Here is a 53,326-nt window from a genome sequence, read left to right as displayed (position 1 = left end):
CCCAGCCCCCCCGCGCCGATCACCAGCACCCGCGCGGATTTCAGCCGTATCTGCCCGGCCCCGCCGATCTGGCGCAGCACCAGATGGCGGGCATAGCGGTCCAGTTCCGGGTCCGACAGACCGTCATCGCGGACCACCGGCACCGGATCGGGCGTGGCGCGGGCGCGCAGGCGGCGCAAGAGGCCGCGATAGGCCACGACCAGCCCCACCAAGGCGCCCAGAACCAGCCAGCCCGCCGCCGATCCGCCCACCGCCGCCGCCGCAGCGCTGCCCGGCGCGATGACCTGCAACGACAGCATCCCGACCCACAAAAGGCCGATCGTCATCAGCGTCACCGGGCGCGGCAGATGCAGCACCCGCCCCAAAATCAGCAGCATGACGATCAGAAAGACGCCCAGCATCACAGGTGCCCTCCGTCAGGGCCCATTCTGCCCGACCCCGTCCCGCCGGACCCCGTCCCGGTCGATCCGAAACCGCCCTGCCCGCGCGCCGTCCCGTCCAGCGCGTCAACCAATTCGAACCGCGCCTGCGGGGCGGGTGCCACGACCATCTGCGCGATCCGGTCGCCATGGCCGACGGTAAAGGGCGCATCACCCAGATTGAGCAGGATCACCCCAAGCGGGCCGCGATAATCGCAATCGATGGTGCCGGGCGCGTTGGGCAGGGTGATACCGTGCTTCAGCGCAAGACCGGACCGGGGACGGATCTGCACCTCCCAGCCCTGGGGGATGGCCAGCGCCAGACCGGTGGGGATCAGCGCGCGGCCCATGGGGGGCAGCGTGATCCCCGCTGCACGGTCGGCCAGTGCAAGATTCGCGCAGAGATCGGCCCCCGCCGCGCCGGGCGTCTGATAATGGGGCAGCGCGATGTCGGGGTCGCCTTCGGGCAGGCGCATCAGGCGGATCAGGGGTGCGTTGGTCATGCCCGCACCCTAGCCATGCAAAAGGCCGCGCGGCAATGCCCGCGCGGCCTTTGGAACCGTCGTCGATGTCGCAAACCTATTTCGGCGCGATCATCATGACCATCTGGCGGCCTTCCAGCTTGGGCATGGTCTCGACCTTGCCGGCCTCGCCCACATCGTCGCGGACGCGGTGCAAAAGCTCCAGCCCCAGATCCTGGTGGGCCATCTCGCGGCCCCGGAAACGCAGGGTCACCTTGACCTTGTCGCCGCCTTCCAGAAACTTCATCACGCTGCGCATCTTGACGTCATAGTCATGGATATCGGTTCCCGGACGGAACTTGATTTCCTTGACCTCGATGACCTTCTGCTTCTTGCGGGCCTCGGCCTCGCGCTTCTGCATCTCGTATTTGTATTTGCCGAGGTCCATGACCTTGCAGACCGGCGGGGCCGCGTTCGGCGAAATCTCGACCAGATCCAGTCCGGCATCCTGCGCCATCTGCATCCCGACAGAGGGCGGCACGACGCCGATATTCTCTCCCTCGGGGCCGATCAGGCGGATTTCGGCAACGCGGATGCGTTCGTTGGTCCGGGGGCCGGTGTCACGTTGGGGCGGTGCGTTATGCGGGCGACGGGCTATGGCGGTGCTCCTTTTATGGCCAATGCGCAAGTGGCAGGAAAATAAGGCCGCGCGCGCCATGATTCAACCGGAATTGATCAATCAGGCCCGCAAATCGACCCGGATCGGGCAGATCGGGCCGGTTTGCGGCCATCGCGCGGGTTTTCGGACCCGTTGGGCTGTGCCATAGAAGGGGGTAATGTCCTGTTGGGTCGAGGGTGCCGAATGTCCAAACTGTTGCCGATCGTCGTGATTCTGGTGCTGGCTGCGGGCGGCGGATGGTGGTTTTTGCAAGATGACGCCCCCTCGGGCGATGCCCCGGCACCGGTCGAGGTCGCGCAGGCGCCCGCCGAGGCACCCGTGACCGGGGACGCCGCGATCGACGCCCCCGCCACCCCTGCGGGCGACGCCGCGCGTCTGGCCGAAGATGCGGCGACCGCCGCGCAGGATGCCGGACAGCTGGCCGATGATGCCACCGCCGATCCTCAGGTCGACGGTCAGGCGGCTGCCGAAGCCGCAGCCGATGCGGCAGCCGACGCCGCAGCCATCGCCGCCGATGCCGCAGCCGAGGCCGCGCGCGCATCCGAAGATACCGGAACCGGTCCGGCCAGCGAGGCGGCCGACGCCGCCGAAGCCGCCGCCGTCGCAGCACTGGAGGCCGCCGACCGCGCCGCAGCCGCAGCCGCTGGCGCGACCTCGGGCGTGGCGGCACTGGCCCCGGCCGAAGCCGCCGAAGAGGCGGGCGCCGCCGCGCAGGATGCCGCCGCCGCCGCCTCGGATACCGCCGATGCTGCCGGTGTCGCCGCCCGGATCGAGGCGCTGATGACCCCGGAAGGCTTTGACCGCAGCGGGGTCGAGGCGATCATCGACGGGTCCGCCCTGCCCGATGCGCAGAAAGAAACGCTCAAGCGCCTTGTCGCGGCAGCCGAAGGCAATCCCCAGCTGCTGGCCAGCGCGCTGGAGCAGGTCAAGGCGGTGATGCGCTGATGCAGCAGCTGACCGCCCAGAACATGGAGACGTTTCTGGCCCGCAAGCCCGAAACGCTGGCCAAGGGACCGCTGGCGATCATCCTGATCGAGGATGACACCGCCGTCACCCAGACCGTCGAACATCACCTGCAGCGCGGCTTTCGTCATATCCTGCTGTTTTCGGATCAGCCGGTACATCTGCCCCAAGCCGTGCTGCCCAAGGTCACCCAGCTGTCCTATGAAACCCGCCGCCCCGATGCGCATGTCCGCGCCGTCAATGCGGTGATCCGCGCGGTGCCCCCGGGAACATGGCTGTATTACTGCTTCAATTCCGAATTCCTGTTCTATCCCTTCTGCGAGACGCGCACCGTCGGCGAAATGCTGGTGTTTCACACCGAGGAACGCCGGTCGGCGATGCTGTCCTATGTCGTCGATCTGTATGCGCCCGATCTGAAGGCCAACCCGGATGCGGTGGATCTGGAGAACGCGATGTTCGACCGGGCGGGCTATTACGCGCTTGGGCGCAACGGTCCGGACGGCACGCCCCGCGAACGACAGCTGGATTTCCACGGCGGGCTGCGCTGGCGATACGAGGAGCTGTTGCCCCCTGATCGCCGCCGCATCGACCGGATCGCCCTCTTCCGCGCCGCGCCCGATCTGAAGGTCACCGCCGATCACCGTTTCACCATCGAGGAATACAACACCTATTCCTGCCCTTGGCATCACAACCTGACCGCCGCCATCGCGTCCTTTCGTGTGGCCAAGGCGCTGGCCACCAATCCCGGATCGCGCGATCAGGTGGGCGACATGACCTGGCGCAATTCGCATCCGTTCGACTGGACGGGGCAGCAGCTGATGGATCTGGGGCTGATGGAACCGGGGCAGTGGTTCTGATCCGCGCGCGGGCGGGGCGGGCCTCGGCTTGCCCTTGCGCCGATCTGACCCCGGATGCTAAACGCAGCGTCAATCTTGGACCCCGACCGGCCCGCAGGGGCCGCAGAACAAAGGCATGACCCGCATGGCGATGACCCAGACCAGCTTTGATCGCGACGACCTGCTTGCCTGCGCGCGCGGAGAGCTGTTCGGCCCCGGCAATGCGCAGCTGCCCGAGCCGCCGATGCTGATGATGGACCGCATCACCGAGGTGTCCGAAGACGGCGGCGCCCATGGCAAGGGCCATATCGTGGCCGAATTCGACATCACGCCGGACCTGTGGTTCTTTGCCTGCCATTTCCCCGGCAATCCGATCATGCCCGGCTGTCTGGGTCTGGACGGTCTGTGGCAGCTGACCGGGTTCAATCTGGGCTGGCGCGGCTGGCAGGGGCGCGGCTATGCGCTTGGCGTGGGCGAGGTCAAGCTGACCGGCATGGTCCGCCCAGACCGCAAGCTGCTGCGCTACAGCGTCGATTTCACCAAAGCCATCCAGACCCGCCGCCTGACCATGGGCGTGGCCGATGGCCGGGTCGAGGCCGATGGCGAGGTCATCTATCTGGTCAAGGACATGAAGGTGGCCCTGTCGGCCAGCTGATCCCCCATTCATATTTCCCAAGGAGGCCCCCATGCGTCGCGTCGTCATCACCGGGCTTGGCATCATTTCCCCCATCGGCAATTCGGCCGACGAGGTCACCGACAGCCTGAAATCGGGCAAGTCGGGCATCGTCTTTGCGCCCGAATATGCCGAACACGGCTTTCGCAGCCAAGTCCACGGCATGCCGCAGATCGTGCTGGAGGATCATATCGACAAGCGCAACCTGCGCTTTATGGGTCCGGGGGCGGCCTATAACTTTCTGGCCATGGAACAGGCGATCGCCGATTCCGGGCTGGAGGATGGCGATGTGTCGAACCCGCGCACCGGCCTGATCATGGGATCGGGCGGGCCGTCGACCTCGAACTTTTTCCTGGCCCATCAGACGGTCATCGAAAAGGGCGCGCCCAAGAAGATGGGGCCGTTCATGGTGACACGCTGCATGTCGTCGACGAACTCGGCCTGTCTGGCGACGCCCTTCAAGATCAAGGGCGTGAACTATTCCATCACCTCGGCCTGTTCGACATCCGCGCATTGCATCGGCAATGGCGTCGAGCAGATCCAGATGGGCAAGCAGGACATCGTCTTTGCCGGCGGCGGCGAGGAACTGGACTGGACGCTGTCCTGCCTCTTCGACGCGATGGGCGCGATGTCGTCGAAATACAACGACACCCCCGAAAGCGCCTCTCGTCCCTATGACGCGACCCGCGACGGGTTCGTGATCGCGGGCGGCGGCGGTGTCGTGGTGCTGGAAGAGCTGTCCCACGCCTTGGCGCGCGGCGCCAAGATCTATGCCGAAGTGACCGGCTATGCCGCGACTTCGGACGGCTATGACATGGTCGCGCCGTCGGGCGAGGGCGGCGAGCGGTCGATGCGCGTGGCGATGGCCACCCTGCCCGAGGGCCGCAAGGTCAGCTATATCAACGCGCATGGCACCTCGACCCCGGTCGGCGATCTGGGCGAGATCCGGGCGATCCGCAATATCTTTGGCGAGGGTTCCACGCCGCCCGTCAGCTCGACCAAGTCGCTGACCGGGCATTCGCTTGGCGCGACCGGCGTGCATGAGGCGATCTATTCGCTGCTGATGTTGCAAAATGACTTCATCGCAGCATCGGCGAATGTGACGACGCTGGACCCGGCGATTCAGCCGGGCGAGATTGCGACCAGCCGCGTGGACAATGCGGGGCTGGATTCGATCCTGTCGAACAGCTTCGGCTTTGGCGGGACGAACGCGACATTGCTGATGTCGCGCTATCTGGAATGATGTGAGGGACTGGACATGGGCGATCTTCTGAAGGGCAAGCGCGGGCTTGTGATGGGGGTCGCCAATGAACGATCCATTGCCTGGGGCATCGCACGCGCGATGGCCGCCGAGGGCGCCGAGTTGGCCTTTTCCTATCAGGGAGAGGCCTTTGGCAAGCGGGTCGAGCCGCTGGCGGCGTCGGTCGGCTCGGATCTGCTGGTCGATGTGGACGTGACTGACGACGCATCGCTGGACGGCGCCTTCGCGACGCTGGCCGAACGGTGGGGCAAGCTGGACTTTCTGATCCACGCCATCGCCTTTTCCAACAAGGACGAGCTGACCGGACGGTTCATGAACACCAGCCGCGCCAATTTCGGGCGCAGCCTGGAGATCAGCTGCTATTCCCTGATCGAGGTGGCGCGCCGCGCCCATCCGATCATGGCGCCGGGCGCATCGATCATCACCCTGACCTATGGCGGATCGAACCGGGTGACGCCGTTCTATAACGTCATGGGCGTGGCCAAGGCCGCGCTGGAGGCCAGCGTGCGCTATCTGGCCAATGATCTGGGCCCCGACGGCATCCGCGTGAACGCGATCAGCCCCGGCCCGATGAAGACCCTGGCGGGCGCCGCCATCGGCGGAGCGCGCAAGACCTTTCGCCATACCGAGGCGAATGCGCCCCTGCGCGCCAATGCCACGCTGGAGGCCATCGGCGGGACGGCGGTCTGGCTGACCTCGGACTGGGGGGCCTGCACGACCGGAGAGATCGTGACGGTGGATGGCGGCTATCATGTGCTGGGGATGCCGCAGAGCGAGAACCTCTGAGGACAGGACCGGGGGCTTCGCGCCCCCGGACCCCCGCGGGATATTTGGACCAAGATGAAAGGGCTGCGGCGTGGCGGAGTTTCGGGCAGGCGACGGGGCGCGGCTGGTCTTTTCCGATGAGGGAGAGGGGCTGCCGGTTCTGTGTCTGGCGGGGCTGACGCGGACGATGGCGGATTTCGATTTCGTGGCGCCGCATCTGGAGGGCGTGCGGCTGATCCGCATGGATTACCGGGGGCGCGGCGGGTCTGACTGGACCGGGGCCGACACCTATACCGTGCCGCGCGAGGCGCGCGACGCGGTCGAACTGCTGGATCATCTGGGGGTGGACCGGGCGGCGGTGCTGGGCACCTCTCGCGGGGGGCTGATCGGGCTGGTGCTGGCGGCCACCGCGCATGATCGGCTGCTGGGCCTGTGCCTGAACGATGTCGGCCCCGAGATCGCGCAGGACGGGCTGCAACGGATCTTTGATTATGTCGGGCGCAGCCCCCGCGATGCGACGCATGAGGCACTGGCGGCGCGGATGCCGGGGCTGATGCCGGGCTTTGCCGATGTGCCCGAGGGGCGCTGGCTGGCGGATGTGCAGCGCCATTACGACGCCAAGCCCGACGGGTTGCGGATCAATTATGATCCGGCCCTGAGGCAGGCGTTTCTGGCCGCTTTCGACGGGCCGCCGGTCGATCTGTGGCCCCTGTGGCAGGCCACCGTGGGGCTGCCGGTGGCGCTGATCCGGGGGACCAATTCGGATCTGTTGTCCCCCGCGACCATGGCGCGGATGCAGGCGATGCGTCCCGATCTGATCGCCGCCGAAATCCCCGGCCGGGCGCATATTCCCTGGCTGGACGAGGCCCCTGCCCTGGACGTGATCGGCCGCTGGCTGGCGGCCTGCCGCGATCTGGCCTGAGCCAAGGGGCCGCTGCGGGGGCGGATCCGGATCGGCGGAAATCCGGTTCTGCCGCGAATGTAATCCTTTTCATGTGCTCTGAAACCCATTACATTCGGGACAACCCCTAGAGGAGCAGGGGAAGGCCAAGGAGGACTTCATGACTTTTGCAAACTCCGCTTTGCTGGGCGGACTGGTCACTGTCGCGCTGAGCGCGACGGGCGCATGGGCGCAGGATGCCCGCACCGCCGAGCTGCCGATCGCGGTCCAGATGTACACGCTGCGCGATCACGGGACGCTGGACGAACAGCTGGCCGCCGTGCAGGCCGCCGGGATCACCGCCGTCGAGACCGTCGGGATGCAGGACAGCAGCGCCGAGGATCTGTCCGCGCTGATGACCGAATATGGGGTCGAAGCGATCTCGACCCATGCGCAGCTGGATGATCTGCGCGCTGATCTGCAGGCGGTCATTGATTTCAACAAGGCCATCGGCAATGCGGTGATCACCGTGCCCTATCTGGCCGAAGAAGCGCGTCCGACGGATGCGGCAGGCTGGACCGCGCTTGGCGAAGAACTGGCGGGTCTGAGCGATGCGCTGCAGGCCGAGGGGATGACCCTTGCCTATCACAACCATGATTTCGAGATGGCCGAATTCGACGGGCGCACCGCGCTGGAGATCATGATGGAGGCCGCCGGCGACGATGTGCTGGCCGAGCTGGATCTGGCATGGGTCGCGCGCGGCGGGCTGGACCCGGTCGAATATCTGGACCGCTTCGATGGCCGGGTCTTTGCGATCCATGCCAAGGACAATGCACCCGAAGGCGAGGCCGAGGATGAGCGCGGCTTCAAGGCCCTGGGCGAAGGCGTGCTGGACTGGGCCGCGATCCTGCCCGCCGCCGAAGAGGTCGGAACGCAATGGTACATCATCGAACATGATCAGCCTCTGGATGCGGCCGAGGTCGTGATGACCGGTGCCACCTTCCTGACCGAAAACCTGCCGTACAGCGCCACGCGCTGACACTTCTCCCTGCTGGACAGGTGACTGGGGCCGCGACAATCGTCGCGGCCCCTTTTTCATGTCTGGGGTCGGGCTGCCCTTACATCGGGCGGACCCAGATGTTGCGGAAGCTGACATCGGCGTCATGATCCTGCAGCCGGATCGGCGCGCAGTCATGCGCCTCGTAGCTGGGATAGCCGATCCATTCCGTCGCGCCCTGCAATTGCGCATGGTTCTGGACCACGACACCATTATGCAGGACGGTCAGATGGGCCGGGCGGCGCAGCGCACCGTCATCGGCAAAGACCGGGGCCTGAAAGATGATGTCATAGCTTTGCCATTCGCCCGGCTCGCGCGAGGCATTCACCAGCGGCAGATGCTGCTTGTAGATCGAGCCCGCCTGCCCGTTCGCATAGGTCGGGTTCTCATGGCTGTCCAGCACCTGCACCTCGTAGCGTTCCTGCAGGAAGACGCCGCTATTGCCGCGATCCTGGCTGTCATGACCTTCGTCATTCGGGGGCGAGCGCCATTCGACATGCAGCTGCACATCGCAGAAATTCTCGGTCGTGCGGATATCGCCGGTGCCGCGCCCGACATGCAGGGCGCCGTCCTCGATCGTCCACGCAGCGTCGCCGCCATCGACGGATTCCCATCCCTCAAGGCTGCTGCCATCGAACAGAACCGTCGCATCCGAAGGGGGCTGGCCTTCGGGGGTCTGGACCAGGCGCGGCTCGGGGCCTTGCACTTCGGTGACGCGGGATTGGGCCTGACGTTCTTCCTGCGTGGGTTCGGGGGCTGCCTCCTGCGCGAAGGCGGGGGCGGCCAGCAGCAGGCCTGCGGCGATCAGGGGGGTCAGTTTCGGGGTCAGTGTCATGTCGGATCAGCCTTTATGCGAAGATACCTGTCAAAAGGCCCCCTGCCCTGTCGGGACCGGGGGCCGGTGCGGATCTCAGGTGGCCCAGGCAGGGCCGCCGTCATATTCCAGATCGCCGATATATTCCCCCGGCACCGGCTCATAGCGCAGCACCTGCGTGGCGCCGATCTCGGAGGTGAAGAAGCCGAACAGGACCAGCTGCTGGATCGGGGTGAACCAATGCAGCTGCGGCGCGTCGGGATCGGCGGGCAGTTCGTCCGCTGCGGTGTCGGCGGCAGGCTGGATGTCCAGCGATTGCTGACGCGTGGCCTCGTATTCCTCGACGACCGATGCCTGCGCGGTGGCGGCCTCGTGCGCGGCCTGCAGCATCTGCTGGCGTTCGTCGGGGGTCAGATCGGCAAAGGGCTTGCCGAACCGATTCTGCGCATCGGCCTGCAGCGCCTCCATCCCGTCGCGGAAGACGGTCTGTTCCTCCTCGTCGAAACAATCGCTGACGAACTGGGTCATGAAGGCGCCCACGCCCGCATCCTTGGCGCCGGGCGTGTCGGTGGCGGGGATCAGGGTTTCCGCCACCTCGTCCAGAAAGGCGGCATCCTCGGGGGTGAAGATGTTGGTCCCCGCCTCGGTCGGCAGATAGGCCATGGCGCGATGCCCGCCCAGCATGGCCGTGCCGGTGACGGCGGCGATCATCGTCAGAAGCTGGCGGCGGTTCATCACAGATCTCCGTTCTTGAGGGCGTTGACGGCATGTTCCGCCGCCCGCGCGGTCAGGGCCATATAGGTCAGCGAGGGGTTCACGCAGGCCGACGAGGTCATGCAGGCCCCGTCGGTCACATAGACATTGGGTGCGTCCCAGACCTGATTGTTGCCGTTCAGGACCGAGGTCGCGGCATCGCGGCCCATCCGCGCCGTGCCCATCTCGTGGATGCCCATGCCGGGCGCATAGTCGCTTTCGGTGGGCTTCACGTCGACGACGCCGGCGGCCTCGAAGATGTCGACCGCGTCCTGCTTCATGTCCTCGCGCATGCGCATCTCGTTCTCGCGCAGATCCACGCTGATCGACAGGACCGGCAGGCCCCATTTGTCGGTCGTGCCCCGGTCCAGCGCGATGAAGTTGTCATGATAGGGCAGCATCTCGCCAAAGCCCGTCATGCCGATGGTCCAGTCGCCGGGCTTGGACAGCGCCTCTTTCATGTCGGCGCCGATGCTCAGTTCGGCGATGTCGCGGCGCCATCCCTGACGGCTGGCCGATCCCTGATAGCCAAAGCCGCGCGTATAGGGGCGTTCCTCGCCTTCGGTGTTGCGGAAGCGCGGGATATAAAAGCCCGCCGGACGACGACCGAAATAGTATTTGTCGTCATACCCCTCGACCCGGCCCTCGGCGCCGACGCGGAAATGGTGGTCCATGACGTTGTGGCCCAGCTCTCCGGAGGACGAGCCCAAGCCCCCTTCCCAGACATCGGTGGCCGAGTTCATCAGCACCCAGGTCGAATTGAAGCTGGACGCGTTCAGAAACACCACATCGGCGGTGTATTCATAGGTCAGATTGCTTTCGGCATCGATGATCTCGACGCCGCGCGCCCGCTTGGTGTCCTTGTCGTAAAGCACCTCCTTGACGATCGAGAAGGGGCGCAGGGTCAGGTTTCCGGTAGCCACGGCGGCAGGCAGCGTTGCCGATTGCGTGCTGAAATAGGCGCCATAGGGGCAGCCCAGCCAGCATTTGTTGCGATACTGACAGGCGACCCGGTTCTGTTCGGGCAGCGCCTCGGTGATGTTGGCGACGCGGCTGTTGATCAGATAGCGCTTGCCGCCGAACGCATTGCGCAGGCGCGCGGCCACATCCTTTTCGACGATATTCAACGGGATGGGCGGCAGGAATTGCCCGTCGGGCAGGATGTCCAGACCTTCGTTCGTCCCCGAGATGCCGGCAAAGCGTTCGACATGATCGTACCAGGGCGCGATATCGGCGTAACGGATCGGCCAGTCGGTCGCGATTCCCTCGCGCTCGTTCGCGCCGAAATCGGTGTCCGAGAACCGATAGGTCTGGCGACCCCACAGCAGCGACCGCCCACCGACGTGATAGCCCCGGAACCAGTCAAAGCGCTTGGCCTCGACATAGGGGTTTTCCTGCTCATTCGCCCACATGCCGAAGGTCTGTTCGTTCAGCGGATAATCGCGCGACAGAACGGGGTAATTCGACACCATCTCGGTCGTGGCGGTGCCGCGATGGGGATAGTTCCAGGATTCGTTCTCGGCATGGACGTAATCGGTCAGATGCTCGATATTGCGACCGCGTTCCAGCATCAGGACCTTCAAGCCCCGCTCGGTCAGTTCCTTGGCGGCCCAACCGCCGCTGATGCCCGATCCGACGACGATCGCGTCGTAATGCATGTTCTCTGCCATCTGGCTTTCCTTTTCTCAGGGTCTTGCTGGGGGCGTCCTCAGACGTCGCAGGTCAGGACGGCATCGCGCAAAGATTGCGCGGCCGCGTCCGGGCTGGCGTCGCGCGGCACGAATTCCTGCGCCAGCCAGCCTTGATAGCCGGTGTCGCGGATCGCACGGCAGATCGCCGGATAGTTCAGTTCCTGACTGTCGTCCGGTTCGTTCCGTCCGGGGTTTCCGGCGGTGTGGTAATGGCCGAACCATGAATGATGCTGGGTGATCGTGCGGATCACGTCGCCCTCCATGATCTGCATGTGATAGATGTCGTAGAGCAGCTTGAAATTCTGGCTGCCCAAGCGTTCGCACAGCGCCACGCCCCATGCGCTGCGGTCGCACAGATAATCGGGATGGTTCACGCGGCTGTTCAGCAGTTCCATCTGCAGCACCACGCCCGCCTGTTCGGCGATAGGCAGGATCTGCGACAGGCCGTCGGCGCAATTCGCCAGCCCCTCGTCATCGGTCATGCCGCGCCGGTTGCCGCTGAAACAGATCAGGTTGGTGTAACCTGCCTCGGCCACCAGCGCGATGTGGCGGGTATAGTTGTCGATCAGCGTCGCGTGATTGGCGGGGTCGGCCCAGCCATCCTCCAGACTGATCTCGGCGCCGTTGCACATCGAGCTGTCCAGCCCATGTTCGCGCAGCACCGGCCAATCGTCGGGGCCGCACAGATCGATGGCCCCCAGACCGACATGGCGGCCCAGCACGCACAGATCGGCCAGATCCATGTCGGCAAAGGTCCAGCGGGCGACGGAATGGTTGATATTGCCGCGCAGACCGGCGGCGACGGCCTGCCCGCCCTGCGCCGCATCCTGCGCGCTGGCCGGGCCGGTCAGCCCCGCCCCGGCCACGGCCAGCCCCCCCGCGCCATAGAACAAGGCGCGGCGTGTCAGGCCTGTGGAATGGCGTTCCGACAAATCGGTCATGGTCTCCTCCCTCATCTGCAAGCCCCCGGATCACGGATGAAACCGTTTACATCCCAAGGCGGACCGACCCTCCTCCGGGTCGGAAGGCGCGCGGGGATCCGTCCCCGCGCGCCCCGTCAGCTCAGCTCAGTACGGGCTGTCTTCGAAATAGAAATCCTCGGCATTCTCGGGGGTGATCAGCTCGGATGCGATGATGAAATCGCCCGACATGGGTGCACCCGACGTCAGCCCAAGCGCCGTCATCTCGATCGCGGTCGAGATCATCGAGGGCGGATAGGTCACGTTCACCGGCACGGTCGGATCGCTGTTGCGGATCCGGTCGACCATCTCTTTCATGCCGGCGCCGCCGACGACGAACATCTCATCCGTGCGGCCCGCCTGATCGATGGCGGCCAGTGCACCCACGGCCATGTCGTCATCCGCCGCCCAGACCGCGTCGATTTCGGGGAAACGCGACAGCCAGTCCTGCATCAGGTTGAAAGCGGTGTCGCGGTTCCAGTTGCCGTGATCCATCGCCACGACCTCGACGCCCGACCCTTCCAGCGCGGCCTCGAAGCCCGCCACGCGTTCATTGTCCACGGTGGACGCGATGCCGCGCATGACGACGACCTGCGCGCCCTCGTCCAGCGTATCGGCAAAATAGGTGCCTGCGGTGCGGCCAAAGCTGTCATTGTCGCCCGCGACATAGAGGTTCTCGATCCCCTCCTGCGCCAGACCGCGATCGACGACGGTGACCCAGACACCGCTTTCCGCGATGCGCTGGATCGGGCCGGTCAGCGGTTCGGATTCAAAGGGCAGCACGACCAGCGCGTCGATGCCGCGCGTGGCCACCATATCTTCCAGATCCGAGACCTGCTGGCCGGGATCCGAGGTGGTGGTCAGCACGAATTCCATATCCGGATAGGCCTCGCTCAGACGGGCGACGGTCTGCTCGGCGTGAAAGTTCAGCGCGCCTGCCCAGCCATGCGTCGCGGCCGGAATGGACACGCCGATGGTCTGGGACAGCGCCGGAACGGCGGTCAGGCCCAGCAGGGCGGTGGTGGCGATCAGGGTCTTTTTCATGGTGGTACTCCTCCCACAGGTGAAAATCAGCGTGCGGCGCCGGTATTCCTTTGCAGCACGACGGCCAGAATGATGACGACGCCTTGGATGGCACCGTTCAGATAGGGGCTGACGAAGTCGGTCAGGTTCAGAAGGTTGCCGATCAGCGACAGGATCAGGACGCCCACGACGGTGCCCCAGACCCGGCCAAAGCCGCCCTTCAGCAGGGTGCCGCCGATGATGACGGCGGCGATCGCCTCCAGCTCCCACAGAAGACCCGTGGTGGCGGAAGCCGAACCAAGGCGCGGGACGTACATGACGACCGCGATGCCGACCAAAGTTCCCAGCAGCACATAGGTCGCCAGCCGCACCCGCAGCACCGCGACCGAGGAATAGCGCGCGACCTTTTCGTTCGACCCGATGGCGGCGCAATGGCGGCCAAAGGCGGTGTGGCGCATGGTGATCTCGCCCAGAATGGCCAGCACGGCAAAGACGATGATCGGCCAGGCGATGCCCAGAATGCCGCCGTAATAGACGGGGCGGTACAATTCGCGCATCTCATAGCCAAGGGACAGTGTGCCGCCATCCGCCAGCCAGGTCACCAGAGAGCGATAGATGCCCATCGTGCCAAGGGTCAGGATGAACGCCTCGATCCCGGCCTTGGTGATCAGGATGCCGTTGATGAACCCCGCCGCCAGACCGGCGAACAGCGCTATTGCGACGCCGATCAGGATCACCGGCAGGCCCGGCCCCATGCTTTCGGTGGCGATGTTCATGACCAGGATCATCAGCCCGGCCACGAAGGCGGCCATGGACCCGACCGACAGGTCTAGCCCGCCTGCGGTGATCACGAAGGTCATGCCGATGGCGATGATGCCGATGAAGGCCGAGCGCGCCAGCACGTTGGTGATATTGGCATAGCTGAGGAAATTCGGGTTCAGCGCCATGCCGATCCCGATCAGCACCACCAGCGCCACGATGGGCGCGATGACGGGCAGGTTCAGCCGGGGCCTGCGGGTCTGTTGAAGCGTCGTCGTGCTCATGCCGCACCGTCCTTTTGATGTCCGTCCATCCCCATCGCCAGCCGCACGATGCCGCGTTCGGTCACGGCGTCGCCCGCCAGCTCTCCGGCGATGCGACCGGCGTGCATGACCACCACGCGACTGGCGAGGCCGATCAGCTCGGGCATTTCCGACGAGATAACGATGATGCTGCGCCCTTCGGCGGCCAGCCGGGCGATGAGGGTATAGATCTGTTGTTTCGTGCCGATATCGATGCCGCGCGTCGGCTCGTCGATGATGATGACGTCGGGGTCCGACAAAAGCGTCTTGGCCAGCAGCAGCTTTTGCTGATTGCCGCCCGACAGATCGCCGACCGCCATGCCGCGTTCGGGCGCCTTGATCGCGAAGTCGGCAATGGCGCGGTCCAGCGCCGCCTCTTCGCGCTTGCGGTCGATCAGGGGGCGGCCAAAGGTTTCCAGCATCGGCAGGGTCAGGTTTTCCCGCAAGGTCTTTTCCAGCAGCAGACCCGCGCCCTTGCGATCCTCGGTCAGATAGGCAAGCCCCGCGGCCATGGCGCGGGCGACCTGACCGGCGGGCAGATCCTGCCCCTTCAGCCGGACGGTGCCGCTGCGCGGACGCAGGCCCGCAATCGCCTCGGCCAGTTCGGTGCGTCCCGATCCGACCAGACCGCCGATGCCCAGCACTTCACCCTTGTGCAGGGTCAGGCTGGCATCATGAACGACGCCCGGCACGGTGATGCCCTGCGCCTCGAGGATCGGCTCCGCTCCGCCCATGACCTTGGGGGGGAACAGATCGGACAGCTCGCGCCCGACCATGGCTGTGGCCATGTCGTCTTCCGTCACATCCGCCGTCAGATCGGACCGCACCATGACGCCGTCGCGCAGCACGGTCACGCGATCGGCGATGCGCTTGACCTCGCCCAGCTTGTGCGAGGTATAGAGGATCGCCACGCCCTCGGCCCGCAGGCGTTCGATCTGGGCGAACAGCACGTCGGTTTCCTTTTCGGTCAGCACGGCGGTGGGTTCGTCCATGATCAGCACGCGCGCCTTGCGCGACAGGGCCTTGGCGATTTCCACCATCTGCTTGTCGGGAACCGAGATGCGGCTGACCTGCGCGCCGGGATCGGCCCGGCAATCCAGACGGGTCAGCAGTTCCTGCGTCTGCTGGCGCATGGCCTTGTGATCCAGCAGAAAGCCGCGTTTCAGTTCGCGCCCCAGAAAGACGTTCTGATCGACGTTCAGATGTTCGGCCAGATTGAATTCCTGATGGATCATGATGATCCCCAGATCCTCGGCCTGATCGGAACCGGCAAAGCGGATGGGCTTGCCGTCGAACAGAACCTGCCCGGCGGTCGGGTCCAGATAGCCGGCAAGGATCTTCATCGTGGTCGATTTGCCCGCGCCGTTTTCCCCGATCAGGGCATGAACCTCTCCGGGGCGCAGGGCGAAATCGACGCCGTGCAGCACCTCGATGGGGCCGAAGGATTTGGCGATGCCGTCCAGTGCCAGAATCGGATCGCGTATCGGTTCGCTCATGATGACACCTCGACCCAGGCCGCATCCGCCCGGTGGGACCGGATGCAGGCATCGATGAATTTCACGCCTTCCAGCCCGTCGCGAATGCCCGGCAATGCCAGATCCGCAGGCATGGGCAGGCCCGCCTGCCGCGCACGGATCGCCTGCGCAGCCTCGGAATAAAGGTTGGCAAAGCCTTCCAGATAACCCTCGGGATGGCCGGGCGGCACGCGGCTGCCGCCCACCACCGATCCCGGACCGCCCCGGCGCAGCACCTGCGCGGGCTGACCGAACGGGGTGAAGATCAGCGTCTCGGGCAAGTCGTGCTGCCATTCAAGGCCGCCCTTGTCGCCATAGACCCGCAACCGCAGGCCGTTTTCACGCCCCGGCGCCACCTGAGACGCCCAGAGCATCCCCCGCGCACCGGTCGCATAGCGCATCAGGATATGGGCATTGTCGTCCAGCTTGCGGCCGGGGACAAAGCTGGACAGATCGGCGGCCAGCCGTTCGGGCAGCAGGCCGGTGACGAAACGCGCCAGCTGGAATGCGTGGGTGCCGATATCGCCGATGGCCCCGCCCGCGCCCGCACGGGCCGGATCGCTGCGCCATTCGGCCTGCTTGCTGGTCGTATCCTCGGTCAGCCAGTCCTGGGCATATTCCGCCTGGACCAGCCGGATCTGCCCCAGATCGCCGCGCGCGATCATGGCGCGGGCCTGCCGGATCTGCGGATAGGCCGAATAATTATGCGTCAGCACGAACAGCGCGTCCGAGCCTTCGGCGATCCGCGCAAGATCGCGCGCCTGATCCAGCGTCGCGGTCATCGGCTTGTCGCAGATGACGTGGATGCCTTGGGCCAGAAACGCCTTTGCCACCGGAAAATGCAGGTGATTGGGGGTGCAGATCGACACGGCCTCGATCCCGTCGGCGCGGGCGGCCTCATCGTGGGCCATGCGTTCGAAATCGTCATAGCTGCGCGCGATGCCCACCGCCGCCGCACTGGCCGCCGCCTTGTCGGGGGTCGAGGACAAGGCCCCCGCCACGATGTCGAACTGTCCGTCCAGACGCGCGGCGATGCGGTGCACATTGCCGATCATCGCGCCCGCGCCACCGCCGACCATGCCAAGGCGGATGGGGATATGATGCTCCATGCTCATGTCTCAAGCCCCAGCATCCGGCGGTTGGCACGGGTATCCGCCCCGCCATCCGCGAAATCGTCAAAGGCGCGGTCGGTCACCCGGATGATGTGATCGCGCACAAAGGCCGCGCCTTCGCGGGCGCCATCTTCAGGGTGCTTGATCGCGCATTCCCATTCGACCACGGCCCAACCGTCAAAGCCCATCACGGCCAGCTTGGAAAAGATCGCCTTGAAATCGACCTGCCCGTCGCCAAGGCTGCGGAACCGTCCGGCGCGGTCGGCCCAAGGCTGATAACCGCCATAGACGCCCTGCCGCCCCGTCGGGTTGAATTCGGCATCCTTGACATGAACCATGCCGATGCGGTCGGCATAGATGTCCAGATTGGCCAGATAATCCAGCTGCTGCAGCAGGTAATGCGACGGATCGTACAGCATCTTTGCCCGGGGATGCTGATCCACACGGTCCAGAAACATCTCGAATGTCACGCCGTCATGCAGATCCTCGCCCGGGTGGATCTCGAAGCAGATATCGACGCCACGGCTGTCGGCGTGATCCAGCAGCGGACGCCAGCGGGCGGCCAGTTCGTCGAACGCCGCCTCGACCAGACCGGCGGGGCGCTGCGGCCAAGGGTACAGGTACGGCCAGGCCAGCGCGCCCGAAAACGCCGCCATCCGGTCAAGGCCCAGATGGGCCGAGGCATCGATGGTCTTCATGATCTGATCGACCGCCCATGCCTGCCGTGCGGGCGCATTACCCCGCAGATGGGCCGGGGCGAACCCGTCGAAGGCCGCATCGAAGGCCGGATGCACGGCGACCAGTTGACCCTGCAGATGGGCCGACAGTTCGGTGATCTGCACGCCCTTGGCCTGCGCCCGCCCCGACAGCTCGTCGCAATAGGTCTGCGAGGTCGCGGCGCGGTCCAGATCGATCATCGACCCGGCCCCCGAGGGCAGCTGAATGCCCAGATAGCCGCAATCCGCCGCCCATCCGGTGATGGCGTCGAAATCGTCGAACGGCGCGGATGTGCCGATGAACTGGGCCAGAAACAGCCCAGGGCCCTTGATGGTCTTCATATGTCCTCCCGGAACTCCCCCCGGTTCGCCTCAATCCCGATTGCATTGGCATGTAATCGGTTTCACCCGACGAAACCACAGGATGAAAAGGTTTACAACCCGATTTTTTCGGCTAAGCCTGACCCCTTCCCGACAAGGTGAGTTTGTTGTGTCAGATCAATCGCGTCCGCCCCGCATCCATGATGTCGCCAAGCTGGCGGGCGTGTCGGTCGCCACGGTCAGCCGGGCGATTTCCAACCCCTCGATCGTGTCCGAGACGACCCGGAAGGCGGTCGAGGCAGCGATTGCCCAGACCGGCTACACGCTGAATTTCACCGCCCGGAACCTGCGCCAGCAGCAGGTCGGCGGGGTGCTGGCGCTGGTTCCGAAACTGTCCAATCCGTTCTTCTCGCAGATCCTGTCGGGCATCTCCGAGGTGCTGCGCGACCATCATCTCAGCCTGCTGGTGCTGGACACGACGGCGGTGCCCGACCAGCCCGCGATGACGGTGCTGGGGCCCTATCTGAACCGGTCGCGGTCGGATGGGGTGATCGTGCTGGACGGGCGGCTGGATGCGGGGCTGTTCGACCGGCCCGGATGTCCGCCGCTGGTGCAGGCCTGCGAATGGATCGAGGGGCTGGATGCGCCGCGCGTGCTGGCCGACAATGCGACGGGCGGACGGCTGGCCGCGCAGCATCTGGCCGATCTGGGGCATCGCCGCATCCTGCATCTGACCGGGCCTCAGGACAGCTCGCTGACCCGGTCGCGGCGGCAGGGGTTCCTGCAGGGGCTGGCGGATGCCGGCCTGCCCGCCCCCGGCCCGCAAGACAGCATCACAGGCGATTTCACCGCAGGGTTTGGACGCGACGCGGCCCAGCAATTGCTGACCCTGCCCGACCGGCCTACAGCGGTCTTCTGCGACAATGACGAGATGGCGATCGGGCTGATGAACGGACTGATCGGCGCGGGGCTGCGGGTGCCGCAGGACATCTCGGTCATGGGCTTTGACAATATCGAGATGGCGGCGTTCTGCATCCCCGGCCTGACCACGATCCGCCAGTATCGCGCCCGGCTTGGACGCCGCGCGGCAGAGCTGTTGCTGGCGCGGATGGCCGGGCGGGGCAGCACCGACAGCATCACCCTGGGGGTCGATCTGCTGGTGCGCGGCAGCACCGGACCGGCGCCCGCCCGCTGAGCGCCCCTTCGTCAGGCCCGCGTCAGCCCCCCTCGTCAGGCCTCAGCGCAGCAGGGCGCCGATGCCGTTCAGATGGCGTTCGACCATCACCGGGATTTCGGTCAGGCTCATCGTTTCGTCCTCGGCCCATGCGCGGACGGCGTGGGACAGGGCATGGGTCGCCAGTTCGGCCATCAGCATCGCCTCGGCCTCGTGGCCCGCGCCAAGGCGGCGTTCCAGCAGGCCGCCAAGCGCGCGCGCGATATTGTCCATCGAGGCGCGGAACAGCGCCATCAGTTCGGGCGTGGTGTTCCAGATCTGGCCCAGCATGCGCACGACCTCTCGGTCCATGTGCTTTTGCTCCAGCAGGGACGCCATCAACCGCGCCAGATCGCGGGACAGCGGTTGCTGTGACGTGACGATCCAGTCGGCGCAATCGCAGTCCATATCGGGCGCCTCGCCCAGAATCGCCGCCTGCTTGTTGTGGTAGTAGTTGAAGAAGGTGCGCGGGCTGATGCCCGCCTCGGCGGCGATCAGATCGGTCGTGACCGCGCCATATCCCGTGCGCAGGCTCAGCCGCAGGGCGGCCAGCTGGATCTCTCGGGCGGTTTGCTGGCGACGGCGGTCACGCAGATTGATGGTCATTTGGCGGGCACACTCCAACTGCAGGAAAAGCAAACATTGCACAGTCCGCAAAATCATGCAATGAGCCTGCAACAATAGCGTCCTGCGGGGCGAAGTGATCGGGAACTCTGATGATGCACAAAACCAGCCTTGCAACCACAGCCGCCTTTGCCGGTGCCATCTTCGCAGGCCTTCCCGCCGCCGCACAGGATCCGGGCCAGATGCCGCCAAAACAGGTCGGCGTGGTTCAGGTCACGCTGCAGGATGTGCCCCGAATCGTGACCCTGCCGGGCCGGGCCGTTGCGGCCTCGGATACCGCGATTCGCCCCCGGGTCGGCGGCATCGTCACCGAGATCCTGTACAAGCCCGGCCAGCCGATCGAGGCAGGCACGCCGATGTTCCGAATCGAGGACCGCACCTATCAGGCCAATCTGGCCAGCGCCGAGGCCGCGGTCGCGTCGGCCCGTGCGCAGGTGACGCAGGCCCAATCGTCCTTCAACCGGACCCGGCAGCTGCTGGGATCGGGCACCACGCAGGCGCAGGTCGAAGAGGCGCAGGCGACGCTGGATCAGGCACTGGCGTCCCAGCAATCGGCAGAAGCCGCGCGGACGCTGGCCGAGGCCGATCTGGAATGGACCACCGTGACCAGCCCAATTTCCGGCATCGCCAGCGTGGCCGAGGCTTCGGTCGGCGATCTGGTGACCGCGGGACAGGCAGAAGCCATGGCGGCGGTCACCCAGCTGGACCCGATCGAGGTCGACATGTACGAACCCTCGTCGCGTTTTCTCAGCGTGCTGGATGACATCAATGACGGCAATCTGCGCCTGAATGACGAACTGAACGCGACGCTGACGCTGGAAAACGGTCGGGAATATCAGGCGGTGGGCGAACTGGTCGCGCCGGGCGTGACGGTCTCGACCTCGACCGGGTCGATCGACACGCGGTTCCGGTTCGACAACCCCGACAACCTGCTGCTGCCGGGCATGTTCCTGCGCGGTCAGGTCGAACTGGGCACGACCCAGGCCATTCTGGTGTCGCAATCCGCCGCCAGCCGGGACAAGATCGGCGTTCTGTCGGCCTGGGTCGTCGTGGATGGCAAGGTCGAACAGCGTCAGCTGACCGAGGATGGCAGTTTTGAGCATCATTGGATCGTGACCGGCGGCCTGGAGGATGGCGAGACGCTGGTCGTCGACGGACTGGCCGGTCTGGTCGAAGGCGCCGAGGTGATGACAGTCCCGGTGACCTTCGACGAGAACGGCGTCGTGCGCGACACCGCCCCCGCCGCAGGCTCTGCCCCGGATGGCGCCCCTGCGCCAGAGGCTGCCGCCGACGACACCCCTGCCCTGGCGGACACGCCGACCGAGGCGCCCGCCGACGCGCCTGCGACGGAGTAACCCCACATGGCACGCTTTTTCATTCACCGCCCGGTCTTTGCCTGGGTGATCGCCCTCGTGACCATGCTTGTCGGCGCGCTTGGCCTGAACACGCTGGCAATCGAGCAATATCCCCAGATCGCACCGACGACGGTCAGCATCAGCGCCAGCTATACCGGCGCCTCGGCGGAAATCGTCGAAACCTCGGTCACCACGGTGATCGAGGATGCGATGACCGGCCTTGACGGTCTGATCTACATGACATCGAACTCGACGCCGGGTTCGGCCTCGATCTCGCTGACCTTCGATGACAGCGTGGACGAGGATATCGCGCAGGTGCAGGTGCAGAACAACCTGCAGCTGGTCACCTCGCAGCTGCCCGACGTGGTTCAGCAGCAGGGTGTTCAGGTGGCCCGTTCGACCAGCTCGATCCTGCTGGTGGGCGCCTTGACCGCACCCGGAGGCAATTTCGACACCGTCGAGCTGGGCGATCTGATCGCCCAGCTGATCGAGGAACCGGTCAAGCGGACGCCGGGCGTCGGATCGATCAACACCTTCGGGTCGGGCTATGCGATGCGGATCTGGATGGATCCGATGAAGATGACCCAGTATCAGGTCACCCCGTCGGACGTCACCGCCGCCGTCGCCGCGCAAAACACCAATGTCACCGTCGGCGACCTGGGCGCGCAGCCCGCCGCCGAGGGTCAACGCCTGACCGTGTCGGTCTCGGCACAGTCGCAGCTGTCGACGGTCGAGGAATTCGAAAGCATCCTGCTGCGCGTCGATCCCGATGGCTCGACCGTGTTTCTGGGTGACGTGGCCCGGATCGAGATCGGTCAGGAAAGCTATGGCGGCGCCGCGCGTCACAATGGCAACCCGGCGGCCGGCTTTGCCGTCAACCTGGCCACCGGTGCCAATGCGGTCGACACCGCCGCCGCCGTGCGCGAAACGATCGACAGCGTCGCGGGCGTGCTGCCGGCGGGGATCGATATCGTCTATCCCTATGATACCTCGCCCTTTGTCGAGGAATCCATCAGTCAGGTCTATCACACGCTGGCCGAGGCCGTGGTGCTGGTCTTTCTGGTGATCCTGGTCTTTCTGCAAAGCTGGCGGGCGACGATCATTCCGGTGATCGCGATCCCGGTCGTGCTGCTGGGCACGTTCGCGGTGCTGGCGGTGGCGGGCTATACCATCAACACGCTGACCATGTTCGCGCTGGTGCTGGCCATCGGCCTGCTGGTCGATGACGCCATCGTCGTGGTCGAGAACGTCGAGCGGGTGATGGAGGAAGAGGGTCTTGGCGCCGTCGAGGCCACCGAAAAAAGCATGGACGAGATCACCTCGGCGCTGGTCGGCATCGTGCTGGTCCTGTCCGCGGTGTTCCTGCCCATGGCCTTCATGACCGGCGCGACCGGCGTGATCTATCGACAATTCTCGATCACCATCATCACCGCGATGATCCTGTCGCTTGGCGTGGCCGTCATCCTGACGCCCGCGATGTGCGCCAGCCTGCTGAAACCGCGCAAGCACGGCCATACGGGCATTGCCCCGGCCCGCTGGTTCAACCGCAATCTGGACCGCGTGAATGACGGCTATGTCGGGACCGTGACCCGGCTGGTCAAACGTCCGCTGCGCATGCTGCTGGTGCTGGTCGCCATCGGCTTTGGCGTCGTCGCGCTGTTCGACCGCCTGCCCGGATCGTTCCTGCCGGACGAGGATCAGGGCGTCGCATTGATCCTGATCGAAGGCCCCGACGGATCGACCACGCAAGCCACGCAGGCGCTGGTTGAAAAGGTCGAGGACTATATGCTGACGCAGGAATCCGACACGGTCGAATCCGTCTTTGCGGCCCTTGGGTTCAGCTTTGGCGGTGTCGGCCAGAACAACGCGATGGTCTTTGTCAAACTGCGCGACTACGACGAACGGGAAGGGTTCGACATCGCCTCGCTGGTGAACCGGGCCAATGGCTATTTCTTTACCACCAACCGGCAGGGCAGCATCTTTACCCTTCAGCCCCCGGCGATTCAGGGCATGGGCACGTCTTCGGGCTTTACCATGTATCTGATCGATCAGGCCGGTCAGGGCCAAGAGGCACTGGCCGCCGCCGCCGACCAGCTGGTCGCCGACACGATGGCCGATGGCCGGGTCACGGGTCTGCGCGGCAACGAGGCCGCGACCCAGACCGCTCTGCGTCTGGATATCGACCAGCAAAAGGCCGCAGCCTTCGGTCTGTCGATTCAAGAGGTCAACGCGATGCTGTCCGTCATCTTTGCCGGGCGCGACGTGAACGACTTTGCCTTGGGCACCGACCTGCGCCCCGTCATCGTGCAGGGCGAGGCCGAGACGCGGTCCCAGCCCGAAGACATCAACCGCTGGTATGCCCGCAACGATCAGGGCGAGATGGTGTCGTTCGGTGCCTTCTCCAGCCAGCGTTGGGAACAGGAACCGCAGGCGGTCGCCCGCTATGGCGGCACGCGTGCGATGGAACTCAGCGGCACTGCCGCGGCGGGACTGTCCTCGGGGGCGGGCATGGATGCGATGGAACAGCTGGTGGGCGAACTGGACGGCGGTTATGGCACCGCATGGACGGGTCTGTCCTATCAGGAACGCCTGTCGGGCAATCAGGCACCCCTGCTGTTCGCCCTGTCCGCGCTGGTCGTGTTTCTGGCGCTGGCCGCACTTTACGAAAGCTGGGCCGTCCCGCTGGCGGTCATGCTGACCGTGCCGGTGGGTATTCTGGGCGCTCTGGCGGCGGCGCTGTTCTTCGAACAGTCCAATGACGTCTACTTCAAGGTCGGCCTGCTGACGACGATCGGGCTGGCGGCCCGAAACGCCATCCTCATCGTCGAATTCGCGCAGGCACAGGTGCACGAGGGCAAGACGGTGGCAGAAGCCGCGCTGATCGCCGCCCGCCAGCGCCTGCGTCCGATCCTGATGACGACCTTTGCCTTCATGCTGGGCGTGCTGCCGCTGGCCATCGCGTCCGGGGCGGGCGCCGGGGCGCAGAACTCGATCGGCATCGGGGTTCTGGGCGGCATGGCCTCTTCTGCGGTGATCGGGATCTTCCTGGTGCCTGTCTTTTACGTCGCCGTGCTGAAAGTGCGCTCGATGCTGACCCGAAAGGAAAAAACCTCGTGACGTTTCTGCGTACTTCCCGGCCCTTTCCCCGCGCGGCCCTGTCGCTGACCGCGCTGCTGCTGATCTCGGCCTGTGCGGCGGTGGGGCCCGATCCTTCCGCCCTGCCCGAGACCCGCGTGCAGGCGGCCTTCGACGAAGGCGACGGCGCATCGGTCGGTCAGGTCGGCACCAATGCCTTCTGGTCGGGCTATCAGGACCGCACCCTGTCGGGGCTGATCGCCGGTGGTCTGGGCACCAGTCTGGACATCATTCAGGCCAACGAGCGGATCCGCGCTGCCGCAGCCGACCTGCAGGCGACCCAGCCTCTGGCATCCCAGATCAGCGGCGACCCGGCATCTGCCGGTCGCGTGCGATCAGGCGGCGACGGGGTGGCCACCGGTTACACCACCAATGCCAGCCTGTCGGCGGGTTTCGTCTTTGATCTGTTCGGGGGCGCACGGCGCGCCCGCGAAGGCGCCAGCGCCGCCTATGCCTCGGCCGAGGCCGAGGTGCAGGTGACCCGTCTGGCTTGGCTGGCCGAGGTCATCGGCGCCTATTCCGAGGCACGGTTCAACCAGCAGGCGCTGGCCCTGACGCGCGAGACGATCCGCGCCCGTCAGGCCACGCTGGAGGTGACGAACAACATGCTGTCGCTTGGTCTGGCGACCGATTACGACATCGCCCAGACCGAGGCGCTGCTGCAGACCGCCCAGGCCGATCTGCCCAATTACGAGGCGCAGTTCAACGCGCAGGTCTATCGCCTGTCGACGCTGCTGAACCGGCAGGCCGGGCCGCTGATGACCCAGATGCAGGGCGGATCGGGGGCGCTGCGCATTCCGCCCGGCCCCGGCACCGGCGTTCCCGCCGATCTGCTGCGCAACCGTCCCGACGTGCGCGCGGCCCAGCAGGATCTGGTGCAGGCGCTGGCCGCGGTGGGTGTGGCCACGGCCGACATGCTGCCATCCCTGTCCCTGACCGGCACGGTCAGCGATACTGCCGGGGCGACCGCATGGGGCTTTGGCCCGCGCCTGTCGCTGCCCGTCGCCAATCAGGGCGTGTTGCAGGCCACCCGCACCCGGCGCCTGTCCGAGGCACGCTCGGCCGATCTGGCATGGCGCAGTCAGGTGGCGGCGGCGGTCGAGGATGTGCAGACCAGCCAGTCGAACCTGCGGCGTCTGCGCCAGCGCGTCGCGGCCCTGGATCAGGCTGCGGCGTCCTATGACCGCGCCTATGATCTGGCCAGCACCAATTTCGAGGCCGGTGCCCTGCCGCTGGTCGATCTGCTGGACGCCGACCGCCAGCGCGCGGCGGCCCGCCTGCAGGCCGCCTCGGCCCGCAACGACGCGGCCCGCGAATGGGCCGCGCTGCAGATCGCGACCGGCGCCGGTGCCGCCGTGGCGCGCATCGCCGACTGACACGGGTGCGGCGGCAGGGCGATGTCCTGCCGCTGTCGCTTCGTGTGGAGTCTCTTGTCGGGAAAAGGTCCGGGCCGATGGCAGGATCGGGTCGGTTGACCTGATCATGTCGGAGCATCCGGGATTGTCACTGCTGGTGCGGCCGAGAAGACTCGAACTTCCACTCCGGTTAAGGAACAGCGACCTCAACGCTGCGCGTCTACCAATTCCGCCACGGCCGCAAGCCAGCAATGCGCGCGTGATAGCCGAGGCGCGCGGCGTTGGAAAGGCGTTTTTTCATATGGCAAGCGCCGGAGGGGGGCGCTGCCCCCCCGCTGCGCGCCCCCCGGGATATTTCGGGACCGTCGCAGGGGCATTGACGTCGGGCTGCGGGCGGGCCACATGGCCGGAATGGTGGAATGGATCATCAGCAAGGGCCTGACGGGTCATGACACGGCGGTCGCCCGGATGGAGGCCCGCGTCGCGGCGATTCTGGCGGGCGAGGCCAGCGAAGCCGTCTGGCTGGTCGAACATCCGCCGATCTATACCGCCGGAACCAGCGCGCGGGCCGAGGATCTGCTGGAGGCACGGTTTCCCGTGCATGTGACCGGGCGCGGCGGGCAATATACCTATCACGGGCCGGGCCAGCGCATCGCCTATGTCATGCTGGACCTGAACCGGCGCGGGCGCGATGTGCGGGACTTTGTGGGTCAGCTGGAGGGGTGGGTCATCGACACGCTGGCGGAATTCGGCGTCTCGGGCCAGATCCGGCAGGGCCGCGTCGGGGTCTGGGTGCCGCGTCCCGACAAGCCTCCCCTGCCCGACGGCACGCTGCGCGAGGACAAGATCGCCGCGATCGGGGTCAAGCTGCGCCGGTGGGTCAGCTTTCACGGGCTGTCGATCAATGTCGATCCCGATCTGAGCCATTACGGCGGCATCGTGCCCTGCGGCATCAGCGGGCATGGCGTCACCTCGCTGGTCGATCTGGGCCTGCCGGTGGGCATGGCCGATCTGGATGTCGCGCTGCGGCAGGGGTTTCTGCGCAGCTTTGGCTGACCGCCCGACGGCGCTTTGACCGACCGCCTGACGGGGCATTTATATCACGTTTCCGGATGCGACCTTTCGATGGCTGGATTTCCGGTCCGCCTTGCCCTTACGCTTGCGGCAGGAGACCATGCCCCTTCCGGGGCGGAGCGAGGAACTATCATGAGATCAGCCATCGTCGGCGCCCTGTTGGGCGCGACCCTAGCCATTCCCGCCGTTGCCCAGGAGGCCGGAGATGTCGCCGCGGGCGAGGGTGAATTCCGCAAATGCCGGGCCTGCCACATGATTCAGGACGACAGCGGCACCGATATCGTCAAGGGCGGGGCCACCGGTCCGAACCTGTGGAACATCGTCGGGTCCAAGATCGCCGCCGAAGAGGGCTATCGTTACGGCGAAGGTCTGCTGGCTTCGGCCGAGGCCAACCCGGACATGGTCTGGACCGCTGCCGAGCTGGAGGCCTATGTCACCGACCCCACGGCCTGGGTGAAGGAGAAATCGGGCGACGATGCGGCGCGCAGCAAGATGACCTTCAAGCTGAACCGCAATCAGGCGGATCTGGTGGCCTATCTGGTCTCGGTCTCGCCCGATGCGCCTGCCGAATAAGCCTAGCTGCGGCATTGCGCCGCATGTCTGACGGCCATCGCCCCCGTCTGATCGGCGCATCAAGCGGGGGCGTCTTTTGCCAAGGCCACCGTGACGCATTGCCCGGTCTGCGGGTCTGGGCTAAAGAATGCGTGATCAGCCGGTCTGCCTGACCGGAGCGACGACATCTTGAGGGAGTTCGGGTATGGCAGACGCAGCCGCACACGGCCACGACGACCATCATGACACCCGTGGGTTCTTTACCCGCTGGTTCATGTCTACCAATCACAAAGACATTGGTATTCTTTACCTTTTCACCTCCGGTCTGGCCGGCCTGATCGCGGTCGCGTTCACGGTCTACATGCGGATGGAGCTGCACGAACCGGGTGTGCAGTACATGTGCATGGAGGGCGCGCGATTCTTTGCGAATGCCTCGGCCGAATGCACGCCCAACGGGCACCTGTGGAACGTTCTGATCACCTATCACGGCGTGCTGATGATGTTCTTTGTCGTCATCCCGGCGTTGTTCGGCGGTTTCGGCAACTATTTCATGCCCCTGCAGATCGGCGCGCCGGACATGAGCTTTCCGCGCATGAACAACCTCAGCTATTGGCTGTATGTCGCGGGCCTGTGCCTCGGCATCGCCTCGCTGTTGTCGCCGGGCGGCAACCAGCAGCTGGGATCGGGCGTGGGCTGGGTGCTATATCCCCCGCTGTCCACCAATGAGGGCGGCTATTCGATGGATCTGGCGATCTTTGCCGTCCACGTCTCGGGTGCCTCCTCGATCGTCGGTGCGATCAACATCATCACCACCTTCCTGAACATGCGCGCCCCCGGCATGACGCTGTTCAAGGTGCCGCTGTTCGCATGGTCGGTCTTCATCACCGCATGGCTGATCCTGCTGGCCCTGCCGGTTCTGGCCGGTGCCATCACCATGCTGCTGATGGACCGCAACTTCGGCACCAACTTCTTCAATCCGGCAGGCGGCGGCGACCCGGTGCTTTACCAGCACATCCTGTGGTTCTTTGGCCACCCCGAGGTGTACATCATCATCCTGCCCGGCTTTGGCATCATCAGCCATGTCATCGCGACCTTCTCGAAAAAGCCGGTCTTCGGCTATCTGCCGATGGTTCTGGCCATGGCCGCGATCGGGATCCTGGGCTTTGTGGTCTGGGCGCACCACATGTACACGGTCGGCATGTCGCTGACCCAGCAAAGCTATTTCATGCTGGCCACCATGACCATCGCGGTGCCGACGGGCATCAAGGTGTTCTCGTGGATCGCGACGATGTGGGGCGGCTCGGTCGAATTCAAGACGCCGATGCTCTGGGCCTTTGGGTTCCTGTTCCTGTTCACCGTCGGCGGCGTGACCGGCGTGGTTCTGTCTCAGGCGCCGCTGGACCGGGTCTATCACGACACCTATTACGTCGTGGCGCATTTCCACTATGTGATGTCGCTTGGCGCGGTCTTTGCGATCTTTGCCGGGGTCTATTACTGGATCGGCAAGATGTCGGGCCGTCAGTATCCGGAATGGGCAGGCAAGCTGCATTTCTGGATGATGTTCATCGGCGCGAACCTGACCTTCTTCCCGCAGCACTTCCTGGGCCGTCAGGGCATGCCGCGCCGCTATATCGACTATCCGGTCGAGTTCGCATATTGGAACGCGATCAGTTCCTGGGGCGCCTATCTGTCCTTCGCGTCCTTCGTGTTCTTCATTGGGATCGTGTTCTATACCCTGTTCGCAGGAAAGCGCGTGACCGAGAACAACTATTGGAACGAATACGCCGACACGCTGGAATGGACCCTGCCCTCGCCCCCCCCCGAGCACACGTTCGAGGATCTGCCCAAGCGCGAGGACTGGGACCGCAGCCCGGCCCACTGAGGCGATCAGACAATGCCATATCAATGGCTCGACTCGGCCCCGGATACGTCCGGGGCCGTTTTACAAACCCTGACCCTGTGGCCGCACCGGTCCCTGCCCAAGAGCGGCTTCGTCTGGTTCATCGCGGTGACGGCGGCGTTTTTGTCGCTGCCGGTGCTGGCGGTGCTGGGAACGGGGGTGCTGTGGGGGCTGCTGCCCTTTATGGCGCTGGCGGTGGGGGGCGTGTGGTTTGCCATCCAGCACAGCTATCGCAGCGGCCAGACACGCGAGGAATTGCTGCTGGACCGTACCCGCCTGCAGGTGCGCCGCAACGATCCGGGCCGCCCTGAACGCGTCTGGCAGACCAACAGCTATTGGGTGCGCCCCAGTCTGCGCAAGGGGCCGGTCGAATGCTATCTGACCCTGTCGGATGGACAGCGCGAGATCGAGCTGGGGGCCTTTCTGACCCCCGCCGAGCGGCGCAGCCTCTGCGACGAACTGGACCGGCGTCTGGCCCGCCTGCGCTAGGGGCGCGGGCGGGCGGGATCAGTCATCGACGTGGTCGGGCAATCCGTCCTGCGGGGTTGCGGCGAAATCCTGCAATTCGGCTTCCGACATGCTGTCATACATGTCCTTTGACGCACCTTTGAGGTCTCCCACCTTGGTCTCGCCCCGTTTGGCGGACAGGGCTACGCCGGCGGCACGTTGCTGGGCTTTGGATCTTGCGGGCATCGGGTCACCTCCTGCCCGCAAAACGCCTTGATGTCGGGATTGGTTCAGGCCAGCAGACGCGCCTTGACGGCCGGGCCTGCGGCGCCGAAATCCATCTGGCCCGCATGGCGGTCCTTCAGCGCCGCCATGACGCGGCCCATGTCGCGGATGCCTGCCGCACCCAGATCGGCGATGGCCGCATCGATGGCGGCCGAGGTTTCGGCCTCTGTCATCTGGCGGGGCAGGAATTCCTGAATGACGCGGATCTCTTCCTCTTCCTTGGCCGCCAGTTCCAGCCGCCCGCCCTCTTCATAGGCCTTGGCCGATTCCTGACGCTGCTTGACCATACGCGACATGATGGCGATCAGATCGACCTCGGTCAGGGTTCCGTCGCCATCGCCGCCACGCGCCGCGATCTCCCGGTCCTTGACGGCGGCACCGATCAGGCGCAGCGTGGACAGGCGGGCGCTGTCCCGGGCCTTCATCGCCTCTTTGGTCGCGGCTTGCAGTCGTGCTCGCAATTCCATGGTCGTCTCCGGTTCAGGGGCGCGCGGATGCGCCGGAAAGACTGGCATCTAGACCTGCAACCGCCCCGGTTCAAGCCGGGGCGCGCGTGGGCTGCGGGTTGACCTTGGGGCGCCGGCCCCCTATTCACCGGCTGATTTCATTCCAGAGGTGCCGCCATGGCTGCTAAACCGACCGCCTGTCTGGCCCTTGCCGACGGCACTGTCTTTTACGGTCAGGGCTTCGGCGCCCCGGGGCAGGTGGTGGCCGAACTGGTCTTTAACACCGCCATGACCGGCTATCAGGAGATCATGACCGATCCGTCCTATGCCAGCCAGATCGTGACCTTCACCTTTCCCCATATCGGCAATACCGGCGTCACCCCCGAGGATGACGAGGCGCCCGATCCGGTCGCCAGCGGCATCATCGTGCGGTGGGATCCGACCGAGCCGTCGAACTGGCGTTCGACCTCGGACCTGTCCGACTGGATGGCCCGGCGCGGGCGCGTCGGCATGGGCGGCGTCGACACCCGCCGCCTGACCCGCGCGATCCGCCAGCAGGGCGCCCCGCATGTGGTGCTGGCCCATGACCCGGACGGCAATTTCGATCTGGCCGCGATGGTGGCGCGTGCGCGGGAATGGCAGGGTCTGGTCGGTCTGGATCTGGCCAAGACCGTCAGCTGCGCCCAAAGCTATCGGTGGGACGAGGGCGCGTGGGAATGGGGCACCGGCTTTGGCACCTCGCCCGAGGACAAGCCCTTCAAGGTCGTGGCGCTGGATTACGGCGCCAAGCGCAATATCCTGCGCTCGCTGGTCGCCCACGGCGCCGAGGTGACCGTCCTGCCCGCCAGCGCCACCGCCGAAGAGGTGCTGGCCCATGAACCCGAGGGCGTGTTCCTGTCCAACGGCCCCGGCGACCCCGAGGCCACCGGCGCCTATGCCGTGCCGATGATCCAGGGGCTGCTGGACCGCGACATGCCGATCTTTGGCATCTGTCTGGGCCATCAGATGCTGGCGCTGGCGCTTGGCGCGACGACGGTCAAGATGGGCCACGGCCATCACGGCGCGAACCATCCGGTCCGCGACGTCGAGACCGGCAAGGTCGAGATCACCTCGATGAACCACGGCTTTGCAGTCGATTCGCAAAGCCTGCCGCAGGGTGTGATCGAAACCCATGTCAGCCTGTTCGACGGCAGCAATTGCGGCATTCGCATGGCCGATCGCCCGGTCTTTTCGGTCCAGTACCACCCCGAGGCGGCACCCGGCCCGCAAGACAGCCTGTATCTGTTCAAGCGCTTTGCCGATTCGATGCGCGCCCGCCGGGGCTGAGACCCCGTTGCGGACCGCAGGGGCGGGTTTCCTGCCGCGCGGTCCGCATGCTTAACCACCTGTTAAGTCTTGCCGTGCCAGATGGGTCGACCCAACGGGGAATCGATCATGGCACAGCCCGCCTTCCTGCCTCGGCCCGCCAATCTGCCGGATGCGGCCCGACCGCCCCTGCCCGACAGCGGCGTCCTGTTGCGCGGGCCGACCCTTGCGGCCCGCGACAAACGCCTGCTGGGCCAGATCTTGCTGGAGGACGGGGCCCTTGATCCGGGCGATCTGCTCAAGGCGACGATCATCACGCAGCGGCATGGCATCCGCCTTGGGCAGGTGTTGTTGGCCCATGGCATGGTCACGCCGCAGGCGCTGGCGCATGCCCTGTCGCGGCAATGGCGCACCAGCTGCATCGATCCCGACCAGACCCGCCCCGATCCGCGCCTGATCGATGCGGCGGGCGCGGGGTTCTGCCTGACGCATGGCCTGCTGCCCTGGCGCCGGATCGGTGGCGTGACATGGATCGCCACCGCCCGTCCCGACGAATTTTCCGCCTGCCTGCCCCACCTGCCCGCAGCCTTCGGTCAGGTCCGCATGCTGCTCTGCAGCGAGGATCAGGCGCAGGCGGGTGTCTTGAATTCCCGCCGCACCCGCCTGATCCGCGAGGCTGAAGCCCGCGTGCCCGCCGCCGAAAGCTGCCGCACGCAGAACCCGGTCCGCACATGGCGGCTCGCCATGCTGGTGCTGGTTTTGTCCCTTGTGACGATGCTGGCAGCGCCCGGCCTTCTGGTGGCGGTTCTGGCGGGATGGGCGGTGCTGACCCTGCTGACCCAAAGCGCGCTGAAACTGATGGCCTTTCTGGCCGCGCGCCGGGGCCGGATGGAACAGGAGGAGATCGCCCTGGCCATCGCCCAGGGCCATATGTCCCCCCCGGTGACCGAGGCTGCGCTGCCGCTGATCTCGGTCATGGTGCCGCTGTTTCACGAAAAGGACGTGGCGGGCGCGCTGGTTGCGCGGCTGGCCCGGCTGGAATATCCGCGCGAGCTGACCGATATCCTGCTGGTGATCGAGGCCAGCGACCAGATCACCGAGACGGCGCTGGTCGGCGCAAGACTGCCGCATTGGATCCGGGTGATCCGGGTGCCCGACGGTCCGATCAAGACCAAGCCGCGCGCGCTGAACTATGCGCTGAACTTCTGCCGTGGCCAGATTGTCGGCATCTGGGATGCCGAGGATCGCCCCGATCCCGACCAGCTGCACAAGGTCGCACGCCGCTTTGAATTCGCCCCCGCCGATGTCGCCTGCCTGCAGGGGGCGCTGGATTTCTACAACCCGCGCACCAACTGGCTGGCCCGCTGCTTTACCATCGAATATGCGGGCTGGTTCCGGGTGCTGCTGCCCGGCGTGGCGCGGCTTGGGCTGGTGGTGCCTCTGGGCGGCACGACACTGTTCTTTCGCCGCCCCCTGCTGGAACAGGTCGGCGCATGGGATGCGTGGAACGTGACCGAAGATGCCGATCTGGGCGTGCGGCTGGCCCGGCGCGGCTATCGCACCGAGATCCTCGAGACGACCACCGACGAAGAGGCCAATTGCCGCGCCCTGCCCTGGGTCAAGCAGCGGTCGCGCTGGCTCAAGGGCTATGCGATGACCTGGGGGGTGCATATGCGCGACCCGGTGGCGCTCTATCGCTATCTGGGGGCCTGGCGGTTCTGGGGCTTTCAGGTGCAGTTCCTGGGCGCCCTGTCGCAATATCTGATGGCCCCGGTGCTGTGGAGCTTTTGGCTGCTGGCACTTGGCCTGCCCCACCCGCTGCGCGCGCCTTTGGAAACCACCTTGGGGTCATGGGCGATCACCGGGCTGTTCGTGCTGTTCGTCGCGTCCGAGGCGCTTGGGATCTTTGTGGGCATGCGCGCCGTCCGGGGCGTCAAGCACCGCCACCTGATGCTTTGGGTGCCGACGCTGCATTTCTATCACCCTCTTGGCTGTCTGGCGGGATGGAAGGCCATCTACGAGGTCGTGACCAAGCCCTTTTACTGGGACAAGACCGCCCACGGCCTGTTCGTCGAGGCTGCGGCCACACCCGGCGCCATGCCCTTGGCGCAGGGACTGGTGTCGCTGCCGGTGCTGGGCCATATCGGGGGCCGCTCGCTGGCCGAGGTCGCCGCCGACCTGCAGGACAGCGCGCATCAGGCCAGCCACGGACCGGACACCCTGGGCCGGATCGGCGGGGATGGCGATGTCCCCGACCCGACCATTCCCCCGGGTCCGACCGCAGCGCGGGACGGGCTAGGCCAACAGGACCATGCCCCGGACCCTGTCGCGCGGGACCAGTTGACCCCGCAAAGGGCGCAGCACTAGGCTTTGGCGTCAGGGTTTTGCCAACAGCGGCTGTCCATTGGCCCGGCAGAGTGGATGCGCCGCGCACGGGTCGCCGCTGCAGCCCCTGAAACGCGAGGCACCACTGATACGCATGCCCATAGCCGCCTTGGTCCCCCTTGCCCGGAACGCCGTGCCTGCCGCGAACCGGCGGGCCGCGCCTCAACCCTTCCTGCCCTGCTGAAGCACCGATCAGTCTGGTGGCGGCAGATGCGCCTCGATCAGGTCGCGGGCCTCTTGCACCTGTCGGGCCAGACGGTCGCGCAGGGCATCGGGGCTGGCCTCGCCCACCTCGCGCAGCAGGAAATCCTGCCCACCACGGCCGATCTCGTCCATGTCCAGCGGGCGGTCGGTCAGCAGACGGGCGGCGGCATGAACGCCCCAAAGCCCCCGCCAGACCGAGGCAAGCGTCGAGGCCTCGGTCGTCGACAACAGACCCGCCCGCCGCCCGGCGCGCAGTTGCGCCAGTGTGCCATGCGCCGGATCGCCTGCCCGCAGCGCGCAGCTTTGCGCCAGCAGGTCGATATCCTGCAACCGCCCCGGCCCCCGCCGCGCGTCATAGGGCCCCTGCGCAGGCTTGGCCGCAAACAGCCGGGCGCGCATCTGGGACAGATCGGGCAGCACTCGCGCATCGCCTCCCCGCTGCGCCAGAACCTGACGGCGCAGCGCCTCGAACTGATGGGCCAGCGCGGGGGCGTCCGGGCCGACATGGGCCACGGCGCGGGCGCGGGTCAGGGCCAGATGTTCCCATGTCCAGGCCTCGGTCATCTGATAGGTCTCGAAGCTTTGGATCGCGGTCGCCACCGGCCCCTGCCGCCCCGAGGGACGCAGACGCATGTCGACCTCGTAAAGACGCCCCTCGGCGGTGGGGGCGGACAGGGCGGTGACCATCGCCTGCGTCAGCCGCGCGTAATAGGGCCGCGCGGCCAGCGGGCGCGGCCCCTCCGAGGCATCGACGCCCTCTGCATCGTACAGAACGATCAGGTCCAGATCCGATTCCGCATTCAGCACCCGCGCCCCAAGCGAGCCCATGCCCAGCACCACCGCCCCCCGCCCCGGAGGCGAACCGTGGCGGCGGGCGAAATCGGCGGCGGTGACCGGGACGAGGGCTGCGATGCAGGCGCCCGCCAGATCGGCATATTGGGCGGCGGCCTCTTCAGCGCCGATCAGGCCGCGCAGGTGATGCACGCCGATGCGGAACTGCCATTCATGCGCCCATCGCCGCGCGGCATCCAGGGCGCGTTCGTATCCGCCGCCGGGCCGGGTCAGGGCGCGCTGCAGGGCGGTGTCCAGATCGGCATGCAGACCGGCCTCGCCGGGCCATGCGGCGAAAAAGCTGCCCGCCAGCACCCCGTCCAGCACCGCCGGATGCTGCGCCAGATAGGCGGCAAGGCCGGGCGCGGTGCCGCAGATATCGACGATCAGATCAATCAGCTGGGGATTGGCCTCGAACAGCGAAAACAGCTGCACCCCGGCGGGCAGGCCCGCCAGAAAGCTGTCGAACCGCGCCAGCGCCTCGGCAGGATGGCCGACAGCGGCCATGCGCGACAACAGCGCCGTCTCGATCCGGCGAAAGATCTGCTGCGCGCGGTCCGAGCGCAGCGCCGGATAGCCCTGCCAGCGGTCGATGATCGCCTGCGACCCATCCGAAACCACGGGCCGCTCCGCCGCCTGTTCGCCCGGCGCAAAGAACCGTTCGGTCAGCGCATGGACCCGTTCCAGCCGCGATTTCAGCGTGGTGCACCATGCGGCCACATCGTCCTGCCCCATCAGGGCGGCGATGATGCGCAGGCCCTGATCGTCCTTGGGCAGGGAATGGGTCTGCGCATCATTCACCATCTGGATGCGGTGTTCGATATCGCGATGCTGGCGGTAATGGTCGGTCAGCTCGGTCGCGACATCGGTGGGAATCCAGCCCTTGGCGGCCAGCGCCGCCAGCCCGCCCACGGTGTCGCGGGCGCGCAGGTCACGGTCGCGCCCCCCCGCGATCAGCTGACGGGTCTGGGTGAAGAATTCGATTTCGCGGATCCCGCCGCGGCCCAGTTTCAGGTTGTGGCCCGCCACCTCCAGCCGCCCACCCAGGCCCTTGTGGTCGCGAATGCGCAGCCGCATGTCATGGGCGTCCTGAATGGCGGCGAAATCCAGATGCTTGCGCCAGACAAAGGGCCACAATTCGCGCAGGAACCGCTCGCCCGCCGCGATATCGCCTGCCGCCGCCCGCGCCTTGATAAAGGCGGCGCGTTCCCAGGTGCGGCCCTCGGCCTCGTAATAGACCAGCGCGGCGGCGGCCGAGATGCAGACCGGCGTCACCGAGGCATCGGGCCGCAGCCGCAGATCGGTGCGAAAGACATAGCCATGGTCGGTGACGTCGGACAGGGTCGCGGCCATCTTGCGGGTGACGCGGATCAGCGCGGCGCGGGCCTCGGCCTGATCATCGGGCGCATAGGCGGCATCGTCGAACAGCACGATCAGATCGATATCCGAACTGTAGTTCAGTTCCCGCGCGCCGCCCTTGCCCATCGCCAGCGCAAAGATGCCCCCAGCATCAGCGTCCGTCGCCGGCAGCTTGCCGCGCGCGATCTCGGCCCGGACATGGGCGCGCAGGGCCAGATCGACGGCGCGGTCGGCCAGATCGGACAGCGCGCCGGTCACCTGTTCCAACGACCAGACGCCGCCCAGATCGGCCAGCGCCGCCTGCAACGCCACCCGCCGCTTGGCACGACGCAGGGCGGCGGACAGGGCGGCGGGGTCCAGATCCCCGAACTCTGCCGTTTCGCGCCCGACCACATCGTCGTGATCCAGCGCCCCGGGCAGCCATGCGGCCTCGCGCCGGATCAGGTCGGCCAGATAGGGGCTGGACCCCGCCACGCCCTCGATCAGGGCGCGCAGCCGGTCGGGCTGATCGGGGAACAGGCCCGCCACATCGGCCCCGCGGGCGGGATCGGCGGGCAGGGGCAATCGGGTGATGCGGGATGTGAAGCTCATGCCCGCCACCTTACTGCGGGGCGCGGGGCCGTCAACGCGGCCCGGAGCGTGGTGGCTGCGACGATCGTCGCTGCTTTCCCGGCTTGGCCTGCCCGGCAAAGGTTGCTAGGCTTTGGCGGACAAGCCGATCGGCGAAACGGACAGCGCAGCCCCCGCATGACCTTGTGTGACCTGACCAGATGCCGCAAGGGGCGCGCCTGATGCGCCATACATTGCCCCATGCGCCGCAATTCTATGTCACGGCCCCGCAGCCCTGCCCCTATCTGCATGGCCGGGCCGAGCGTAAGCTGTTCACCGCGCTGCAGGGCGACAATGCGGGCGATCTGAACAACGCCCTGTCGCGGCAGGGATTCCGTCGGTCGCAGAACGTGCTGTATCGCCCCAGTTGCGAAAGCTGCGTGGCCTGCATGTCGGCGCGCATCCGGGTGGCCGATTTCCTGCCCTCGCGCACGCAGCGCCGCATCCGGGCGCGCAATGCGCCGCTGCGGCGGCTGGCGACCAGTGCCTGGGCGACCGAGGAACAGTTCGAACTGTTCCGCCGCTATCTGGACAGCCGTCATGCCGATGGCGGCATGGCCGACATGGACATCTTTGAATTCGCCGCAATGATCGAAGAGACGCCGGTCAAGACCAGGGTCATCGAATATCGCTGCGACGACGATGCCATTCCCGAACTGGCGGCGGGCGACGATCATCTGGCCGGGGTCTGCCTGACGGACGTGCTGGATGACGGGCTGAGCCTTGTCTACAGCTTTTACGACCCGCTGCTGCGGCCTGCCAGCATGGGCACCTATATCATTCTGGATCATATCGAGATCGCGCGGGCGGCGGGCCTGCCCTATGTCTATCTGGGATATTGGGTGCCGGGCAGCCGCAAGATGGATTACAAGGCCCGCTTCAGCGCGCTGGAAATCTACAAGGGTGGCGTCTGGCAGGATATCGGCAGCCCCGAGGCCCATTCCAACGAGGCCCATCCCCTGTCGGTCGATCCCATCGTCGAACAGGTGGCCCGCATCGCGCTGCCGCAATTCGACCGTTAGCGCCGGGCAAGTCGCGAAAGAAAGTTTCAAATAACACGCTGTCTGCGTCACTTTATCCGCCGGTTCCCATTGACCCCGCCCGGAGGTGACCCTAGTTTGCGCCGACGCCGGGTCGGGGATCGTCCCTCCAGGCGGGTATTCATGATGGATGGAGCAAGACAATGTCCCGAACAATGACGGGTGCGAGAATGGTGGTCGAGGCGCTGCGCGATCAGGGCGTCGATACCGTATTCGGCTATCCGGGCGGGGCGGTGCTACCCATCTATGACGAGATTTTCCAGCAGAACGACATCACCCATATTCTGGTGCGCCACGAACAGGGCGCGCTGCATATGGCCGAAGGCTATGCCCGTTCTACCGGCAAGCCGGGGGTCGTGCTGGTCACCTCGGGGCCGGGCGCCACGAATGCGGTCACCGGGCTGACCGATGCGCTGCTGGATTCGATTCCGCTGGTGGTGCTGTCGGGGCAGGTGCCGACCTTCATGATCGGCACGGACGGGTTCCAGGAGGCCGATACCGTCGGCATCACCCGCCCCTGCACCAAGCATAACTGGCTGGTCAAGGATACCGAACAGCTGGCCGCGACCATCCACAAGGGGTTCCATGTGGCGACCTCGGGTCGGCCGGGGCCGGTGCTGATCGACATCCCAAAGGATGTGCAATTCGCGACCGGCACCTATGTCGGGCCCAAGCAGGTCGATACCGGGCGCTATCAGCCCGCCCGCAAGGGCGATCTGGCCGCGATCACCCGGCTGGTCGAACTGATGGAACAGGCCGAGCGCCCGATCCTGTATACCGGCGGCGGGGTCATCAATTCGGGTCCGGGCGCCAGCCAGCTGCTGCGCGAACTGGCCGAGGCGACCGGATTTCCGGTGACCTCGACGCTGATGGGTCTGGGCTGCTATCCGGCCTCGGGCGACAAATGGCTGGGCATGCTGGGCATGCATGGCACCTACGAGGCCAATCTGGCCATGCATGGCTGCGATCTGATGATCAATATCGGCGCGCGGTTCGACGACCGCATCACCGGGCGGATCGCCGATTTCAGCCCCGGATCGGTCAAGGCGCATATCGATATCGACCCGTCCTCGATCAACAAGGTCGTGCGGGTGGATGTGCCGATCGTCGGCGATGTCGGCCATGTGCTGGAAGACATGCTGAAAGTCTGGAAATCCCGCGGTCGCCGCACGAACAGCGCCGGGCTGCAGGCCTGGTGGGCACAGATCGAGGGCTGGCGTGCGCGCAACTGCCTGGCTTTCCGCAACAGCGACACGATCATCAAGCCGCAACACGCACTGCAACGGCTGGAGGCGCTGACCAAGGACCGCGACCGCTATATCACCACCGAGGTCGGCCAGCATCAGATGTGGGCCGCGCAATATCTGGGATTCGAGGCACCGAACCGTTGGATGACCTCGGGTGGGCTTGGCACGATGGGCTATGGCCTGCCGGCGTCGATCGGCGTGCAGATGGCGCATCCCGACGCGCTGGTCATCAATGTGGCGGGCGATGCCAGCTGGCTGATGAACATGCAGGAGATGGGGACCGCCGTGCAGTTCCGTCTGCCGGTCAAGCAGTTCATCATGAACAACGAACGCCTTGGCATGGTGCGCCAGTGGCAGCAATTGCTGCATGGCGAACGCTATAGCCAGAGCTGGTCGGACAGCCTGCCCGATTTCGTCAAGCTGGCCGAAGCCTTTGGCTGCAAGGGTGCGCAGGTGCGCGACCCCAAGGATCTGGATGCGGCAATTCAGGCGATGCTGGATTATGACGGCCCGTATATTCTGGACGTGCTGGTCGAGAAGCACGAGAACTGTTTCCCGATGATCCCCTCGGGCAAGCCGCATAACGAGATGCTGATGGGCGAGGCGGAAACGCTTGGCGTCATCGAATCCGAAGGCGCGGTGCTGGTCTGATGCCAATGGGGGCGTAGCCCCCATACCCCCAGGATATTTATGCCAAGATGAAAAGGCAGAGCCATGAATGCACTGAACATCCAGAAGGGCATGTCGAGCCATTCGGCCTATGACCTGCGCGATCCCCATTCCCAGCTGGAGGAAAGCCATACGCTGGCCGTGCTGGTCGAAAACGAGCCGGGCGTTCTGGCCCGCGTGATCGGCCTGTTCGCAGGGCGGGGATACAATATCGACAGTCTGACCGTGGCCGAGGTGGACCATACCGGGCACCGGTCCCGGATCACCGTGGTCACGCGCGGCACCCCCTCGGTGATCGAACAGATCAAGGCGCAGCTGGGCCGGATCGTCGTCGTGCACGAGGTCCATGACCTGACGGTCGAGGGGCCGTCGGTCGAACGCGAGCTGGGGCTGTTCAAGGTGCGTGGTCAGGGCGAAAAGCGCGTCGAGGCGCTGCGCATCGCCGAGATCTTTCGCGCCAATGTCGTCGATTCGACGCTGGAGAGCTTTGTGTTCGAACTGGTCGGCCCACCGTCCAAGCTGGACGCTTTTTCCGAACTGATGCGGCCTTTGGGTCTGACCGATATCGCGCGCACCGGTGTTGCCGCCCTGTCGCGGGGCGTCTGATCCCGTGTTCCGGTGACCGCGGTCGGACTGGCTGTCCGGGCGGGCGCCGGGTGGTTGCGGCGCCGTTCGGTCCCGGACTAGCGGGTCGCCCGGTTGCGGGCGGCCGCATAGTCCGGACCGCTGCAGCAGGGTGTCGGCGCAATCGCCCCCTCGGCCGTGAGCCGGCCTTGATTGGCCACCACCCGCAATTGAGGGGCGCGTTGTTCGGGATCGAACCGGGACAGGATCTGCGGCAGGTGCGACGCCGCCTGTTCGGACAGGATCGACACGCTCAGCGCGTGGCGCAGATCGCCGACCGTCCGGGTCTCGAGTTCCACAAGATCACCGGCCTGCGGCCATTTCAGCGGATCGGCGACATTCGCCCGGCCCTGAAGATAGGCCAGAGTCGACTGATCCTCGCACCAGATGATCGCCTTTTCGCGCGGCCCGCTGCTCCATACGACAACCCCGATCATGGGTTCTCCCCCGTCCGTCTTTGCGCCGCGGCGCCCCGTAATGTCTGCGTCAATAACATGTCCGCTCCTACCCTTTTGGACTAGAGCAGAAATCCGCCGATGCGCCAGCATTTTTCAGTCTTTGGTAGAAGTTTTATGCGCCGAAAGGCGGATGCGTGCCCATTGGGGAACAACGGTTGGGCGTTATCTGGCCAGCGTGCCGGAAAGTCTGGTCAATTCTTCAATTTCTGCTTTAATCAGAGTGGCTTGGCTGGCATGTGACTGAACGTCTCGGGCTAGTTCTGAGGCCGCTTCGGCGAACACGGCGGGGGCCATGCGACTCAGTGCGGTCAGCATCATGTGCAGGGCGCGATGCACCTCGACCATGCCGGCGCCATCGCGGGCCAGTGGCATCAGACTGGTGCGCAGAACCTCGATCGCGGTGATGCTGCGGATGTGCAGGCGGGGGAATTGCACGTCCGGCGTGGCCTCGTCCCGCCAGACCGACAGGATGCGCAGCATGCGCAAGGTGACCGCAATGGCAGTGCCGGGATCGTTGACGGCGGGCGACAAGGCGCGCTGGCCGATCTCGGACAGGACCAGAAAGCCGAAGCGCGGATCCTGATCGAAGCTGCGCTGCGGACGCAGGGTGACACAGCCGATCAGGTCGCGCCGCAACTGATCGGCGTCATCGGGATCGGCGGGCATGTTCTGCACATGGCAAAGGGCGCTGGCCGGATGCACCAGATCGCCGGGCGTGGCGTTCAGATACAGGACCACCCCGGCCTTGTCCGCCAGATCCGACAGCGCCTGCATGTCCAGATTCTGGACATGGCCGACCTCGGGCGCCAGGACGGGATGGCTGCCATCCGGGGGCGGGCCGCGCAGGGGATTGGCCCCCAGCCAGGGCGACTGCAACCGCAGCTGCAGGGCCTTCTGCGTCACCTCTTCGACCCGGGCCAGATTGTCGCCGATCAGCCCCAGCTCTCCCAAGCGGTTGATCCAGCGCAGCAGCGACAGAATGATGATCACGACGATCAACAGCGTGGCGATGAACAGCACCACGCGTCCGCCGCCGCCATAAAGCCCGGTCTTCAGCATGATCAACCCGACCAGACTGAAGACGAAGGCCCCCATGAAGGTCGCCAGCACCGTCTGGCTGACCCCGTCGCGCGCCAGCAGCTGCACGGCCCGGGGGGTCGATCCCGAACTGGCGGTCGCATAGGCCGCCGTCAGGATCGACAGCGAGAATGTCGTGACCGTCAGCATGGACGAGGCAATGATCTGCAGGATCGCCTCGATCGCATCGGCGCCGATCTGGCCCGCCAACCGGTCGGGGATCTGGTTGCGCAGCACGAACCCCAGGGCCGCCGTCAACAGGCCGAGCGCCGCAAAGGCAGCCACACGCACCCACAGGGTCTGCAGGATCTCGCGCAGGCGCCAGCGCAGGCGGCCGACGCCCCAGCTTTGTGCCATGCTCAGCGGATCCGCCCGGCCTGCACGTCGCCGACCGCGCGGCGGACCTGCGCCAGACGCTGCGCCCGGGCCGGGTGGGTGCCCAGCACATGATTGCCGGGGTCGGGGATGCGCTGGAACAGGCCCGATCCGTTGATCGGATCAAAGCCCGCATTCAGGGTGATGATGGCGCCCAGGTAATCGGCCTCCAGCTCCCATTCCTTGGAATAATAGCGTGCACCGACGGATGCGCCGATTTCCTGCGCCCGCTCGATCGCCGTGGAATCGCCGCCATAGGCCGAGGCGAGGCTGCCCAGCACCACCGCCGCCGCCGAGGCCGCGCCGGATTTGCGGTCCAGATGATTCAGGATGTGATGGGCGGATTCGTGGCCGACGACAAAGGCGATCTCGTCGGGGTTCTGGGTCTGGGCGATCAGCGACAGGGTAAAACCCACCACCGGACGGCCATTGCGGTCGACGGTCTGAAAGGCGTTCGGCTCCAGCCCCGGGCGGTCATCGACGACGAAGATGAAATCGCAGCTGATCGGGCGGGTGCGGCGGTTCAGGCATTCCTGACGGACCGCAGGCTCCATCCGGCGCATGACCTGCACAAAGCTGCGCGCGGCACCGTCCGGGGTGGCCGCATGCGGGGCCGAGGGCGCAGGCAGCGCCACCTGCTGACGCTGTGCGGGCGCGTCGGCATAGGGGCCGGTCGCGGGCGCCGGCATGGGCGCACAACCCGCAACCGCCAATGCGGCGGCGACCATTCCCGCCAGCCAGCCGCGCGCCATCATCTTGCCCATGCGTTCCGCCTTGTCCTGCGCCAGCAGATCCGGCGCCCCTGTTCGATCCCGGGCAGTTTACCCCGTGGGGTTGCCGCGTAAAGCCCGGCTTCTTGCCGCAGCCGCCCATTCACGCGATTGTCGGCCCCTCAGCAAGGAGATTCGGATGTTCACCATCGAACATGATTTCGACGCGACCGTGATCACCCTGATCGACGAGGCCGATCCCGGCACGGGACCGCTGAACGAGGATGTCGTGATCCTGTCCTTTGACGACCGGGTCATTCTGGAACAGATGAGCGCGGATGGCGACGAGGTCGTGCGCGTCACCCTGACCATGCACCAGCTGACCGAATTGCGGCTGGCCCTGAACCTGCCCGAGGGCAATTACCGCATCGAAAAGCAGGGCTAGTCCAGCCGCACCAGCTTGTCGCGCGCCGCCTCGCCCCGGATCACCGTCAGGCGCGACGGGGCGACCCCCATCGCCTTGGCCAGCAGCTTCAGCCCGGCGCGGTTGGCGCGGCCATCCTCGGGCGGGGCGGTGACATGGATACGCAGCAGATCGCCTTCGGGCGTGATCGTGTTGCGCCGCGCGCGCGGCGTCACGCGCAGGGTCAGGACCGCGCCGGGCCGGGCCAGATGGGTCAGGTCGCTCATCGGGATGTGATGGCGCAGCCGCGCCTCTCCGGCAAGCCCGCTTGCGATGCGCCCGGTCATCTGAGACACCGCCTGGAAACCTCAGGAGATCCGCATGGACCACCGCAACGACCCCGCCCTGCAGTTTCTGGCGACCCGCCGGTCCCATCCGCCCAAGCTGATGACCGCACCGGGGCCGGATCGCGACCAGCTGATGGGGCTGCTGACGCTGGCCGCCCGCGCCCCCGATCATGGAAAATTGGAGCCGTGGCGCTTTGTGGTTCTGGGGCGCGACACCCTGGACGCGCTGGCGCCGGTCCTGCGGGACGCCGTGCTGGCCGAGGGGCAGGATCAGGCGGCAGCGGACAAGGCGGCCTCGGCCATGGCCAGCCCGGTAATCGTCGCGGTGATCTTTTCGCCGGTGGACAGCCCCAAGGTGCCCGAATGGGAACAGATGCTGTCGGCGGGGGCAGTCTGTCTGGGGCTGGTCAATGCCGCGCTGGCCTCGGGCTGGGGGGCGGCATGGCTCAGCGGTTTCGTGGCGCTGAACCGGGATTTTGCGCAGGCCCATCTGGGGCTGTCGGCGCAGGAACGGGTGGCCGGGATGATCCATATCGGCACGCGCGGCGCCACGCCCCCTGAACGCCCGCGCCCCGACATCGCCGCCAAGACCCGGTGGCTGCCATGATACCCGTCCGCGCGCTGGCCAAAGGCTGGGGCGATCTGCTGCGTCCGTCGGTCCTGCGGCTGGTGCTGCTGGGGATCGCGCTGACCATCGGCCTGTTCATCGCGCTGCAGACCGCGATCTTCTGGATGATCCGGCTGTGGCTGCCCGGTGGCGTCAGCCTGCCATGGCTGGGTCAGGTGGAATTCGGACAGGTTCTGTCATGGGGTTCTCTGGCACTGTTTCCGGTGATGGGCATCTTTCTGATGGCCCCGGTCGCCGCCGGGTTTGCGGGCCTGTTCGCCGAAACCGTCGCCGAAAAGGTCGAGACGATCCATTACCCCCACCGGCGCGGCGCCTCGCTGGATTTCTTCGACGGGTTTCTGGAATCGCTGGCGGTGGTGGCGGCGATGCTGGGCGTGGCGGTGATCTGCCTGATCCTGACGCCGTTTCTGGGCCCCTTGGCGCCGGTGCTGTTTCTGGGCGCGAATGGCTGGCTGCTGGGGCGAGAGTTCTTTCAGATGGCCGCCCGCCGCCATCTGGACGAAGGCCCGGCCCGCGATCTGCGCCGCGCCTATGCGGGCCGGATCACCGCGACGGGCGTGCTGGTCGCCGTAGGGCTGATCATCCCGATCGTCAACATCGCGGTGCCGTTGCTGGCGGCGGCGGCCTTCACGCATCTGTTCCAGATAATCAGCGGATCAGCTGATCCAGCTGCGAGATATCGGCGCGGGTGATCACCCCCCCAAGGATCAGCCAAGCCAGCACCGCCCAGATGGCAGCGGTGATGCCGGTGGTCCAGATCAGCTTGCGGCGCCAGTTGATGCCCGCAGGGGCACCGGCATGGGTGCCGCGCACCACGGCGCCCGCATCCGCCTGACTGCGCTGGCCGATCGGCATGACGCAGAACAGCGTCAGAAACCAGATTGAAGCGAACAGAACGATCCCGCCGGTCAGGTTCATCAGATTTCCTCCAGTTCGATCAGGCAGCCATTGAAATCCTTGGGATGCAGGAACAGCACCGGCTTGCCATGCGCGCCGGTCTTGGGATCTCCGCTGCCCAGCACCCGCGCCCCCTCGGACAGCAGACGGTCGCGGGCGGCAAGGATGTCATCGACCTCGAAACACATGTGATGGATGCCGCCCGAGGGGTTCTTGTCCAGAAACCCCCGGATCGGACTGTCATCGCCCAAGGGATAGAGCAGTTCGATCTTGGTGTTGGGCAGCTGGATAAAGACGACGGTGACACCGTGGTCTGGCTCGTCCTGCGGCGCGCCGACCTCGGCCCCAAGGATGGTGCGGTACTGCTGGGCCGCTGCCGCAAGGTCGGGCACGGCAATGGCGATATGATTCAGGCGACCGATCATCGGATCCTCCGTTTCGGCCTTTCTAGGCGCTTCGGCGGGGGCACGAAAGGAAAACCAGATCCCGTTAACGCCATGTTAGTGATTCGCGCCCTAACTGAACTCATCAGCCAGAACGGGAACCCGCCATGTTGACCAAGACCGCCACGGAACCACCCAAGGCCCTGCCCCTGCTGCATCTGTCGATGCCGCGACGCCCCCTCAGCGGGCTGACCGTGCTGGTGGTCGAGGATTCGCGCTTTGCCAGCGAGGCTGTGCGGTTGCTGTGTCTGAAATCGGGTGCGCGCATTCGCCGCGCCGATTGCCTGCGATCGGCCCTGCGGCATCTGCGGACCTATCGCCCGGCGGTGGTGGTCGTCGATCTGGGCCTGCCGGATGGCGACGGGGTCCAGCTGATCGCCGATCTGCACGGGGCCGATCCGCGCGTGCCGGTGATTCTGGCGATGTCGGGCGATCCCGATCGCGCTCAGGCGGCCCTGACGGCGGGGGCGGACAGCTTTCTGCCCAAGCCCGTCGACAGCCTCGCCGTGTTTCAACAGGCCATCCTGTCCGCCCTGCCGACCAACGCGGGCGGCGCCCCCTTGCGCGCGCTGCCCGACGAGGTGATCCGGCCCGACCTGTCCGGTCTGCGCGATGATCTGACCCATGTGGCCGATGTCCTGTCCGGCGCGCAGGACACGACCGCTATCGACTATATCGCCCGGTTTCTGGCAGGCGTGGCGCGATCCTCGCATGATCCGGCGCTGGAGGCCGCAGCCGCCGCTCTTGCACGCGACCATCTGGCAGGCCATGCGCTGGCCACCGATCTGGCCCGGATCAGCGGCATGGTGCAGGATCGGCTGTCCCGCGTGGCCGAGATATAGGGACGCCCCGTCAGGCCAGCAAGCGCGGGTCCGGCCCCATGTCCAGCCCCGGAAAGACCGCGCCTTCCAGCACGGCCTTGGGGATGCCGAACTTGGCATGCATCGCCCAGGCCGCATAGGCCCGGATGTCGCGCAAAGGCATCAGATCGCGCCCGGCATACAGATCGCCCTCGGACAGGCCCGGCCAATCGCCCAAGGCCCGCCCGCCGCGCACCGCGCCCCCCGCGACCAGCATGGCCCCCCCGGTGCCATGATCCGTCCCGCCCGAGCCGTTCTCGCGCACCGTGCGCCCGAATTCGGTCATCGCCATGATGGTCGTGCGTTCCCAGTTCCGTCCCAGATCCGCCTTCAGCGTCAGGATCGTGTCGGACAGGCGGGTCAGCGCGCGCGTCAGCCCGTTCGTCTGGCGCACATGGGTGTCCCAGCCCGGCAGGGAAAAGCTAGCGATGCGGGTCGCGCCGTTCAGCCGGTCGGCGGCAAAGCGGGCCAGCTCCAGATGCTCTTCGCCGTTCCTGGTCGAGGTGATGCCGGGCGACAGGCCGGCCACGATCTCCATCGCCTGCTGGCTGGCATCGCGGAACAGCGGATCCTCGTGATAGATCTGGGTCAGCAACAGCTGCGCCTGCGGGCTCAGATCCATGATCGCGCGGGGGGTCCAGCTTTTGGCGGGTGCCGCCCCCTGCAGAATCCGCATCTGGGCGGCTGCCACGGAATAGGCGGTCTCGCTGTCCTGTCCGGGCATCTGCTGCAACAGCCGGTTCAGCCAGCCATCCTGCTGCGCCTCGGTTTCCAGATCGGTGCCGGTCCCGGCCTCCAGCATGTCCTGACCGTCGAAATGGCTGCGCTTGTCGCGATAGGGGGTCGAGACGGCGGGCGCAAAGCTGAGCTGGCCCGCATTCCACAGGGGCAGCAGCGGCGACAGGGCCGGATGCAGGGCAAAGAACCCGTCCAGATCGGTGGCATTGCGGTCGGGGCCAAGCGACAGGGTCCGGCGCAGCCCGGCCAGATCGCGGTCGCCATAGGGCTGGAACACGTCCAGCCCGTCCATCGCCCCGCGCAGGATGATGATCACCAGCCGGTTGTCGCCCGGCGCGCTGGCGAAGGCGGCCGAAGACAGCCATGGGCTGGCCGCCGCCGAACAGCCGATCAACGCAGAGGATTTCAGGAAAAGGCGCCGGGTCAGCATATCATCACCTCCGGTTGAAATCGACCGAGGCCAGAACAAGGGCCACGCCCTCGGCCTGACTTTCAGCCCGGGGAACGGCCCAGACCAGGGCCTCGGACGCGGTATCGCCCAGACAGGCCTCCAACAATCCGCGCGCATCCGGCAAGGGTTTGACCAGACGCGAGGGCACCGCCATCGCCCAGTTGATCCGCATCGCCAGACCCTGCGGGCTGGCCCAGTTCTCTGACGGCTCGGGCCAGCCATCGGGGCCGGACGGTGCCGCCCAGGGCTGCCCCATCACCGCCAGCGGCTGGCGCAGATGCCCGTTGATGATGCTGGATCGCAGGGCCAGAACCTCGGGGCCGGTCAGCCCCAGACTGCGCATTCCGGCCACCAGAAACTCGAACGGCTGGCGCATCTTGCCCCGGAAATGCGTGGCCAGTTCGGGCGCCTCGGCCAGTGCCAGATTCATGGCGCCCAGATCGCCGCCGGTATCCATGAACACCCCGGTCAGCCGGTCGACCAGTGCCTGCGGCGGGTCGTCGGCGACGAAATGCACGGCCATCTTGCGCGCGATATGCGCCGCCGTCGCCGGATGCACCGCCAGATCGGCGATGACCGCGCGGATGTCGTCCAGACTGCCCTTGCGCCCGCCATAGGTCTCGCCCAGCACCGTCTCGGCCCCCGGCTCGGCATTTTCGCGCCGGAAGATGGCGGTGCGGCGCGGGTTGTAGGTCAGCCCGGTCAGCAGTTCGGCCAGCTGCTCGATATCGGCTTGCGTGTATTCGGCCCCCACACCCAGACTGTGCAGTTCGATCATCTCGCGGGCCAGATTTTCGTTCAGGCCCGCAGGCTTGCGCGGATTGCGCCGCGCGCTGATCGAATTGGGTCCGACCGAGTTGATCTGATCCAGATAGGCCAGCATGCCGGGATGGGTTTCCGCCGCCAGCATCATCTCGCCGAACCGGCCCGACAGATGCGGGCGGATCGCATCCTCGATGAAGGCCGCCGCCATCAGGCTTTGGCGCAGGCTGCCGCCCGCCACGGTGAAATGGTCGGCCCAGAACCAGACCAGCCGTTCGCCGAATCCCGCCACATCGTCCACGGCACGGGCGAACCGGGCGCGGATCGACTGGTCATAGGCCTGCGACTTCACCTTGCGCTGCGCCTTGCCCGCCTCTTGCGCGCCGGGATCGCCGGCCTTGGCGGCCATGCTGATGTCGCGTCCCTCAAGCTGCCAGGCGCGCATCCGCTCCAGCGTGATCGAGCGTGGGCCAATGCGCGTCGCCCCCACGACCGAGGCCGCGACCGCCTGCGGATCGGCGGGCAGGGTCATGCGGGGCGACAGGCCGTATCCAAGGCGGATCGCGGCCATCTGGTCATAAGGGGGCTGCGTCATCAGGCGGCGGCTCCGGGCTTTTGCTGCTGTGCAGCATCATGCCACGGACGCCCCCCTGATGTCAGGTCACTCTTTCGGCAAGGCACGCAGTCGCAAATCGCGCATCTGCTCGTTGGTGGGCTCGCTTGGCGCGCCCATCATCAGATCCTCGGCGCGCTGGTTCATCGGGAACATGATGACCTCGCGGATATTCGCCTCATCCGCCAGCAGCATCACGATCCGGTCGATGCCCGCCGCACAACCGCCATGCGGCGGTGCGCCATAGCGGAACGCCTTGACCATGCCGCCGAACCGCTTTTCGACCTCACTCGCCGGGTAACCCGCCAGTTCGAACGCCTTGAACATGACCTCGGGCGTGTGGTTGCGGATCGCACCGCTGATCAGTTCATAGCCGTTGCAGGCCAGATCGTATTGATAGCCCAACACCGCCAGAGGATCGCCCTGCAGCGCCTCCATCCCGCCCTGCGGCATGGAAAACGGATTGTGGCTGAAGTCGATCTTGCCGTCATCGGTCTTCTCGTACATCGGGAAATCGACGATCCAGGCGAATTTGAACTGGTTTTCATCGATCAGGCCCAACTCGCGTCCGATCTCGGTCCGCGCGCGGCCTGCGACGGCCTCGAACTGGTCGGGACGACCGCCCAGGAAGAAGGCCGCATCGCCTTCGGCCAGCCCCAGCTGGTCGCGGATCGCCTCGGTCTTGTCAGCACCAAGCGCTTTGGCGATGGGACCGGCAGCCTCGGTCGAGCCATCTTCGGCCTTGCGCCAGATGATATAACCCATGCCGGGCAGACCCTGCTGTTGCGCAAAAGCGTTCATGCGGTCGGCGAACTTGCGGCTGCCGCCCTTGGGGGCCGGAATGGCGCGGACCTGCGTGCCGTCCTGTTCCAGCAGCTTGGCAAAGATGCCAAAGCCCGAACCGCGGAAATGGTCACTGACTACCTGCATCTCGATCGGGTTGCGCAAGTCGGGCTTGTCGGTGCCGTATTTCAGCAGCGACTCGGCATAAGGGATCAGCGGCCAGTCGGCATCCACGCGGCGGCCCTTGCCGAATTCCTCGAACAGGCCCTGAATGACCGGCTGGACGGTGGCAAACACGTCTTCCTGCCGGACAAAGGACATCTCCATGTCCAGCTGATAGAAATCGGTGGGGCTGCGGTCGGCGCGCGGATCCTCGTCGCGGAAGCAGGGCGCAATCTGGAAATATTTGTCAAAGCCCGCGACCATGATCAGCTGCTTGAACTGCTGCGGCGCCTGCGGCAGGGCATAGAACTTGCCCGGGTGCAGGCGCGAGGGCACCAGAAAATCGCGCGCGCCTTCGGGGCTGCTGGCGGTGATGATCGGGGTCTGGAATTCGGTGAAATCCTGATCCCACATGCGGTTGCGGATCGACCGGATGACCTTGCTGCGCAGCATGATGTTGTTGTGCAGGCTGTCGCGGCGCAGGTCCAGAAAGCGGTAGGCCAGCCGGGTTTCCTCGGGGTAGTCCTGATCGCCGAAGACCGGCAGAGGCAGCTCGTCCGCCGGGCCCAGGACTTCGATGTCGGTCACATAGACCTCGATCTCGCCGGTGGGCAGTTTGGCGTTCACAAGGCTGGCGTCGCGCATCTTCACGCGGCCGTCGATGCGGATCACGGTTTCAGCGCGCAGCCGGTCCATGGCGGCAAAGGCCGGGCTGTCGCTGTCGGCCAGCACCTGCGTCATGCCGTAATGGTCGCGCAGATCGACGAACAGCACACCCCCGTGATCGCGCTTGCGATGGACCCAGCCCGACAGGCGGACGGTATCACCGGCATTGGCGGCTTTCAGATCGCCGCAGGTGTGGCTGCGATAGGCGTGCATGATCAGTCCCCGTTTGTTCAGCCCCCGCACAAAGCGCGGGACGGACGGGAAGTCAACCTTTCACTAAAAGGGCCGCACCACATTGCCGCTGTAGAAATAGACGCCCATGCCGACCGCGAACAGGATATTGCCCGCCACCGCATGCAGCGCCCATGCGGCGGGAAAGCCGTGGCGCAGATAGGCCCGGCCAAAGATCCAGCCGCCGACAAAGGTCATGATCGCCACCACCCATGACCAGTACATCAGATGCGCAAAGGAAAAGACCGCCGCATTCAGGGCGATGGCCGCCCGGCCCTGCGGCAGGATCGCGCCATAGCGGTGAAAGAACAGCGGGCGAAAGATCAACTCCTGCGGCAGGGCGGACAGGATCGGATAGAACAGCCAGATCACGGCCAGCATCTCGGGGCGGTGGCGCGGAATGGCGAACAGCGCCTCGGGTCGGGTCAGGGTCAGGATCAGCCAACCCGTCAGCAGCACGGCCAAGGCGATGCCCGCCAGTTCGCGCCACGGCATGCGCCGCCAGCCGCGCACCAGCACGCGCCACTGAAACCCGCCGGTGACCCACAACAACCCCATGCCTGCCAGACTGAACACGGCCAGCGCCTTGAACAGCTGTTCGGGCGGCAGGAACAGCGCGATGGCCAGCGGCGCCCCGATATAGAGCGCCGCGAATTCCAGCCTCAGCCAGCGATGCGGGCTTACCGCACCAGTCGTGCTTGCAACCATCGTGACCAATCCGCAGCCGAGCCCGCAAAGGCGTTGATATCCGTGTCACCCTGAATCCCGGGAACGATCCCGGTTCCGGTATACTGCCAGAAGGTCCAGCGCTGGCCCGGATAGGTCACACTGGGATGGTTCGCTGTCGAGCGCAGCCAGAATTCGGCATTCAGCCGGCCCAGCTGGTTCTCGCGATAGAAATCGACCGTGGTATAGATGATCGGACGCTGGCCATAGTGACGGCCCACCAGCTGCAGGAACACCTCGGCCTCGCGCAGCACTTCGGCGGCGGGGGGGCGGCGCGGGCAGTTGCGCGAGTTGGTCCATTCCAGATCCAGAACGGGCGGCAGCGATCCGGCCTCGCGCGGGACGTTGCGCATGTACCAATAGGCGTTTTCCGCGCCCGTGCGGCAGAAGTAATAGAAATGATAGGCGCCGCGCGGAATGCGCGCCTGCGCGGCCTCGTACCAGTAGCGGCGGAAGTTGGGGTCCGCGTGATCGCCCCCCTCGGTCGCCTTGATAAAAGCAAAGCTGATCCCCGAACCGCGCACCCGGTTCCAGTCGATATCCCCCTGCCAGCGAGAGATGTCGATGCCATGCACCGCATGCCCGTAAGGTGCCCCGCCCGTCCAGGCATGCGGGCGGCGATCGCCCAGCTGCGGCGTCGCCCCCGGTCCCGGTGCGGGTTGATAGCTGGCCGGCGCCCCGCCTCGTGGCGGCGTGCGCGCGCAAGAGACCGCAAAGGTCACCACCGCCAGCCCCAGCATCAGTTTGATCAGAAATTTCATCCCTGCCCCGTCCTTCCCATCGACGATTCCGCCCGATGCGCTTTCTGCGCCATTATGCTGCGTTATCTCAAACCCGTGAGGCAATGTCATGGAGGGGGGACGGTCACGGTTGCGTCAGGACGCAAAAAGGGCCCGGACGATGCCGGGCCCCTGATCGGAACGGGTCGAATGGTCGCCTCAGTTGGCGGGTGCGGGGGCCGGTTCGTCCACCGGGCCGCCAGCGGGCGCATCGGTGCCTGCGGGCAGATCGGCGGTGCCGACCGGACCGGTCGTGCCGTCCGCAGGCGTATTGCCGCCCGGCGTGGTGGGCGCGCCGGTATCCTGGCCCAGCCCTTCGGCATCGCTGACCGGCGTATCGCCCGGAGGCGCGGTGGTGGCGATGCCGTCATTCTGTTCGTCCGCACCGGGCGAGAAGACAAGGAACGCCAAGCCCGCAACGACCAGCGCCACGATGATGGCGATAATCGCGGGCTTGTGCTTACGGGCGGCTTTTTCGGGATCGTTATGATTATAGGACATGGGCGGTTCCCTCCGGGATGATTCCCTAGCCAACGTCGCGACGGGGGCGGGGTTCCCGCCCCACTGCGGCGTTCAGCCAGGCGCCGTCTCTCACACACA

At 66.1% G+C, this 53,326-nt stretch carries 51 protein-coding genes, 1 tRNA gene and 1 pseudogene; 24 read left to right on the top strand and 29 right to left on the bottom strand.

Translation table 11 applies throughout. From position 1 onward, the window contains the following. From EG885_RS10270 to infC, 3 genes and pseudogenes are all read right to left on the bottom strand, one after another. Positions 1–401, bottom strand: a pseudogene (locus tag EG885_RS10270) (hypothetical protein); the annotation flags it as partial. After that, the gene (gene dut, locus EG885_RS10265; RefSeq protein ID WP_131574385.1) at positions 401–922 is read right to left on the bottom strand and encodes a dUTP diphosphatase; all 522 of its coding nucleotides are present in this window, start codon (positions 920–922) and stop codon (positions 401–403) included. The pseudogene EG885_RS10270 and the gene dut, both read right to left, overlap by 1 nt. A gap of 76 nt (positions 923–998) precedes the next feature. Beyond that, a complete protein-coding gene (infC, locus tag EG885_RS10260; protein ID WP_165571103.1) occupies positions 999–1,598 on the bottom strand; it encodes a translation initiation factor IF-3 in 600 nt (199 codons plus the stop codon). Between the two features lie 144 nt (positions 1,599–1,742). Between infC and EG885_RS10255 the strand changes: the two genes are divergently transcribed. The 7 genes from EG885_RS10255 (at position 1,743) to EG885_RS10225 (ending at position 7,976) form a co-directional block, all read left to right on the top strand. Next, entirely contained in the window at positions 1,743–2,504 is a 762-nt protein-coding gene (locus EG885_RS10255) for a flagellar basal body-associated FliL family protein (RefSeq protein ID WP_242679603.1), read from the top strand. A gap of 8 nt (positions 2,505–2,512) precedes the next feature. Next, entirely contained in the window at positions 2,513–3,379 is an 867-nt protein-coding gene (locus EG885_RS10250; RefSeq protein ID WP_379107529.1) for a glycosyltransferase family 2 protein, read from the top strand. A 124-nt stretch (positions 3,380–3,503) separates the two neighbouring features. Continuing rightward, positions 3,504–4,013 carry a bifunctional 3-hydroxydecanoyl-ACP dehydratase/trans-2-decenoyl-ACP isomerase gene (gene fabA, locus EG885_RS10245; RefSeq protein WP_131574384.1) on the top strand — a complete coding sequence of 170 codons (510 nt, stop codon included), beginning with the start codon at positions 3,504–3,506 and terminating at the stop codon, positions 4,011–4,013. A gap of 31 nt (positions 4,014–4,044) precedes the next feature. Beyond that, positions 4,045–5,274: a beta-ketoacyl-ACP synthase I gene (gene fabB, locus EG885_RS10240; RefSeq protein ID WP_131574383.1), complete on the top strand. Its 1,230-nt coding sequence runs from the start codon at positions 4,045–4,047 to the stop codon at positions 5,272–5,274. Between the two features lie 15 nt (positions 5,275–5,289). Then, positions 5,290–6,078, top strand: coding sequence for an enoyl-ACP reductase FabI (locus tag EG885_RS10235; RefSeq protein ID WP_131574382.1), 789 nt, complete (start codon positions 5,290–5,292; stop codon positions 6,076–6,078). 70 nt (positions 6,079–6,148) lie between these two features. After that, positions 6,149–6,979, top strand: a complete 831-nt coding sequence (locus tag EG885_RS10230; RefSeq protein ID WP_131574381.1) for an alpha/beta fold hydrolase — start codon at positions 6,149–6,151, stop codon at positions 6,977–6,979. A 139-nt stretch (positions 6,980–7,118) separates the two neighbouring features. After that, positions 7,119–7,976: a sugar phosphate isomerase/epimerase family protein gene (locus EG885_RS10225; protein ID WP_131574380.1), complete on the top strand. Its 858-nt coding sequence runs from the start codon at positions 7,119–7,121 to the stop codon at positions 7,974–7,976. A 79-nt stretch (positions 7,977–8,055) separates the two neighbouring features. Here the strand turns inward: EG885_RS10225 and EG885_RS10220 are convergent, their stop codons facing one another. The 9 genes from EG885_RS10220 to EG885_RS10180 all read right to left on the bottom strand — a co-directional run bounded on the left by EG885_RS10220 (position 8,056) and on the right by EG885_RS10180 (position 17,979). Next, positions 8,056–8,829 carry a 3-keto-disaccharide hydrolase gene (locus EG885_RS10220; protein ID WP_131574379.1) on the bottom strand — a complete coding sequence of 258 codons (774 nt, stop codon included), beginning with the start codon at positions 8,827–8,829 and terminating at the stop codon, positions 8,056–8,058. A gap of 75 nt (positions 8,830–8,904) precedes the next feature. Next, positions 8,905–9,543 carry a gluconate 2-dehydrogenase subunit 3 family protein gene (locus tag EG885_RS10215; protein ID WP_131574378.1) on the bottom strand — a complete coding sequence of 213 codons (639 nt, stop codon included), beginning with the start codon at positions 9,541–9,543 and terminating at the stop codon, positions 8,905–8,907. After that, complete coding sequence (locus EG885_RS10210) at positions 9,543–11,231, bottom strand: GMC oxidoreductase (protein ID WP_131574377.1); 1,689 nt, start codon at positions 11,229–11,231, stop codon at positions 9,543–9,545. The genes EG885_RS10215 and EG885_RS10210 overlap by 1 nt, the downstream gene beginning before the upstream one ends. 38 nt (positions 11,232–11,269) lie before the next feature. Next, a complete protein-coding gene (locus EG885_RS10205; RefSeq protein ID WP_131574376.1) occupies positions 11,270–12,193 on the bottom strand; it encodes a hydroxypyruvate isomerase family protein in 924 nt (307 codons plus the stop codon). A 126-nt stretch (positions 12,194–12,319) separates the two neighbouring features. Then, a complete protein-coding gene (locus tag EG885_RS10200; RefSeq protein WP_131574375.1) occupies positions 12,320–13,255 on the bottom strand; it encodes an ABC transporter substrate-binding protein in 936 nt (311 codons plus the stop codon). Positions 13,256–13,281: 26 nt separating this feature from the next. Next, entirely contained in the window at positions 13,282–14,277 is a 996-nt protein-coding gene (locus EG885_RS10195) for an ABC transporter permease (protein ID WP_131574374.1), read from the bottom strand. Continuing rightward, positions 14,274–15,779 (bottom strand): sugar ABC transporter ATP-binding protein, encoded by a 1,506-nt coding sequence (locus EG885_RS10190; RefSeq protein ID WP_131574392.1) that lies wholly within the window; start codon positions 15,777–15,779, stop codon positions 14,274–14,276. The genes EG885_RS10195 and EG885_RS10190 overlap by 4 nt, the downstream gene beginning before the upstream one ends. 8 nt (positions 15,780–15,787) lie before the next feature. Further along, positions 15,788–16,918: a Gfo/Idh/MocA family protein gene (locus EG885_RS10185; RefSeq protein ID WP_379107527.1), complete on the bottom strand. Its 1,131-nt coding sequence runs from the start codon at positions 16,916–16,918 to the stop codon at positions 15,788–15,790. A gap of 2 nt (positions 16,919–16,920) precedes the next feature. Next, complete coding sequence (locus EG885_RS10180) at positions 16,921–17,979, bottom strand: sugar phosphate isomerase/epimerase family protein (protein ID WP_131574372.1); 1,059 nt, start codon at positions 17,977–17,979, stop codon at positions 16,921–16,923. A 148-nt stretch (positions 17,980–18,127) separates the two neighbouring features. On the opposite strand from EG885_RS10180, the gene EG885_RS10175 reads away from it, so the two are divergent. After that, positions 18,128–19,153 (top strand): LacI family DNA-binding transcriptional regulator, encoded by a 1,026-nt coding sequence (locus tag EG885_RS10175; protein ID WP_207392257.1) that lies wholly within the window; start codon positions 18,128–18,130, stop codon positions 19,151–19,153. Positions 19,154–19,195: 42 nt separating this feature from the next. Here the strand turns inward: EG885_RS10175 and EG885_RS10170 are convergent, their stop codons facing one another. Then, positions 19,196–19,777, bottom strand: coding sequence for a TetR/AcrR family transcriptional regulator (locus tag EG885_RS10170; RefSeq protein WP_165571101.1), 582 nt, complete (start codon positions 19,775–19,777; stop codon positions 19,196–19,198). A 110-nt stretch (positions 19,778–19,887) separates the two neighbouring features. Between EG885_RS10170 and EG885_RS10165 the strand changes: the two genes are divergently transcribed. The 3 genes from EG885_RS10165 to EG885_RS10155 are packed head-to-tail and all read left to right on the top strand — an operon-like array spanning position 19,888 to position 25,661. Further along, positions 19,888–21,150 carry an efflux RND transporter periplasmic adaptor subunit gene (locus tag EG885_RS10165; protein ID WP_131574369.1) on the top strand — a complete coding sequence of 421 codons (1,263 nt, stop codon included), beginning with the start codon at positions 19,888–19,890 and terminating at the stop codon, positions 21,148–21,150. 6 nt (positions 21,151–21,156) lie between these two features. After that, complete coding sequence (locus EG885_RS10160; RefSeq protein ID WP_131574368.1) at positions 21,157–24,267, top strand: efflux RND transporter permease subunit; 3,111 nt, start codon at positions 21,157–21,159, stop codon at positions 24,265–24,267. Then, positions 24,264–25,661, top strand: a complete 1,398-nt coding sequence (locus EG885_RS10155; protein ID WP_242679601.1) for an efflux transporter outer membrane subunit — start codon at positions 24,264–24,266, stop codon at positions 25,659–25,661. The genes EG885_RS10160 and EG885_RS10155 overlap by 4 nt, the downstream gene beginning before the upstream one ends. 134 nt (positions 25,662–25,795) lie before the next feature. Here the strand turns inward: EG885_RS10155 and EG885_RS10150 are convergent. Further along, a tRNA-Leu gene (locus tag EG885_RS10150) sits at positions 25,796–25,882 on the bottom strand. A gap of 169 nt (positions 25,883–26,051) precedes the next feature. On the opposite strand from EG885_RS10150, the gene lipB reads away from it, so the two are divergent. The 4 genes from lipB (at position 26,052) to EG885_RS10130 (ending at position 29,655) form a co-directional block, all read left to right on the top strand. Beyond that, entirely contained in the window at positions 26,052–26,696 is a 645-nt protein-coding gene (lipB, locus tag EG885_RS10145) for a lipoyl(octanoyl) transferase LipB (RefSeq protein ID WP_131574390.1), read from the top strand. Positions 26,697–26,846: 150 nt separating this feature from the next. Continuing rightward, complete coding sequence (locus EG885_RS10140) at positions 26,847–27,287, top strand: c-type cytochrome (RefSeq protein WP_131574367.1); 441 nt, start codon at positions 26,847–26,849, stop codon at positions 27,285–27,287. Between the two features lie 184 nt (positions 27,288–27,471). After that, positions 27,472–29,148 carry a cytochrome c oxidase subunit I gene (locus EG885_RS10135; protein ID WP_131574366.1) on the top strand — a complete coding sequence of 559 codons (1,677 nt, stop codon included), beginning with the start codon at positions 27,472–27,474 and terminating at the stop codon, positions 29,146–29,148. A 12-nt stretch (positions 29,149–29,160) separates the two neighbouring features. Further along, positions 29,161–29,655: a DUF2244 domain-containing protein gene (locus EG885_RS10130; protein WP_131574365.1), complete on the top strand. Its 495-nt coding sequence runs from the start codon at positions 29,161–29,163 to the stop codon at positions 29,653–29,655. Positions 29,656–29,673: 18 nt separating this feature from the next. Here EG885_RS10130 and EG885_RS10125 read toward each other — a convergent pair whose 3' ends face one another. Further along, positions 29,674–29,859, bottom strand: a complete 186-nt coding sequence (locus tag EG885_RS10125) for a DUF3008 family protein (RefSeq protein ID WP_131574364.1) — start codon at positions 29,857–29,859, stop codon at positions 29,674–29,676. A gap of 44 nt (positions 29,860–29,903) precedes the next feature. Next, complete coding sequence (locus tag EG885_RS10120) at positions 29,904–30,365, bottom strand: GatB/YqeY domain-containing protein (protein WP_131574363.1); 462 nt, start codon at positions 30,363–30,365, stop codon at positions 29,904–29,906. Positions 30,366–30,521: 156 nt separating this feature from the next. On the opposite strand from EG885_RS10120, the gene carA reads away from it, so the two are divergent. Next, on the top strand, positions 30,522–31,670 hold the full coding sequence (carA, locus tag EG885_RS10115) for a glutamine-hydrolyzing carbamoyl-phosphate synthase small subunit (protein WP_131574362.1): 1,149 nt from the start codon (positions 30,522–30,524) through the stop codon (positions 31,668–31,670). A gap of 108 nt (positions 31,671–31,778) precedes the next feature. Continuing rightward, complete coding sequence (locus EG885_RS10110; protein ID WP_131574361.1) at positions 31,779–34,016, top strand: glycosyltransferase; 2,238 nt, start codon at positions 31,779–31,781, stop codon at positions 34,014–34,016. Between the two features lie 210 nt (positions 34,017–34,226). Here the strand turns inward: EG885_RS10110 and EG885_RS10105 are convergent, their stop codons facing one another. Further along, positions 34,227–37,019 carry a [protein-PII] uridylyltransferase family protein gene (locus EG885_RS10105; protein WP_131574360.1) on the bottom strand — a complete coding sequence of 931 codons (2,793 nt, stop codon included), beginning with the start codon at positions 37,017–37,019 and terminating at the stop codon, positions 34,227–34,229. 200 nt (positions 37,020–37,219) lie between these two features. On the opposite strand from EG885_RS10105, the gene EG885_RS10100 reads away from it, so the two are divergent. From EG885_RS10100 to ilvN, 3 genes are all read left to right on the top strand, one after another. Then, a complete protein-coding gene (locus tag EG885_RS10100) occupies positions 37,220–38,059 on the top strand; it encodes an arginyltransferase (protein WP_131574359.1) in 840 nt (279 codons plus the stop codon). 161 nt (positions 38,060–38,220) lie between these two features. Beyond that, entirely contained in the window at positions 38,221–39,975 is a 1,755-nt protein-coding gene (locus tag EG885_RS10095; RefSeq protein WP_131574358.1) for an acetolactate synthase 3 large subunit, read from the top strand. A 63-nt stretch (positions 39,976–40,038) separates the two neighbouring features. Further along, positions 40,039–40,599, top strand: coding sequence for an acetolactate synthase small subunit (ilvN, locus tag EG885_RS10090; RefSeq protein WP_131574357.1), 561 nt, complete (start codon positions 40,039–40,041; stop codon positions 40,597–40,599). 77 nt (positions 40,600–40,676) lie between these two features. Here ilvN and EG885_RS10085 read toward each other — a convergent pair whose 3' ends face one another. The 3 genes from EG885_RS10085 to EG885_RS10075 form a co-directional block, all read right to left on the bottom strand. Further along, on the bottom strand, positions 40,677–41,054 hold the full coding sequence (locus EG885_RS10085) for a hypothetical protein (RefSeq protein WP_131574356.1): 378 nt from the start codon (positions 41,052–41,054) through the stop codon (positions 40,677–40,679). A gap of 183 nt (positions 41,055–41,237) precedes the next feature. Then, positions 41,238–42,509, bottom strand: coding sequence for a DUF2254 domain-containing protein (locus tag EG885_RS10080; RefSeq protein WP_131574355.1), 1,272 nt, complete (start codon positions 42,507–42,509; stop codon positions 41,238–41,240). Positions 42,510–42,511: 2 nt separating this feature from the next. Then, entirely contained in the window at positions 42,512–43,291 is a 780-nt protein-coding gene (locus EG885_RS10075) for a M48 family metalloprotease (RefSeq protein WP_242679600.1), read from the bottom strand. A gap of 145 nt (positions 43,292–43,436) precedes the next feature. Here EG885_RS10075 and EG885_RS10070 point away from each other — a divergent pair, with 145 nt between their 5' ends. Next, entirely contained in the window at positions 43,437–43,682 is a 246-nt protein-coding gene (locus EG885_RS10070; protein ID WP_131574354.1) for a hypothetical protein, read from the top strand. On the opposite strand, the gene EG885_RS10065 is transcribed toward EG885_RS10070, so the two are convergent. Beyond that, positions 43,679–43,927, bottom strand: a complete 249-nt coding sequence (locus EG885_RS10065; RefSeq protein WP_207392258.1) for a DUF167 domain-containing protein — start codon at positions 43,925–43,927, stop codon at positions 43,679–43,681. The genes EG885_RS10070 and EG885_RS10065 overlap by 4 nt on opposite strands. Positions 43,928–44,021: 94 nt before the next feature. Here EG885_RS10065 and EG885_RS10060 point away from each other — a divergent pair, with 94 nt between their 5' ends. Continuing rightward, positions 44,022–44,594: a nitroreductase family protein gene (locus EG885_RS10060; protein ID WP_131574353.1), complete on the top strand. Its 573-nt coding sequence runs from the start codon at positions 44,022–44,024 to the stop codon at positions 44,592–44,594. Continuing rightward, positions 44,591–45,307, top strand: a complete 717-nt coding sequence (locus tag EG885_RS10055) for an EI24 domain-containing protein (protein WP_242679604.1) — start codon at positions 44,591–44,593, stop codon at positions 45,305–45,307. Before EG885_RS10060 ends, EG885_RS10055 begins: the two co-directional genes overlap by 4 nt. Here EG885_RS10055 and EG885_RS10050 read toward each other — a convergent pair. Then, positions 45,264–45,533 carry a DUF1467 family protein gene (locus tag EG885_RS10050; RefSeq protein WP_131574352.1) on the bottom strand — a complete coding sequence of 90 codons (270 nt, stop codon included), beginning with the start codon at positions 45,531–45,533 and terminating at the stop codon, positions 45,264–45,266. The genes EG885_RS10055 and EG885_RS10050 overlap by 44 nt on opposite strands. Continuing rightward, positions 45,533–45,937 (bottom strand): methylmalonyl-CoA epimerase, encoded by a 405-nt coding sequence (mce, locus tag EG885_RS10045; RefSeq protein WP_131574351.1) that lies wholly within the window; start codon positions 45,935–45,937, stop codon positions 45,533–45,535. The genes EG885_RS10050 and mce overlap by 1 nt, the downstream gene beginning before the upstream one ends. A gap of 125 nt (positions 45,938–46,062) precedes the next feature. Here mce and EG885_RS10040 point away from each other — a divergent pair, with 125 nt between their 5' ends. Continuing rightward, positions 46,063–46,797: a response regulator gene (locus EG885_RS10040; protein WP_207392256.1), complete on the top strand. Its 735-nt coding sequence runs from the start codon at positions 46,063–46,065 to the stop codon at positions 46,795–46,797. A 10-nt stretch (positions 46,798–46,807) separates the two neighbouring features. On the opposite strand, the gene EG885_RS10035 is transcribed toward EG885_RS10040, so the two are convergent. The 6 genes from EG885_RS10035 to EG885_RS10010 all read right to left on the bottom strand — a co-directional run bounded on the left by EG885_RS10035 (position 46,808) and on the right by EG885_RS10010 (position 53,227). Next, positions 46,808–47,983: a DUF1501 domain-containing protein gene (locus EG885_RS10035; protein WP_131574350.1), complete on the bottom strand. Its 1,176-nt coding sequence runs from the start codon at positions 47,981–47,983 to the stop codon at positions 46,808–46,810. Positions 47,984–47,987: 4 nt separating this feature from the next. Continuing rightward, positions 47,988–49,361 (bottom strand): DUF1800 domain-containing protein, encoded by a 1,374-nt coding sequence (locus EG885_RS10030; RefSeq protein ID WP_131574349.1) that lies wholly within the window; start codon positions 49,359–49,361, stop codon positions 47,988–47,990. A gap of 66 nt (positions 49,362–49,427) precedes the next feature. Next, entirely contained in the window at positions 49,428–51,203 is a 1,776-nt protein-coding gene (gene aspS / locus EG885_RS10025; RefSeq protein WP_131574348.1) for an aspartate--tRNA ligase, read from the bottom strand. 63 nt (positions 51,204–51,266) lie between these two features. Continuing rightward, a complete protein-coding gene (locus tag EG885_RS10020; protein WP_131574347.1) occupies positions 51,267–51,929 on the bottom strand; it encodes a CPBP family intramembrane glutamic endopeptidase in 663 nt (220 codons plus the stop codon). Beyond that, on the bottom strand, positions 51,902–52,708 hold the full coding sequence (locus tag EG885_RS10015; protein WP_131574346.1) for a glycoside hydrolase family 25 protein: 807 nt from the start codon (positions 52,706–52,708) through the stop codon (positions 51,902–51,904). The genes EG885_RS10020 and EG885_RS10015 overlap by 28 nt, the downstream gene beginning before the upstream one ends. 177 nt (positions 52,709–52,885) lie before the next feature. Next, on the bottom strand, positions 52,886–53,227 hold the full coding sequence (locus EG885_RS10010; protein ID WP_131574345.1) for a hypothetical protein: 342 nt from the start codon (positions 53,225–53,227) through the stop codon (positions 52,886–52,888). Positions 53,228–53,326 lie beyond the last annotated feature (99 nt).

This window comes from Paracoccus nototheniae, from assembly GCF_004335005.1.
In the GTDB taxonomy this organism is placed as follows: Bacteria; Pseudomonadota; Alphaproteobacteria; order Rhodobacterales; family Rhodobacteraceae; genus Paracoccus; species Paracoccus nototheniae.
This window is presented reverse-complemented; position numbering and strand designations above follow the sequence as displayed.

Excerpts from the sequence above, each read along its gene's own strand:
- EG885_RS10105 (WP_131574360.1), bottom strand. The coding sequence starts at position 37,019 with ATGAGCTTCACATCCCGCATCACCCGATTGCCCCTGCCCGCCGATCCC.
- EG885_RS10140 (WP_131574367.1), top strand. The coding sequence starts at position 26,847 with ATGAGATCAGCCATCGTCGGCGCCCTGTTGGGCGCGACCCTAGCCATT.
- EG885_RS10180 (WP_131574372.1), bottom strand. The coding sequence starts at position 17,979 with ATGAAGACCATCAAGGGCCCTGGGCTGTTTCTGGCCCAGTTCATCGGC.
- EG885_RS10200 (WP_131574375.1), bottom strand. The coding sequence starts at position 13,255 with ATGAAAAAGACCCTGATCGCCACCACCGCCCTGCTGGGCCTGACCGCC.
- EG885_RS10210 (WP_131574377.1), bottom strand. The coding sequence starts at position 11,231 with ATGGCAGAGAACATGCATTACGACGCGATCGTCGTCGGATCGGGCATC.
- EG885_RS10185 (WP_379107527.1), bottom strand. The coding sequence starts at position 16,918 with ATGGAGCATCATATCCCCATCCGCCTTGGCATGGTCGGCGGTGGCGCG.
- EG885_RS10075 (WP_242679600.1), bottom strand. The coding sequence starts at position 43,291 with ATGGGCAAGATGATGGCGCGCGGCTGGCTGGCGGGAATGGTCGCCGCC.
- EG885_RS10135 (WP_131574366.1), top strand. The coding sequence starts at position 27,472 with ATGGCAGACGCAGCCGCACACGGCCACGACGACCATCATGACACCCGT.
- EG885_RS10100 (WP_131574359.1), top strand. The coding sequence starts at position 37,220 with ATGCGCCATACATTGCCCCATGCGCCGCAATTCTATGTCACGGCCCCG.
- EG885_RS10015 (WP_131574346.1), bottom strand. The coding sequence starts at position 52,708 with ATGAAATTTCTGATCAAACTGATGCTGGGGCTGGCGGTGGTGACCTTT.
- EG885_RS10235 (WP_131574382.1), top strand. The coding sequence starts at position 5,290 with ATGGGCGATCTTCTGAAGGGCAAGCGCGGGCTTGTGATGGGGGTCGCC.
- EG885_RS10225 (WP_131574380.1), top strand. The coding sequence starts at position 7,119 with ATGACTTTTGCAAACTCCGCTTTGCTGGGCGGACTGGTCACTGTCGCG.
- EG885_RS10065 (WP_207392258.1), bottom strand. The coding sequence starts at position 43,927 with ATGAGCGACCTGACCCATCTGGCCCGGCCCGGCGCGGTCCTGACCCTG.
- EG885_RS10020 (WP_131574347.1), bottom strand. The coding sequence starts at position 51,929 with ATGGTTGCAAGCACGACTGGTGCGGTAAGCCCGCATCGCTGGCTGAGG.
- EG885_RS10085 (WP_131574356.1), bottom strand. The coding sequence starts at position 41,054 with ATGATCGGGGTTGTCGTATGGAGCAGCGGGCCGCGCGAAAAGGCGATC.
- EG885_RS10080 (WP_131574355.1), bottom strand. The coding sequence starts at position 42,509 with ATGGCACAAAGCTGGGGCGTCGGCCGCCTGCGCTGGCGCCTGCGCGAG.
- EG885_RS10110 (WP_131574361.1), top strand. The coding sequence starts at position 31,779 with ATGGCACAGCCCGCCTTCCTGCCTCGGCCCGCCAATCTGCCGGATGCG.
- EG885_RS10195 (WP_131574374.1), bottom strand. The coding sequence starts at position 14,277 with ATGAGCACGACGACGCTTCAACAGACCCGCAGGCCCCGGCTGAACCTG.
- EG885_RS10170 (WP_165571101.1), bottom strand. The coding sequence starts at position 19,777 with ATGACCATCAATCTGCGTGACCGCCGTCGCCAGCAAACCGCCCGAGAG.
- EG885_RS10255 (WP_242679603.1), top strand. The coding sequence starts at position 1,743 with ATGTCCAAACTGTTGCCGATCGTCGTGATTCTGGTGCTGGCTGCGGGC.
- EG885_RS10030 (WP_131574349.1), bottom strand. The coding sequence starts at position 49,361 with ATGACGCAGCCCCCTTATGACCAGATGGCCGCGATCCGCCTTGGATAC.
- EG885_RS10125 (WP_131574364.1), bottom strand. The coding sequence starts at position 29,859 with ATGCCCGCAAGATCCAAAGCCCAGCAACGTGCCGCCGGCGTAGCCCTG.
- EG885_RS10040 (WP_207392256.1), top strand. The coding sequence starts at position 46,063 with ATGTTGACCAAGACCGCCACGGAACCACCCAAGGCCCTGCCCCTGCTG.
- EG885_RS10215 (WP_131574378.1), bottom strand. The coding sequence starts at position 9,543 with ATGAACCGCCGCCAGCTTCTGACGATGATCGCCGCCGTCACCGGCACG.
- ilvN (WP_131574357.1), top strand. The coding sequence starts at position 40,039 with ATGAATGCACTGAACATCCAGAAGGGCATGTCGAGCCATTCGGCCTAT.
- EG885_RS10035 (WP_131574350.1), bottom strand. The coding sequence starts at position 47,983 with ATGCTGACCCGGCGCCTTTTCCTGAAATCCTCTGCGTTGATCGGCTGT.
- mce (WP_131574351.1), bottom strand. The coding sequence starts at position 45,937 with ATGATCGGTCGCCTGAATCATATCGCCATTGCCGTGCCCGACCTTGCG.
- fabA (WP_131574384.1), top strand. The coding sequence starts at position 3,504 with ATGGCGATGACCCAGACCAGCTTTGATCGCGACGACCTGCTTGCCTGC.
- EG885_RS10095 (WP_131574358.1), top strand. The coding sequence starts at position 38,221 with ATGTCCCGAACAATGACGGGTGCGAGAATGGTGGTCGAGGCGCTGCGC.
- EG885_RS10205 (WP_131574376.1), bottom strand. The coding sequence starts at position 12,193 with ATGACCGATTTGTCGGAACGCCATTCCACAGGCCTGACACGCCGCGCC.
- EG885_RS10010 (WP_131574345.1), bottom strand. The coding sequence starts at position 53,227 with ATGTCCTATAATCATAACGATCCCGAAAAAGCCGCCCGTAAGCACAAG.
- EG885_RS10130 (WP_131574365.1), top strand. The coding sequence starts at position 29,161 with ATGCCATATCAATGGCTCGACTCGGCCCCGGATACGTCCGGGGCCGTT.
- carA (WP_131574362.1), top strand. The coding sequence starts at position 30,522 with ATGGCTGCTAAACCGACCGCCTGTCTGGCCCTTGCCGACGGCACTGTC.
- aspS (WP_131574348.1), bottom strand. The coding sequence starts at position 51,203 with ATGCACGCCTATCGCAGCCACACCTGCGGCGATCTGAAAGCCGCCAAT.
- EG885_RS10160 (WP_131574368.1), top strand. The coding sequence starts at position 21,157 with ATGGCACGCTTTTTCATTCACCGCCCGGTCTTTGCCTGGGTGATCGCC.
- EG885_RS10060 (WP_131574353.1), top strand. The coding sequence starts at position 44,022 with ATGGACCACCGCAACGACCCCGCCCTGCAGTTTCTGGCGACCCGCCGG.
- EG885_RS10165 (WP_131574369.1), top strand. The coding sequence starts at position 19,888 with ATGATGCACAAAACCAGCCTTGCAACCACAGCCGCCTTTGCCGGTGCC.
- EG885_RS10120 (WP_131574363.1), bottom strand. The coding sequence starts at position 30,365 with ATGGAATTGCGAGCACGACTGCAAGCCGCGACCAAAGAGGCGATGAAG.
- EG885_RS10055 (WP_242679604.1), top strand. The coding sequence starts at position 44,591 with ATGATACCCGTCCGCGCGCTGGCCAAAGGCTGGGGCGATCTGCTGCGT.
- EG885_RS10050 (WP_131574352.1), bottom strand. The coding sequence starts at position 45,533 with ATGAACCTGACCGGCGGGATCGTTCTGTTCGCTTCAATCTGGTTTCTG.
- infC (WP_165571103.1), bottom strand. The coding sequence starts at position 1,598 with ATGGCGCGCGCGGCCTTATTTTCCTGCCACTTGCGCATTGGCCATAAA.
- dut (WP_131574385.1), bottom strand. The coding sequence starts at position 922 with ATGACCAACGCACCCCTGATCCGCCTGATGCGCCTGCCCGAAGGCGAC.
- fabB (WP_131574383.1), top strand. The coding sequence starts at position 4,045 with ATGCGTCGCGTCGTCATCACCGGGCTTGGCATCATTTCCCCCATCGGC.
- lipB (WP_131574390.1), top strand. The coding sequence starts at position 26,052 with ATGGTGGAATGGATCATCAGCAAGGGCCTGACGGGTCATGACACGGCG.
- EG885_RS10070 (WP_131574354.1), top strand. The coding sequence starts at position 43,437 with ATGTTCACCATCGAACATGATTTCGACGCGACCGTGATCACCCTGATC.
- EG885_RS10220 (WP_131574379.1), bottom strand. The coding sequence starts at position 8,829 with ATGACACTGACCCCGAAACTGACCCCCCTGATCGCCGCAGGCCTGCTG.